Source organism: Alloprevotella tannerae ATCC 51259, assembly GCF_000159995.1.
GTDB classification, from domain to species: Bacteria; Bacteroidota; Bacteroidia; order Bacteroidales; family Bacteroidaceae; genus Alloprevotella; species Alloprevotella tannerae.
The window spans coordinates 1059255-1116925 of the sequence record NZ_GG700642.1 but is presented as its reverse complement, the minus strand read 5'-3'; the positions used below and the strand labels follow the sequence as shown (position 1 = coordinate 1116925).

Annotated in this window: 52 protein-coding genes and 1 tRNA gene (2 of these 53 cut by a window edge); 19 read left to right on the top strand and 34 right to left on the bottom strand. The window is 42.7% G+C overall.

Annotated features, from left to right (window positions below):
• The 3 genes from GCWU000325_RS04685 to GCWU000325_RS04675 form a co-directional block, all read right to left on the bottom strand.
• A protein-coding gene (locus GCWU000325_RS04685; RefSeq protein WP_006255027.1) for an ROK family protein crosses the window boundary here: on the bottom strand, nucleotides 1–943 show its 5' portion. It extends 29 nt beyond the left edge of the window; 943 of the gene's 972 nt are visible here — the first part of the coding sequence; it begins with the start codon at nucleotides 941–943; its stop codon lies off the left edge, out of view.
• Between the two features lie 255 nt (nucleotides 944–1198).
• On the bottom strand, nucleotides 1199–1897 hold the full coding sequence (gene rprY, locus GCWU000325_RS04680; RefSeq protein WP_006255025.1) for a response regulator transcription factor RprY: 699 nt from the start codon (nucleotides 1895–1897) through the stop codon (nucleotides 1199–1201).
• Between the two features lie 5 nt (nucleotides 1898–1902).
• Nucleotides 1903–3375 carry a sensor histidine kinase gene (locus GCWU000325_RS04675; protein WP_006255024.1) on the bottom strand — a complete coding sequence of 491 codons (1473 nt, stop codon included), beginning with the start codon at nucleotides 3373–3375 and terminating at the stop codon, nucleotides 1903–1905.
• Between the two features lie 249 nt (nucleotides 3376–3624).
• Here GCWU000325_RS04675 and GCWU000325_RS11395 point away from each other — a divergent pair, with 249 nt between their 5' ends.
• From GCWU000325_RS11395 to GCWU000325_RS11385, 3 genes are all read left to right on the top strand, one after another.
• On the top strand, nucleotides 3625–3993 hold the full coding sequence (locus tag GCWU000325_RS11395) for a transposase (protein WP_083787946.1): 369 nt from the start codon (nucleotides 3625–3627) through the stop codon (nucleotides 3991–3993).
• Nucleotides 3994–4097: 104 nt separating this feature from the next.
• Nucleotides 4098–4610, top strand: coding sequence for a DDE-type integrase/transposase/recombinase (locus tag GCWU000325_RS11390; RefSeq protein WP_083787972.1), 513 nt, complete (start codon nucleotides 4098–4100; stop codon nucleotides 4608–4610).
• A gap of 42 nt (nucleotides 4611–4652) precedes the next feature.
• Nucleotides 4653–4877 carry an integrase core domain-containing protein gene (locus GCWU000325_RS11385; RefSeq protein ID WP_316906972.1) on the top strand — a complete coding sequence of 75 codons (225 nt, stop codon included), beginning with the start codon at nucleotides 4653–4655 and terminating at the stop codon, nucleotides 4875–4877.
• 244 nt (nucleotides 4878–5121) lie between these two features.
• On the opposite strand, the gene dnaJ is transcribed toward GCWU000325_RS11385, so the two are convergent.
• From dnaJ to GCWU000325_RS04650, 3 genes are all read right to left on the bottom strand, one after another.
• The gene (dnaJ, locus tag GCWU000325_RS04660) at nucleotides 5122–6279 is read right to left on the bottom strand and encodes a molecular chaperone DnaJ (protein WP_040599340.1); all 1158 of its coding nucleotides are present in this window, start codon (nucleotides 6277–6279) and stop codon (nucleotides 5122–5124) included.
• Nucleotides 6280–6345: 66 nt separating this feature from the next.
• On the bottom strand, nucleotides 6346–6930 hold the full coding sequence (locus GCWU000325_RS04655) for a nucleotide exchange factor GrpE (protein WP_006255020.1): 585 nt from the start codon (nucleotides 6928–6930) through the stop codon (nucleotides 6346–6348).
• Nucleotides 6931–7000: 70 nt separating this feature from the next.
• Nucleotides 7001–8617 carry an ABC-F family ATP-binding cassette domain-containing protein gene (locus tag GCWU000325_RS04650; RefSeq protein ID WP_006255019.1) on the bottom strand — a complete coding sequence of 539 codons (1617 nt, stop codon included), beginning with the start codon at nucleotides 8615–8617 and terminating at the stop codon, nucleotides 7001–7003.
• A gap of 976 nt (nucleotides 8618–9593) precedes the next feature.
• Here GCWU000325_RS04650 and GCWU000325_RS04645 point away from each other — a divergent pair.
• The 3 genes from GCWU000325_RS04645 to GCWU000325_RS04635 all read left to right on the top strand — a co-directional run bounded on the left by GCWU000325_RS04645 (nucleotide 9594) and on the right by GCWU000325_RS04635 (nucleotide 12891).
• On the top strand, nucleotides 9594–10406 hold the full coding sequence (locus GCWU000325_RS04645; protein WP_006255017.1) for a glycogen/starch synthase: 813 nt from the start codon (nucleotides 9594–9596) through the stop codon (nucleotides 10404–10406).
• A gap of 223 nt (nucleotides 10407–10629) precedes the next feature.
• Nucleotides 10630–12102: a DUF4270 domain-containing protein gene (locus GCWU000325_RS04640; RefSeq protein ID WP_154646575.1), complete on the top strand. Its 1473-nt coding sequence runs from the start codon at nucleotides 10630–10632 to the stop codon at nucleotides 12100–12102.
• Nucleotides 12103–12162: 60 nt separating this feature from the next.
• Nucleotides 12163–12891, top strand: coding sequence for a nucleotidyltransferase family protein (locus GCWU000325_RS04635; protein WP_006255015.1), 729 nt, complete (start codon nucleotides 12163–12165; stop codon nucleotides 12889–12891).
• 10 nt (nucleotides 12892–12901) lie between these two features.
• On the opposite strand, the gene GCWU000325_RS04630 is transcribed toward GCWU000325_RS04635, so the two are convergent.
• Nucleotides 12902–14068: an MFS transporter gene (locus GCWU000325_RS04630; RefSeq protein WP_006255014.1), complete on the bottom strand. Its 1167-nt coding sequence runs from the start codon at nucleotides 14066–14068 to the stop codon at nucleotides 12902–12904.
• Nucleotides 14069–14158: 90 nt separating this feature from the next.
• Nucleotides 14159–15178 carry a phenylalanine--tRNA ligase subunit alpha gene (gene pheS / locus GCWU000325_RS04625; RefSeq protein WP_006255013.1) on the bottom strand — a complete coding sequence of 340 codons (1020 nt, stop codon included), beginning with the start codon at nucleotides 15176–15178 and terminating at the stop codon, nucleotides 14159–14161.
• Nucleotides 15179–15419: 241 nt separating this feature from the next.
• Between pheS and rpe the strand changes: the two genes are divergently transcribed.
• The 3 genes from rpe (at nucleotide 15420) to GCWU000325_RS04610 (ending at nucleotide 17884) form a co-directional block, all read left to right on the top strand.
• The gene (gene rpe, locus GCWU000325_RS04620) at nucleotides 15420–16064 is read left to right on the top strand and encodes a ribulose-phosphate 3-epimerase (RefSeq protein ID WP_006255012.1); all 645 of its coding nucleotides are present in this window, start codon (nucleotides 15420–15422) and stop codon (nucleotides 16062–16064) included.
• A gap of 15 nt (nucleotides 16065–16079) precedes the next feature.
• A complete protein-coding gene (locus tag GCWU000325_RS04615; protein WP_006255011.1) occupies nucleotides 16080–17141 on the top strand; it encodes a DHH family phosphoesterase in 1062 nt (353 codons plus the stop codon).
• A gap of 296 nt (nucleotides 17142–17437) precedes the next feature.
• Complete coding sequence (locus GCWU000325_RS04610; RefSeq protein WP_006255009.1) at nucleotides 17438–17884, top strand: Fur family transcriptional regulator; 447 nt, start codon at nucleotides 17438–17440, stop codon at nucleotides 17882–17884.
• 93 nt (nucleotides 17885–17977) lie between these two features.
• On the opposite strand, the gene GCWU000325_RS04605 is transcribed toward GCWU000325_RS04610, so the two are convergent.
• The 11 genes from GCWU000325_RS04605 to GCWU000325_RS04560 form a co-directional block, all read right to left on the bottom strand.
• On the bottom strand, nucleotides 17978–19042 hold the full coding sequence (locus tag GCWU000325_RS04605) for a DUF4831 family protein (protein WP_006255008.1): 1065 nt from the start codon (nucleotides 19040–19042) through the stop codon (nucleotides 17978–17980).
• The gene (locus tag GCWU000325_RS04600) at nucleotides 19039–20562 is read right to left on the bottom strand and encodes an NAD(P)H-hydrate dehydratase (RefSeq protein ID WP_006255007.1); all 1524 of its coding nucleotides are present in this window, start codon (nucleotides 20560–20562) and stop codon (nucleotides 19039–19041) included. The genes GCWU000325_RS04605 and GCWU000325_RS04600 overlap by 4 nt, the downstream gene beginning before the upstream one ends.
• A gap of 43 nt (nucleotides 20563–20605) precedes the next feature.
• Entirely contained in the window at nucleotides 20606–21049 is a 444-nt protein-coding gene (locus tag GCWU000325_RS04595) for a BT0820 family HAD-type phosphatase (RefSeq protein WP_006255006.1), read from the bottom strand.
• Between the two features lie 31 nt (nucleotides 21050–21080).
• Nucleotides 21081–22916: a hypothetical protein gene (locus GCWU000325_RS04590; protein ID WP_006255005.1), complete on the bottom strand. Its 1836-nt coding sequence runs from the start codon at nucleotides 22914–22916 to the stop codon at nucleotides 21081–21083.
• On the bottom strand, nucleotides 22913–23797 hold the full coding sequence (rfbA, locus tag GCWU000325_RS04585) for a glucose-1-phosphate thymidylyltransferase RfbA (RefSeq protein WP_006255004.1): 885 nt from the start codon (nucleotides 23795–23797) through the stop codon (nucleotides 22913–22915). The genes GCWU000325_RS04590 and rfbA overlap by 4 nt, the downstream gene beginning before the upstream one ends.
• 669 nt (nucleotides 23798–24466) lie before the next feature.
• Entirely contained in the window at nucleotides 24467–24865 is a 399-nt protein-coding gene (locus GCWU000325_RS04580; RefSeq protein WP_040598917.1) for a hypothetical protein, read from the bottom strand.
• A 14-nt stretch (nucleotides 24866–24879) separates the two neighbouring features.
• Nucleotides 24880–26193, bottom strand: a complete 1314-nt coding sequence (der, locus tag GCWU000325_RS04575) for a ribosome biogenesis GTPase Der (protein ID WP_006255002.1) — start codon at nucleotides 26191–26193, stop codon at nucleotides 24880–24882.
• 26 nt (nucleotides 26194–26219) lie between these two features.
• A complete protein-coding gene (gene era / locus GCWU000325_RS04570) occupies nucleotides 26220–27104 on the bottom strand; it encodes a GTPase Era (protein WP_040598916.1) in 885 nt (294 codons plus the stop codon).
• Nucleotides 27105–27160: 56 nt separating this feature from the next.
• The gene (locus GCWU000325_RS04565) at nucleotides 27161–28153 is read right to left on the bottom strand and encodes a beta-ketoacyl-ACP synthase III (RefSeq protein WP_006255000.1); all 993 of its coding nucleotides are present in this window, start codon (nucleotides 28151–28153) and stop codon (nucleotides 27161–27163) included.
• Between the two features lie 101 nt (nucleotides 28154–28254).
• Nucleotides 28255–28443: a 50S ribosomal protein L32 gene (gene rpmF / locus GCWU000325_RS11380; RefSeq protein ID WP_083787971.1), complete on the bottom strand. Its 189-nt coding sequence runs from the start codon at nucleotides 28441–28443 to the stop codon at nucleotides 28255–28257.
• 20 nt (nucleotides 28444–28463) lie between these two features.
• Nucleotides 28464–28916 (bottom strand): YceD family protein, encoded by a 453-nt coding sequence (locus GCWU000325_RS04560; RefSeq protein WP_169303819.1) that lies wholly within the window; start codon nucleotides 28914–28916, stop codon nucleotides 28464–28466.
• 347 nt (nucleotides 28917–29263) lie between these two features.
• On the opposite strand from GCWU000325_RS04560, the gene GCWU000325_RS04555 reads away from it, so the two are divergent.
• From GCWU000325_RS04555 to GCWU000325_RS04545, 3 genes are all read left to right on the top strand, one after another.
• Nucleotides 29264–30463 carry a pyridoxal phosphate-dependent aminotransferase gene (locus GCWU000325_RS04555; protein ID WP_006254998.1) on the top strand — a complete coding sequence of 400 codons (1200 nt, stop codon included), beginning with the start codon at nucleotides 29264–29266 and terminating at the stop codon, nucleotides 30461–30463.
• Between the two features lie 24 nt (nucleotides 30464–30487).
• A complete protein-coding gene (locus GCWU000325_RS04550; protein ID WP_006254997.1) occupies nucleotides 30488–31744 on the top strand; it encodes an ABC transporter permease in 1257 nt (418 codons plus the stop codon).
• Nucleotides 31745–31787: 43 nt separating this feature from the next.
• Nucleotides 31788–31862 (top strand) — tRNA-Pro (locus GCWU000325_RS04545).
• A 472-nt stretch (nucleotides 31863–32334) separates the two neighbouring features.
• On the opposite strand, the gene GCWU000325_RS04540 is transcribed toward GCWU000325_RS04545, so the two are convergent.
• Genes GCWU000325_RS04540 through recR form a run of 4 tightly spaced genes read right to left on the bottom strand, consistent with a single transcriptional unit; the run spans nucleotide 32335 to nucleotide 35048 of the window.
• Nucleotides 32335–32838 carry a GNAT family N-acetyltransferase gene (locus tag GCWU000325_RS04540; RefSeq protein WP_006254995.1) on the bottom strand — a complete coding sequence of 168 codons (504 nt, stop codon included), beginning with the start codon at nucleotides 32836–32838 and terminating at the stop codon, nucleotides 32335–32337.
• A 15-nt stretch (nucleotides 32839–32853) separates the two neighbouring features.
• Nucleotides 32854–33981, bottom strand: a complete 1128-nt coding sequence (locus GCWU000325_RS04535) for a glycosyltransferase family 2 protein (protein WP_006254994.1) — start codon at nucleotides 33979–33981, stop codon at nucleotides 32854–32856.
• Nucleotides 33978–34430, bottom strand: coding sequence for a hypothetical protein (locus GCWU000325_RS04530; RefSeq protein WP_006254993.1), 453 nt, complete (start codon nucleotides 34428–34430; stop codon nucleotides 33978–33980). Before GCWU000325_RS04530 ends, GCWU000325_RS04535 begins: the two co-directional genes overlap by 4 nt.
• A 6-nt stretch (nucleotides 34431–34436) precedes the next feature.
• Entirely contained in the window at nucleotides 34437–35048 is a 612-nt protein-coding gene (recR, locus tag GCWU000325_RS04525) for a recombination mediator RecR (RefSeq protein ID WP_006254992.1), read from the bottom strand.
• 65 nt (nucleotides 35049–35113) lie between these two features.
• Between recR and yihA the strand changes: the two genes are divergently transcribed.
• Both yihA and GCWU000325_RS04515 read left to right on the top strand, forming a co-directional pair.
• Nucleotides 35114–35728, top strand: coding sequence for a ribosome biogenesis GTP-binding protein YihA/YsxC (gene yihA / locus GCWU000325_RS04520; protein WP_006254991.1), 615 nt, complete (start codon nucleotides 35114–35116; stop codon nucleotides 35726–35728).
• On the top strand, nucleotides 35715–36926 hold the full coding sequence (locus tag GCWU000325_RS04515; RefSeq protein ID WP_006254990.1) for a sensor histidine kinase: 1212 nt from the start codon (nucleotides 35715–35717) through the stop codon (nucleotides 36924–36926). The genes yihA and GCWU000325_RS04515 overlap by 14 nt, the downstream gene beginning before the upstream one ends.
• 16 nt (nucleotides 36927–36942) lie before the next feature.
• Here GCWU000325_RS04515 and GCWU000325_RS04510 read toward each other — a convergent pair whose 3' ends face one another.
• From GCWU000325_RS04510 to rplM, 8 genes are all read right to left on the bottom strand, one after another.
• The gene (locus GCWU000325_RS04510) at nucleotides 36943–39324 is read right to left on the bottom strand and encodes a TonB-dependent receptor (protein WP_006254989.1); all 2382 of its coding nucleotides are present in this window, start codon (nucleotides 39322–39324) and stop codon (nucleotides 36943–36945) included.
• A gap of 526 nt (nucleotides 39325–39850) precedes the next feature.
• On the bottom strand, nucleotides 39851–41344 hold the full coding sequence (locus GCWU000325_RS04505) for a RapZ C-terminal domain-containing protein (protein WP_006254987.1): 1494 nt from the start codon (nucleotides 41342–41344) through the stop codon (nucleotides 39851–39853).
• A gap of 30 nt (nucleotides 41345–41374) precedes the next feature.
• Nucleotides 41375–42142, bottom strand: coding sequence for a 16S rRNA (uracil(1498)-N(3))-methyltransferase (locus tag GCWU000325_RS04500; protein WP_006254986.1), 768 nt, complete (start codon nucleotides 42140–42142; stop codon nucleotides 41375–41377).
• On the bottom strand, nucleotides 42139–42690 hold the full coding sequence (locus tag GCWU000325_RS04495) for a DUF151 domain-containing protein (RefSeq protein WP_169303818.1): 552 nt from the start codon (nucleotides 42688–42690) through the stop codon (nucleotides 42139–42141). Before GCWU000325_RS04495 ends, GCWU000325_RS04500 begins: the two co-directional genes overlap by 4 nt.
• 149 nt (nucleotides 42691–42839) lie before the next feature.
• Complete coding sequence (gene tsf, locus GCWU000325_RS04490; protein ID WP_006254984.1) at nucleotides 42840–43664, bottom strand: translation elongation factor Ts; 825 nt, start codon at nucleotides 43662–43664, stop codon at nucleotides 42840–42842.
• Between the two features lie 34 nt (nucleotides 43665–43698).
• On the bottom strand, nucleotides 43699–44535 hold the full coding sequence (rpsB, locus tag GCWU000325_RS04485; RefSeq protein WP_006254983.1) for a 30S ribosomal protein S2: 837 nt from the start codon (nucleotides 44533–44535) through the stop codon (nucleotides 43699–43701).
• Nucleotides 44536–44707: 172 nt separating this feature from the next.
• Nucleotides 44708–45094 (bottom strand): 30S ribosomal protein S9, encoded by a 387-nt coding sequence (rpsI, locus tag GCWU000325_RS04480; protein WP_006254982.1) that lies wholly within the window; start codon nucleotides 45092–45094, stop codon nucleotides 44708–44710.
• Between the two features lie 8 nt (nucleotides 45095–45102).
• Nucleotides 45103–45564 (bottom strand): 50S ribosomal protein L13, encoded by a 462-nt coding sequence (gene rplM / locus GCWU000325_RS04475; RefSeq protein ID WP_006254981.1) that lies wholly within the window; start codon nucleotides 45562–45564, stop codon nucleotides 45103–45105.
• 763 nt (nucleotides 45565–46327) lie between these two features.
• On the opposite strand from rplM, the gene mazG reads away from it, so the two are divergent.
• Genes mazG through GCWU000325_RS04460 form a run of 3 tightly spaced genes read left to right on the top strand, consistent with a single transcriptional unit; the run spans nucleotide 46328 to nucleotide 51137 of the window.
• Nucleotides 46328–47137 (top strand): nucleoside triphosphate pyrophosphohydrolase, encoded by an 810-nt coding sequence (gene mazG, locus GCWU000325_RS04470; protein WP_006254980.1) that lies wholly within the window; start codon nucleotides 46328–46330, stop codon nucleotides 47135–47137.
• 46 nt (nucleotides 47138–47183) lie between these two features.
• The gene (locus GCWU000325_RS04465) at nucleotides 47184–48482 is read left to right on the top strand and encodes a bifunctional folylpolyglutamate synthase/dihydrofolate synthase (RefSeq protein WP_006254979.1); all 1299 of its coding nucleotides are present in this window, start codon (nucleotides 47184–47186) and stop codon (nucleotides 48480–48482) included.
• A 30-nt stretch (nucleotides 48483–48512) separates the two neighbouring features.
• Nucleotides 48513–51137 carry a pepsin/retropepsin-like aspartic protease family protein gene (locus GCWU000325_RS04460; protein ID WP_154646572.1) on the top strand — a complete coding sequence of 875 codons (2625 nt, stop codon included), beginning with the start codon at nucleotides 48513–48515 and terminating at the stop codon, nucleotides 51135–51137.
• Nucleotides 51138–51214: 77 nt separating this feature from the next.
• Here the strand turns inward: GCWU000325_RS04460 and GCWU000325_RS04455 are convergent, their stop codons facing one another.
• The 3 genes from GCWU000325_RS04455 to GCWU000325_RS04445 all read right to left on the bottom strand — a co-directional run bounded on the left by GCWU000325_RS04455 (nucleotide 51215) and on the right by GCWU000325_RS04445 (nucleotide 55959).
• Nucleotides 51215–53281 (bottom strand): ComEC/Rec2 family competence protein, encoded by a 2067-nt coding sequence (locus GCWU000325_RS04455; protein ID WP_006254977.1) that lies wholly within the window; start codon nucleotides 53279–53281, stop codon nucleotides 51215–51217.
• Nucleotides 53278–54021: a ComF family protein gene (locus tag GCWU000325_RS04450; RefSeq protein WP_154646571.1), complete on the bottom strand. Its 744-nt coding sequence runs from the start codon at nucleotides 54019–54021 to the stop codon at nucleotides 53278–53280. The genes GCWU000325_RS04455 and GCWU000325_RS04450 overlap by 4 nt, the downstream gene beginning before the upstream one ends.
• 504 nt (nucleotides 54022–54525) lie before the next feature.
• On the bottom strand, nucleotides 54526–55959 hold the full coding sequence (locus GCWU000325_RS04445; protein WP_050756604.1) for a sodium:solute symporter family protein: 1434 nt from the start codon (nucleotides 55957–55959) through the stop codon (nucleotides 54526–54528).
• A gap of 592 nt (nucleotides 55960–56551) precedes the next feature.
• Between GCWU000325_RS04445 and GCWU000325_RS04440 the strand changes: the two genes are divergently transcribed.
• Complete coding sequence (locus GCWU000325_RS04440; RefSeq protein WP_006254973.1) at nucleotides 56552–57661, top strand: glycosyltransferase; 1110 nt, start codon at nucleotides 56552–56554, stop codon at nucleotides 57659–57661.
• On the top strand, nucleotides 57639–57671 hold the start of the coding sequence (locus GCWU000325_RS04435; protein ID WP_006254972.1) for a glycosyltransferase family 4 protein. The gene runs 1104 nt beyond the window's last position; the window shows 33 of its 1137 coding nt (coding positions 1–33); it begins with the start codon at nucleotides 57639–57641; its stop codon lies beyond the right edge, outside the window. The genes GCWU000325_RS04440 and GCWU000325_RS04435 overlap by 23 nt, the downstream gene beginning before the upstream one ends.

Here is a 57671-nt window from a genome sequence, read left to right as displayed (position 1 = left end):
AGACGGCTGCCTCGCTACCATTAAGCGAGCTGACAAGTAGTTTTGCCTTGCCTTTATATGAGGCCAAAGAGTTGGCGTCATAAGCTGCTTGAATCGGATCGAGAATCCAGTGGCCGGCTTTGATCAATCCTCCGAAGAAGACAAATGCTTCAGGAGCGCTGAACAAAGCGAAGTTGGCGCAAGCTTCACCAAGGATTGTGCCGGTAAAGTCGAAGATATCCTTAGCTATCTGCTCGCCGGCTTCTGCTGCTTGGAAGACATCGAAAGAAGTGATCTTGTCGGGGTCTATATCACGCAACATACTCGGTTCGTTGCTCTTTTCGAGCATTAGGCGAGCTGTACGCGCAACGCCGGTAGCTGAACAATAAGTCTCAAGGCAACCTTTGCGGCCACAACCACATTGGCGTGCTTCCTGACCGCGAACGATGGTGCTGTGGCCTAATTCTCCGGCAAAGCCATCACTGCCATAAACCAACTTTCCGTCTACTACGATGCCGCTGCCGACACCTGTTCCCAGCGTGATCATTATGAAGTTTTTCATTCCTCGAGCTACGCCGTAAGTCATCTCACCCATTGCAGCCGCATTGGCATCATTGGTTACGCGTACAGGAATATCAAGTGCGTCTTCAAACAGTGCGGTAATCGGAACGATATCTTTCCAAAGTAAATTAGCCGCATTCTCGATGCAACCTGAGTAGAAGTTTCCATTAGGCGCACCAATACCCATCCCTTTTATATTTTCCTTGCCTCCAATGAGATCAAAAGCAGGCTGTAAGGCCTCAACGGCAGCATTTACATAGTCGTGGACATCGGGGTAAGCCTTAGTCTTAATAACGGTTTGTGCTTTGATGGTTCCTCTTTGGTCCACAACGCCAAATACGGAGTTGGTTCCGCCCATATCTAAACCAATCACATACGGTTGTATTTCGTTTTCTTCTGCCATAGTTGTTGAAGTTTAAGTTTGTAAGTCTATGATGAAGGCAAAAATAATCATTTTCTGCAAATACTTCCATCAAAAGACAACTTTTTATTCTTTTTCTGTTCCCTTCTTTCGATATTCGCTATTGGTTTTTATAGAATGCTTGATATGTTTTGCAAGTGCCTTCTTTCGTCGAGGACTTAAGACTATATAAATATCGCAGTCCTAACCTGAAGTTGGACTGCGATATTTTTGTGTAAGATGGCTCGAGGCCTTAGCTTATTCTTCTTCAGGCATAATGAGTTTGTAGCCTTTGCCGTGGATGTTGATGATTTCTACATTTTCATCGTCTTTGAGATGTTTGCGGAGCTTCGTGATGTAAACATCCATTGAACGCGCATTGAAGTAGTTGTCGTCAATCCAAATGGTCTTCAAAGCATAGTCGCGCTGAAGGATTTCGTTGGCGTGCGTGCAAAGTAAGGTGAGTAGCTCGCTCTCTTTCGTGGTCAGTTTACGCTGCTCATCGCCGCGAGAAAGTAGCTGCTTTTGCGTGTCGTAAGTGAAAGTACCAATCTTGTAGAAAGTCTTCTCGCGATTGCGCTTGCCCTTTACGCGGCGCAAGATAGCTTCGATGCGGAGCGTAAGTTCTTCCATGGAGAAGGGCTTTGTCAGATAATCGTCTGCACCTATTTTGAAGCCTTCTTGTACATCTTCCTTCATGGTCTTAGCCGTTAAGAAGATGATAGGAATTTCTTCGTTGCTTTGACGTATTTCTTTTCCTAACGTGAAGCCATCTTTTCTTGGCATCATAACATCAAGGACACAAATATCAAATTTTCCGCTGATGAATGCTTTGTAGCCGGCATCTCCATCCGGACATAATTCGGTTTCGTATCCCTTTGCTTGTAGGTATTCGCGAAGGAGCATTCCTAAATTTTCGTCGTCTTCACAAAGTAAGATTCTTAACTTTTCATCCATAACTCTTATTGTTTTATGATGGGTAATGTAATTATAAATTTCGTGCCTACACCAAGCTCACTATCGGCTTGGATTGTTCCTTTATGGTGCCCGACAACATTCTTTACATAGGCTAACCCTAAACCGAAGCCTTTTACGTCGTGGCGGTTGCCTGTGTGGGCTCTATAAAATCGCACAAAGATCTTTTTTAAATCATCGTGCTTAATACCAATGCCGTTGTCTTGTATGGTGATAATGATTTTTTCTCCTTGATTTTTCGATGTGATGTTTAGATGAAGCGCTCGTTCTTGTGATTTATACTTTACAGCGTTATCCAACAGATTGAATACAACATTGGTCAGGTGCATTATGTCGCCATAGACCGTCGTTTGCTTTGCTGCTAGATTGGTCGTGAGTGTTCCGCCAGAGCTTTCTACTTTAAGACGGAATGTATTTACGACATCGCAGATCATTTTATGAGTATCTATCTCTTTCAGCTTAAAAGAACCTCCTTTTTTGTCAAACAATGACATTTGCAATACTTTTTCCACTTGAAAGCGTAAGCGCCTTGTCTCATCGTTGATCACGCGAGTCAGTTGATTAAGCATTGCCTCACTCTTGTTTACACTAGGATCCTGCAGCATTTGCGCAGCTAATGATATAGATGAGATGGGTGTCTTAAATTCATGCGTCATATTATTGACGAAATCATTTTTCATCTCCGATAAGCGCTTCTGCCTGAATATGGTGTAGATCGTAAAGATAAACATAAACAAGAGGAGGAAAGTGAATATCGTAGCTGGCCAGATGAACTTCACCTCGGAGAAAAGATAGCGCTGTAGTTCAGGGAAATGAATGTATAGGATACCTACCTTAGCTCTTGGGTCATTGGGGAACAATACTTGCTTATAGGTATTGCCATTTGTGTCTGCGACATAGTCGGGGCATTTATATATTGTATCTCCGTCTGAGTTGGTAACGTAGAAATGGTAGGTTAGATTAATGCCATTGTTATTAAGCTCTCTTTTTAGATATGTATCCAATGAGGAGATTCTCTCAGATAGAGGGTGAGCACTTGGCATATAAAGGATCTCGTTAATCACTTCCTCTAAGACTCCCTCGCGATGCAAAAGGACATTGGTAACGTTCTTTCTTAATTTTTCTGCATCAAGATCTTCTTTCGTTCGCTTTAAGCGAGCCTCTCTGAGGTGTAAGGAGGGGAATTCTTTTTCTAAATTGCTGTAACGGAAAGCTGCGTCTGCTTCTTTAGCCGTGTTAGTTATCTTATCTGTTTTTGTGATTGAGTCTTTCAATAGTTGATAAGTCTCCTTCAACTCTAAATCTCGCGCAGCCTGATAAAGACTACGAGAAATATTCTCGTCGAACTGCTGTTTACGCATTTGGAAAACTTGCTGGAAATAGCGCGATTGTAAATATAGCAATGCTAAAAAAGCACTCCCCATTATCACAGCAACAGCCCAAATCGTAGATTTTTTCATATCAGCAAAGATACTGGCAATGTATCTTTAGATCATCCTTTAAGTAGTCTAAATGTGAAAGAATTTGTTATAATTAACTATGCGCGTTGTTTTACAAGTTTATTAGATAAGTAGAATGAGCTATTTCGTATATACTGTGAAAAATGATGTAATCTCAGGGTATTTAGTTAAGGAGAGGTGTAAAGGTGATATGAGTGTAGTGTACTGAATAAGTTGACACTTTCTCAATCAAAAAAGGAGTAAAAATTTATGTCTCATTACAATGAATCAGAGAAAATACTGTTATTACATCAGTATGTAACAAGTGGCTTAACCTTGCATGAGTTCTCTTCTCGTCACGGTATCCCTTTAAGTACATTCCATCGTATTTATACCGAATATGGCTCACCCGACGTCTCGTCAGTAGCATATCTTATGAAAAAAGAAGATATCCCCGATACACTCGAAGCACTCCAAGCGCAGCTATTACGCGAGCGCAAGGCTCATGAAAAAGAGATCAAACGTCTTGAAAAAGAATTGGCCGTTGAAAAACTTTATGGTTTGGCCAACAAGACGATGATCGATCTTGCCGAGAAGAAATACAACATCCGTATACGAAAAAACTCCGCTGCCAAGTAATCAAGGCCTTGTCGCAGGGAAAAGAAAGACAGGAACTAGTAAGTCATCCTGTCAGTTTACTCTGCGGTTATCTTGGCATAAGCAGACAAGGATATTATCGCCATGTGGATCGTTCTTTGGAGTTGGACGTCCTGCGCAGCAGCATCGTGTTCTATGCGCAGGAGCTTCGCAGCTCTTTACCCAAGGCCGGCATACGCATCCTTTACGAGCTATGCCGTCGCAAATATGCAGATAAGTTTACCATCGGGCGCGACCAATGCTATGAGCTCTTCCGCTCCAATGGTCTGTGCCTTCGCCGTCGCAGACGCCCAAGGACGACCAACTCCAATCACCACTACCACATCTATGAAGACCTTCTCAACACAACGCCCAAGCTACATCCCGCCCGCTTCGGTGAGCTGTGCGTTACGGATATCACCTACGTGGCAACCTCTTCAGGTTGGGCCTATCTCTCCTTGGTAACCGATGCCGCTTCACGTCTGATCGTGGGCTGGTGCCTGCATCCGACCCTTGAGAGGCAAGGCCCGATGAAAGCCCTCTCTATGGCCATCGATTTCTACAGAAAGTATAATGTCGAACTCTCGCAACTCATACACCACTCCGACCGCGGCGTGTAATACTGTTGCAATGAGTACGTCGACAAACTCAAATCTCTTGGAATACAAATAAGTATGACACAAAGCGGAGACCCATTGCACAACGCTCTGGCCGAGAGGATGAACAATACGCTCAAGAACGGATGGCTCTTCAGTACAGAAGACAAAAGTCTGCAGCAGGTCAGGCGCCTCACAAAGAAAGCCATCGACCTGTACAACACGTTCAGACCGCATCAGAGCCTGCAGATGAGAACGCCAATGGAAGAAGTCGGAAGGTTGACGGCATAACTTCCTCGGCACACATTATTAAGTCGAACAATAAAAGAAGGAGGCAGAAACAACCGCAACAAGAAAATAAAAGAGTAATTTTGCAATTAGAAGACAACTGTCAACTAACTATGTAGTTAAGAAAAGAACACGACAAGCCTTGCTGAACTTAGCAAATAAACTTGTCAAAGAAGAATTAAATTAAGAACCAAAGTTGTCAACTAATTCTAGGACATTACAGAGTCACTTTTGCACCTCTTTTAGTCTAAGCATTAAAATAGTTTCTGAAAGCCTTGAAAATCTTTTCTTTGATTGATGGATTGCTTTTAAGATTATCGCTATCTTTCATCGCTTCAAATGATTCCTTTTCCGCTTTTGAAAGTGTCTCCGGAATGTAGATACTTATGTTAACTACAATGTCTCCGACGCCATAACCATAGCCTCTGACTGCTGGCAGGCCTTTGCCGCGTAGTCGTAGCGTTGTGCCTGGCTGGGTACCTGGAGCTACTTTGATTCGAGCCTTACCATCGATGGTTGGTATTTCAACAGCATCCCCTAAAGTTGCTTGTGGAATAGTAAGAAGCAAGTTATAGATGAGATCTTGCCCATCGCGAATTAGGTCCTCATCGCTTTCTTCGGAGATGATAACCTGTATGTTTCCAGGAATACCATTATGGCGGCCGGCATTTCCTTTTCCTTCTACATTGACAATCATTCCATCGGCAACGCCTGCAGGAATATTTACCTCAATAATCTCTTCGCCGCTAACCACACCTTCTCCATGACAATGAGAACAAGCATCCTTTATAATATACCCCTCTCCATGGCAACGAGGACAGACTTCCTGAGACTGCATCATCCCAAACATCGTACGATGGGTCCGCAATACAGCACCTGCGCCGTTACATTCTGTACACGTCTCTGGATGGGAGCCTTGTGCAGCTCCACTTCCATTACACTCCTTACACGTAATATCTTTCTTGACCTTAAATTTTTTGGTCGTTCCTTTAGCGATTTCTTGTAAGGTTAATTTTACTTTTAACCGCAGGTCGCTCCCTTGAAATTTACGCGTTTGTGATTGCTGATGAAAACCGCCACGGAACCCGCCAAATCCCATATCACCGAAAATATCTCCGAAGTGGGAAAAGATGTCATTAAGATCCATTCCTGCTCCACCAAATCCACCAAATCCGCCTTCAACGCCGGCTTTTCCAAATTGGTCATATCGTGATCGTTTTTCCGGATCTCTGAGGACGTCATAAGCCTCTGCTGCTTGGCGAAACTTCTCTTCGGCCTCTTTATCTCCGGGGTTACGATCGGGGTGGTATTTTATTGCAATCTTCTTATATGCTGATTTTATTTCTTCCGCTGAAGCTGTCTTTTCAACTTCAAGTATTTTATAGAAGTCTGTCTCTGTAGCCATATTTATATAAAGAAGCGTGAAGCCGAACATATAATATGAATACATGTTCGGCTTACGTTAAATGCGTTATTGTCCTACTACAACTTTTGCGTGGCGAATTACTTTATCATTCAGTTTGTATCCTGTTTGCACACAATCAATGATCTTTCCTTTTTGTGCATCATCCTCAACGGGGACAAGGGCTACAGCCTCAAAATAATCTGTGTCAAAGGGCTGGCCTTCTGCTTCTATTACAGACAAGCCTTGCTCGCCCAAAACTTTATAAAGCTTTTTGACGATTAAATCTACGCCTTCTTTCAACGTGTTGTAGTCTTGATTCTTTTCAATATTTTCTTGTGCGCGTGCTAAATCATCTAAGATGGGCAAGAACGCAGTCATTACTTTTTCGCCTCCATTTAGTATCAATTCAGCCTTTTCTTTGAGTGTCCTTTTTCTATAGTTATCAAACTCCGCCAATTGTCGCAGATGATTGTCCTTTAGATGTTGGATCTCCTCTTGAGCTTTTTGCAATTGCTCCTCCACGCTTAACTCTTCTTGAGAGTTCTCTTCTACTGTATCCTTTTGCATTTCTGCTTGAGGATCTTTCATCGTGTTTTCGTCTATTGCTTGAGTTGCGTCCTCAGGAGTGTTATGTTGTTTCTTTTTATCCATAAATGCTAATGCTTTTATTGGGTATTAAGCAAAGTATATGCCAACTCAACTTCTTTTAGAGAGTTATGGCTTATTCTCCGTACATCTTTTGACGAAGCTCCTTTATATGTTCATCGTGGATGTAGTCTTCGTAGCTCGTCAACTTATCGATTGCTCCGTTCGGAGTTAATTCTATGACGCGATTGGCTACGGTTTCGATAAACTCGTGGTCGTGGCTTGAGAACAAGACATTGCCTTTGAACCCTTTCAGGTTGTTGTTAAATGCTTGAATGCTCTCCATATCCAAATGGTTAGTCGGAGTGTCCAAGATCAAGCAGTTAGCATTTTTCAATTGCATTCGCGCAATCATGCATCGCATCTTTTCTCCTCCGGACAAGACGTTGACTTTCTTCATTATGTCCTCGTCTTTGAAAAGCATTCGACCTAAAAAGGCTTTGAAGTATACCTCATTTCCTGTGCCAAATTGGCTCAGCCAATCGATCATGTTCAAGTCGCAGTCGAAGAATGACGTGTTGTCCAAAGGCAAGTAAGCCGTTGTGATCGTAACGCCCCATTTAAATCCGCCCGCAGCTGCCTCCTGATTGCCATTGATGATCTCAAACAAGGCCGTCATAGCTCTTGGATCGTGGCTAATGAAAACGATTTTATCGTTTTTTTCTACCGTAAAGTTGATGTTGTCAAACAATACTTCGCCATCTTTCGTTACAGCCTTCAGTCCTTCTACCTCTAAAATTTGGTTGCCCGGCTCGCGCTCCATTTGGAATATGATACCAGGATATTTGCGCGTAGATGGTTTGATTTCGTCCACATTCAATTTTTCCAACATCTTCTTACGGCTAGTCGTCTGGCGGCTTTTCGCAACATTAGCAGAGAAACGGCGAATAAATTCTTCCAATTCCTTCTTCTTTTCTTCTGCTTTCTGCTTTTGATTCTGCGCTTGGCGCAAAGCCAACTGGCTGGATTCATACCAGAAGGAGTAGTTGCCGGCAAACATCGTCACCTTTCCGAAGTCAATATCTATAGTATGCGTACAAACTTGATCGAGGAAGTGGCGGTCGTGGCTTACCACCAATACCGTATGCTCAAAGTTGCCCAAATATTCCTCCAACCATTCTACCGTTTCAAGGTCTAAGTCGTTCGTAGGCTCATCGAGTAGCAAGTTATCCGGCTCTCCAAACAGCGCTTGAGCAAGCATTACGCGCACCTTCTCCTTATTGGAAAGTTCGCCCATTAGCTTTTGATGCAGAACAGTTTTGATACCGAGGCCCTCTAACAGTTCTGCCGCATCGTTTTCTGCCGTATAGCCGCCCATCTCGGAAAATTTATCCTCCAGTTCGGCTACTTTAATGCCGTCTTCATCGCTAAAGTCAGCCTTAGCATAGAGAGCATCGCGCTGCTGCATAATATCCCACATCACCGTGTGGCCCATCAAGACCGTATTTAGCACCGTGTGCTCATCAAATTGGAAGTGGTCCTGAGATAATACGGAAAGTCGTTCGCCGACGCCCAGTTCGATGTTGCCTTTTGTCGGTTCTAGCTCTCCGGATATCGCTTTTAAGAGCGTAGATTTTCCTGCGCCGTTTGCGCCGATAACGCCATAAATATTTCCGTTGGTAAACTTCATATTCACGTCTTTGTATAAGACGCGCTTGCCAAACTGAACGGCAAGATTTGTCAATGTGATCATATCGCTTTTTAATTTTAGGCGCGAAGTTAGTGATAAGAGTCGAGACGACAAAGTAACAAAGCTGCTTATCTATATGAATGTCAGTTTAGAAGAGATTTGCAATGCGTAGTTGGCACGAAAAGAATAGATTGTGTGGCCTTAAATACTGTTTTTCTGTTCTTTTGAAATAGGAAGACCAATCTTAGTATTGACTCCGCACGCTCTGGAGCGTCGTTGAGGGCACCGTTCCGGTCCTTGTTTAGCGCTGGTGTGCGGCCGTCCTTGTCTTAGCTTCACGCAACGAGGGGAGGGGAGCCAATGCGAAAAGTAGACAATGACATAATACGGATGCATAAAGTTTGAGTAAAATGCTTGGTGTAGTGCTACAGGGGAAGCTTGCGCGATTTTTCTTCGTGAGGGTACACCTGTACGCTCACGAAAGTACAAACGTACGCTCGTGATGAAAAATGCGTACCATCGTGAGCGTACAAGTTCTGCGTGGGCCTTTGTTGACTCGAAATGGTATGTTATAAGTTCCCTTTAAGATGTAGATGGATACTTTTCGATTAGTCTGATTCTGATGCTCCGATTTGCGGCAGTCTGTATAGGTAGTCGTGGGTCTGAAAAGAGTAGATATTTTTATGAGTAATATTGTTGATTAGCAATGATTTATTTCGCTTCGTTAGATCTTGGCTGTAATGTGGTTAACCCAAAGTGTTTTAGCTTTTAAATGGAGAATTGTCAGAATATAAATAGACTGATGAGGGCCTGACCTCGTACTATAATTGGCTTTTTCTTTGACCATAGCTCAGTTATTTTAGGTTTGATGCAATTATAAAGGCTTCTTTTGAGGAGTTTATAAGCGTTAATTGATTTATTTTGTGTACCTTTGCACCATTAAAGCTGTAAGATGAGGAAAAGTATGCATCTTAAATGTTTCTGAGTCTTATGAAGCAATAGTAGAACAAAACCATAGAAGATTTACTTCTACCGCAATATGAGATCTGAAAAGATATTATTTATCACACAAGAGATTACACCCTACGTTCAGCAATCTAACATGTCCAAATTGGGGCAAGAGTTGCCCCGACTTATGCAGGAGTCAGGTCATGAAGTACGCACATTTATGCCGCGTTGGGGTACGATTAACGAACGTAGAAATCAGTTGCACGAAGTCATACGTCTATCGGGAATGAACATCATTATTGATGATACCGATCATACACTTATCATTAAAGTAGCCTCCATTCTTTCAACGAGAATGCAAGTTTACTTTATAGATAATGACGATTATTTCCATAAACGGAAGATGAGAACTGATGAAGATGGGAATGAATATAGCGATAATGCCGAACGAGCTATTTTTTATGCTAGAGGCGTTTTGGAAACAGTCAAAAAGCTGAGGTGGAAACCAGATGTGATCCACTGCCATGGATGGATTTCTTCTATCGCACCTTTCTTCATTAAGACCGCATATAAAGAAGAACCGGCCTTTGCCGATGCTAAAGTTGTCTTTTCGGCTTGCAGCGATGAGCTTCAGACACCTCCGGCTGAGAATTTTAAAGAGTGCCTACAATTTAGAGAGTTGCCTAAAGCTACAATCGATCATCTTGATTTAGATTTATCTTCTCCTAATGCGTTGAGTATGCTTGCGCTTAACTATTCGGACGGGTTTATACAAGCCGAAGAAGGCGTTTCTCCGGAATTGATGGCTTATGCTCAAAAATTAGGTCTACCTACGCTCAACAATGCTGAGGCTGAGGATACAGGCAAGGCTTATGCTGATTTCTTTGAGCGACTTTACGAATAAGCGCCCTGTTTGATGGGCACACAGAATAAAAGGAAGGAAGCGTTTGCATCTCCTTCCTTTATTTATTTGGCTGCAAGAGCTGGCTATCAGCAATCAGAATAGAGTAATCTGCGATGTCAACGCGTATTACAAGCTGTCATTAAAGTAGAAAAAGGGTATATTCCTTTGTCTTTCTTTGTAGTTATCGTATTTTTGCCAAGAATAAATGAATTTGAATAAGAAGATGAAGCATATTTTCTCGCTAACAGCTCTTTTTTCTTTATTGCTACTGACCGCGTGCAGCGATGATACCGTTACGATCGGACCCGGTGTAATGCCTGGTGGCGATAATATTGAAACTTCGCAAGCCTCTTATGCGGTTACTTCAAAGACAATTAAGGTCGATTCAGTCTTAGCCAACACAAATACTTGCTTACTGGGTTGCATAATTGATCCAGAAACGCAGGCGAAAACTACTTCTGATTTTTTGGCTCAATATCATATCCGGGAACAATTGACGTTTCCGAAGCTGGAGCAGATCACTAAAGATGCCAGTGGTCCGAAAGCTGACTCTTGTAAGTTGGTGCTCGCCTTTGATAGCTTCTACGGCGATTCTCTTACGGTGATGAAACTGAAAGTGCAGGAGTTGAGCAAAACGAATACATTGGATGAAAGCAAAAACTACTATACCAATTTAAATCCTCAGGCTTTTCTGAGTTCATCCGAAGGATTACAGAAGACGATTACTTATACTGTTAAAGACCTATTGGTGAAACCAGGCACAAAAAAGAAGTCGCATGCGATAAACATAGGCTTGCCGCAAGATTATGGCTCTACTATTTTAAAACAGTATTATGCCCATCCGGAATACTTCAAGGATTCCTATTCTTTTATACATAATGTTTGTCCCGGATTCTATTTCCAATCGGTCGGGGGTGTAGGATCAATGATCAATGTGCGTATTTCAGCACTTGAAGTATACTTCTCATATAAAGCAAAAACGACAGCCGGAAAAGATACGATAATGTCCGGAATGCAACGTATGGCTGCTACGGAAGAAGTAATACAGAGCACGCATGTAGATAATAGTATTCCGGCAGCAATGCTGAATGCTAGCAATCCTTATTCTTATGTAAAATCGCCCGCGGGTCTCTTTACCGAGGTGACGCTACCTGTGAGTGAGGTTGTTGCCGGTGTTCATTATAAGGATATCATCAACACAGCTTCCATTTCTTTCTCTCGTTATAACAATACATCGACGCCTGGGTATAAATTAAACCCTGCACCCACATTATTGATGGTAAGGAAATCTGAGATGTTCTCTTTCTTTGAGGAAGGTAAATTGACAAATGCTGAAAACTCTTATTTGGCTGATTATAACTCATCCTACAATACGTATTCTTTTACTAACATCAGCCAATTGATTACTGCTTTGAAGCTTGAACGCGATAAAGGGGCAGGCGTTACCGAGTCGGATACAGAAGTGCAGCGACAGGCGAAATATCAAACTTGGGAGACTGCGCATCCTGATTGGAATAAGGTAATGCTTATACCGGTAGCCACAGAATTTAGTTTGACCAAAAATCAAAGTACAGGAGAAACAATTAAAACGCTATTGCGCGTTAGAAATGAATTAGGCCTGACTAGCGTAAAACTAAACGGAGGTAATAATAACTCGGTGAAGATGTCGGTCGTTTACAGTCACTTCTCCAATTAATACAAACATACACAGGAGCGCCTCAAAAAGTCGCTCCTATTTTTTAGTCCAGTCTTTCGTATGAGAGCAATGTTGTTTGCGGCCGGAAAAGGCACAAGACTTCGTCCAATCACAGATCAAATACCAAAAGCTTTGGTTCCGGTTGCCGGAAAACCTCTCTTGGCGATTATCATAGAGCGGCTAAGAAATGCAGGAGTCAGGGAAATCGTAATTAATATCCACCACTTTGGAGAGCAGATCCTGGATTACTTGTCGAATAATGACTTTGGTGTAAATATATCTGTGTCAGATGAACGTGAGAGTATATTAGATACTGGTGGTGGATTAAAGAAAGCTATCCCTTTATTCTCTTCTTCTGATGAGCCTATATTACTTCATAATGTAGATATCTTGAGTAATGCTGACATTGCTTCATTATATGAGAAATCAAGCAAACAGGCTGCGACTTTACTTGTGAGTTCGAGAAAGACAAGCCGCTATTTGCTCTTTGATGAAAACAACTGTTTACGTGCTTGGCAGAATGTGACGACCGGAGAGATGCGTTCTCCTTATGCGAATATAGATCTTGGCCGTTTGAGGCCTTATGCCTTTTCAGGTATTCATTGTTTCTCTCCTTGTTTATTCCCTTTTATGGAGAGTTTTGCTGAGCGCTTTTCCCTTATAGATTTCTATTTGCAGGTGTGCGATAAGGTAGATATAAAATGTGAAGTCAAGCCGGATTTAAGAATGCTAGATGTTGGCAAAATAGATACATTGCAAAGAGCGGAGGAGTTCTTACTCGATCTATAGTACCTTTATTTCAATCCTCTATTTTGTTCTTCCGATAATGTGGAGTCACGATAAGATTGAAAAATAACATACCTCCAATACTAAATAGACCACCTATAAAATAGACAGTTGAGAAATCAAAATGCTCAGCAATAATTCCGGCGCCTAATATGCCGAGACCTATACCGATATCCCAAGATGTTAGGTAAGTACTCGTGGCTGTTGCTCGCTGATTGTGTGTTCCTAAATTTATAAAAAGAGAGTTGTAAGCCGGAAAGATGATTCCGAAGCCTACTCCTTGTAATAGGGGAACAATCAGGAAACACAAACAAGCGATTGAAACATTCCATTGTATAAGATAAGCGCAAGATCCTAATAAGATAAAGGCGAAAATAACAAGATAAAGGCCGTAATGTATGCATTCCGTTACAAATCCTTTATCTACAAATCTTCCGGAAAATAAACGCGCAATTCCCAACCCGATAGACAATAAAACAAAGAAATAACCAGAGGAGACTGGCAAACCAATCTCTTGAACGTAAATGGCTTCAAAATTGGTAGTTGTTCCATAAGGGATTGACAATAATATTAACGCAATACTGGCCGGAATACCCTTAAGCAACACAAATCGATCTAACGAAATATGGACGTTTTTCTTGCTTGCACTCTTCTTTCGTGGAGCGCGTACACAGAGCGCAGATAAAAAACCGAGCAAACAAGAGCCTAAGGCAATGGAAAAGATCGTATCAAACGAAGCACCACCATCATAAAGAAAAAGACCAATCATTGGCCCGAGGCACATGGCAAAATTATTAGCTAGCCCATAGTAGCCTAACCCTTCTCCGCGCCTGGCTGAAGGCATAATGTCAACGACCAACGTATTTCCTCCAACCGTGACGGCACCAAAAGAAAAACCATGAAATACGCGTAGCAATATAAATATACTTAGCGTGGCACTCAGAATATAGCCGGCGAATAATGCAGTAAAGACGGCATAGGATAAAAGATAAAGGGGGCGCCGAGCAAATGTATCCAATAAATAGCCGGAAAAAGGGCGAATACAAAGTGCTGCTACAGTATAGCAACTCAGAATAATACCAATTAATCCTTTGGGCTCGTGAAAAACATCGCGCAGGTAAAAGGGAAGAATAGGTAGAATCAGCCAAAATCCAAAGTATAGTAGGAAATTGGCCGCCATAATGCAGCAATATGATTTTGTGAAGAGTCTATAATGTGTTGACATACGAAAAAAGGCCACTCGTTATGTACTTGAGTGGCCTTTATCTTTTTAGTTGGCAGCGGTGAATTCTTCTAAGAACTTGACATTGTTCTCAGAGAAAAGCCGCAAATCGCTTACGCGATAAAGCAAATTGGCGATACGCTCAAGGCCTAAGCCAAAAGCATAACCTTTATAACGTGTACTGTCTATGCCACAATTTTCTAAAACGTTAGGGTCAACCTCTCCGCAACCAAGGATTTCTACCCAACCAGTCTTTTTGCAAAGACTACAGCCATCACCTCCGCAGATAAAACAGCTGATGTCCATTTCTGCACTAGGCTCTGTAAAGGGGAAATAGGAAGGGCGAAGCCGAATTTGTGTGTCAGGTCCGAAAAGCTCACGTGCAAAGGACAGCATTACCTGCTTTAAGTCTGCAAAACTAACGTTCTCATCTATGTAAAGGCCTTCCAATTGGTGGAAGAAGCAGTGTGCACGCGAAGAAATGGCCTCATTGCGATAAACACGCCCTGGACAAATCACGCGGATTGGGGGCTTTTGTGTCTGCATAATGCGACTTTGCACCGAGCTTGTATGTGTTCGTAGCAGTATATCAGGTTGTCGCTCTATGAAAAACGTATCTTGCATATCGCGAGCCGGGTGATCGTCTGCAAAGTTCATAGAAGAAAATACGTGCCAGTCGTCTTCTACTTCAGGACCATCGGCCATTGTGAAACCCATTCTTGAGAAAATATCAACTAAACGTTGTTTGACAATGCTAATTGGATGTCTTGAGCCTAAAGCTATAGGGTAGGGCGTACGTGTTAAGTCCAAATCGTCTTGTTCGTCTTCTTGTACAGCTAAGTCTTGGCGCAGCGTGTTTAGTTTGTCTTGTAACTTACGCTTGAGATCGTTTAGCTTCATTCCGATCTCCCGCTTTTGATCGCTAGAAACGTTACGAAACTCGCTCATCAAATCATTTAAGCAACCTTTCTTACTCAAAAATTTTATGCGTAGGGCTTCAAGCTCTTCTAAATTTTTTGCGTGCAAGTCTTCAATCTGTGCAAAAAGTGCTTGTATCTTCTCTAACATATTCTTTACAGCTTATTTTGATGGTGCAAAGTTAGTTCAAATCAGACTTAAATCAAAAGGAAGAATCAATATTCCATAATGTTCTGTCTTTAGTTGTTGATAGTTTATCCGGTTGAGCGGTGTTACGTGTTGATTTGCGTGCTTATTTCACGCTATTGTCAGCTGTTTTCATAATAAAAGCTGTACCTTTGTCGCGTTAAATTTTTGTTCTTAAATTGAACAACCTTAATTACGGACAACTATGATTGTTTCTCCTTCTTTGCTTTCCGCAGACTTTGGCCATTTGGCCGATGATATCGCTATGCTCAATCGAAGCGAGGCTGATTGGTATCATTTAGACGTAATGGATGGCGTCTTTGTGCCCAACATTTCTTTTGGCTTCCCCGTGATGGAGGCGATGGCCAAGTTGGCTACGAAACCCTTAGATGTGCATTTGATGATCGTACAGCCTGAAAAGTTCGTTACGCAAGTAGCTGATCTCGGTGCTAAGATTATGAATGTACACTATGAAGCTTGCACCCACTTGCATCGTACCGTACAGCAGATAAAAGCCGCAGGTATGATGGCCGGCGTAACACTTAATCCGCATACACCCGTTTCACTTTTGGAAGACATTATCGGCGATCTCGACTTGGTGATGCTGATGAGCGTCAACCCAGGCTTTGGCGGACAGAAGTTTATTGAGCATGCCGTTGAGAAAACACGACGTTTGAAGCAACTTATTCAAGCCAATGGTGCCTCAACCTTGATTGAGATAGACGGCGGTGTGAATCGCACGACGGGCAAACTACTTGCCGATGCCGGTGCTGATGTCTTAGTTGCCGGCAGTGCCGTCTTTAAAGCACAAGATCCAGAAGAAGAAATTCGCGTCTTGAAGCATCTCTAACCAATACTTTATTGTATGCGTGAATTGCTTTCACTTTTAGATGATGCTCGCTTATTAAAGCTCGTTACCCTCTTGCGCCAAGCCAACAACGTTGTTCTCTGTGCGCATAGAAGTCCGGATGGCGACGCTACGGGTGCTTGTCTCGCTTGGGCCGACTATTTAAGAGGATTGCACAAGAAGGTTTCTATTATCCTGCCCAATCCTTTCCCTGACTTCCTTCGATGGTTACCCAACAACGAGAAGATTCTCTTTTATGACCACAAGCGTGAACAGGCTAATCAGTTGGTAAGGGAGGCTGATTTGATTTGTTGCTTAGACTTTAATGACCTTCGTCGGATTCTTGACTTAGGCCAGGCCGTAGAGAAGTCGAAAGCCGCGTTGCTGGTAATTGATCATCATCTTTTCGCAGATGACGCGGAGCAGCAAACGCTTAAAGATTTACCCGCGGAGCAACTTCTCTCTTTTCCGGAATTGTCCTCCACGTGCGAGATTGTCTTTCGTTTAGTGTGTCAGCTCGGAGGTTACGATGATATGACTAAGTCTACTGCGGCCTGCCTCTATACCGGGATGATGACAGACACGGGGGCTTTCACCTACAATTCATCGCGGCCGGAGGTCTACCAAGTTATCAGTCTTTTACTGGAGCGCGGTATCGATAAAGACAAGATTTATCGTAATGTGTACAACAATTACTCTGTAGATCGATTGCGTTTGGAGGGCTATATCTTGCATGATAAACTGCAATTCTACGCAAACAATCGCGTGTCTATCTTTACTTTGACACGCGAGGAGATGCAACGCTTCCATTTTAAGCGAGGTGATGCGGAGGGCATCGTGAATATGCCTCTACAAGTCAAAGGTATGCGCCTGAGTATCTCTTTGCGTGAAGATACGGAACGCGATGTTATTCGCGTCAGTTTGCGGTCTGTAGATGATTTTCCTTGCAATAAAATGGCGCAGACCTTTTTTAATGGCGGGGGCCATCTGAATGCAAGTGGAGGAGAATTGGCCTGCTCTTTAGCAGATGCGATAAAAAAAGCGGAAGAAGCCATAGAGGCCTTTTCAGATCTGCTTTGAACGACTAATCGTGCAAGCTGCTTGCCCGGAAAGTAAATGGGATCAATCATTTATCGCTCGTTTTTTGTTTGAAAATACCGATACTGGTATCGTTTTATCTTGGCCCGACATTGTTTGCTCGGGCCAAACTATTGTTTGCTGGCAGCAAACAAGCGAAGAGGTTGTTTTAAGCAAATAGGTTCTAGGGTAGTGTAGTAAGAAAGTGGGCTTTTCTTCTAATTGGTTGGATAGAAGTAGAAAAGGAAAGGGATAATCTAAGTTGTTCTTATTAACTTTGTCAGCAAATATCCCAATAGATGACTACAAACGAACGACTTGAGCGATTGCTTATCAACAAAGGCATACGACCGACAGCGTTAAGAATTTTAATTTTTAGGACGCTTCAAGAAAAAGAGAATGCTTTGTCGTTAGCCGACTTGGAAGCTGAGCTGAAAACTGTGGATAAGTCGACGATTTATCGTACTTTATCGGTTTTGTTACAGCATACGTTGATACATAGTATAGATGATGGTGAGGGTATAACGAAATATGGTGCTTGTCCTGATGGATGCACTTGCAATGCAGCTGAACATTCAGGCTTCTCTGACCTACATTTACATTTTACTTGCGAACATTGCCACCGGACATACTGCTTTCGAGGAATGCCCGTGCCGAAGGTGAACGTTCCGGAGGGATTTCAGATACATTCAGCCAATTATATGCTGATGGGACTCTGTCCGGAATGTGAGAAATATAAGCATTAGTATAGCAATAACCTTATAAAAAGTCCCATTGCTGAACGCTTAGGTTGAGGCGTTCAGCAATGGGATGATAGAAACATAACTTCAGAAGCTTACTTATTGCTCGTCTGAAGTAATTTTTATGATTCCACCGGTTGTTTCATCGAAGATAACGTGTGTGTTAAAGTGCTTGTTGAATAATTCATTACCCAAATTTTCTATTTTCCCGAATTGGGCAACAGGCAGTATGGTCTTCAAGTATTCTTTGTCGTCGCTCTTTAAGCGAATCAGGGCTTTTCCCGGGACACAATAGCGTACGCCGGGGATAACTTTTTGAGGCTTATCGTTGTTTTCCTTGGGCTCGGGTGCGTCTTTCTGCTCTTCGATTGAGAGATAGATGGGGGCACCCGCTAGATTGTTAGCATCTACTAAGCCTAAGAACTTAGAAAACCGACCGATGATCTTATTTTCAAAAGCGTGATCAAAAGTGATTTTTAAAACAAACGTTACGGTGTCTGTGCGATCCGTTCTTGTAAAGAGTTTCAACAAGCCTTCTTCCTGCCGATCTAGATTGGCGAGCATCAATTTTAGTTGCTCTCCATCTTTTGGCATATAATCAGCTTGTCCCTTTGAGAGTTGAGAGCGGCTTTCTCTAATGTCGAAGATTTCATTTGCCGTTAATTCTGCCATTTTTTCCTTGCTTCCGGCCGCTAAAATCTCTTGCGTTTTATATTTAGTCGGATCTTCCAAAGGGCGTTTATCGTCTACTTGCTTTGGTTGTGGTATTATCGTCGAAGTCTGCGCGTCAGCATTGATCGCTAATAGTCTGCCGTCGCGTGCCAGAGCGACCAGCGGTGCAGATGTCTTGTTCTTCAGTTTGATGGAAAAGGCTCGCTCGCGATCCGCTACTCCTGATGCAACGAGATTTACGTGGTGCATTTTCCAAAGTTCCTCCTTATGAAGTGCAACCGGATCTAACTTAAGATAGCGCGCTGCAAAGGGAGCGAGTTCTCCGGGGTGTTTTGTCGTGCGCGTAGTCGTAATGACTAAATAAAACTCTGTCTTTGGCAAGAAATACGTAATGCCTTCTTCAGTAATGCCCGGTTCGTAATCTTTTACTTCAGTTTGTGCCGTCAAAAGGCAGGGTATGAGGAGTAAGAGGAGGAAAGTGATCTTTTTCATTTGTGAAAGTACTTGAGCTGCTTGAAAGCAAGTGGGAGATATTTAATGATGTCAGAAGCAATAAGGCATTCTTCTTCTAAATCAGCCTGTGCTAAATCGCCTGCTAAGCCATGAAAATAAACGCCTAATAGACTCGCTTCGAGAGGGCTGTATTGCTGTGCGAGAAGACTCGTAATGATTCCGGAGAGAACATCGCCGCTGCCGGCTGTAGCCATACCGCTGTTGCCGGTAGGATTGAAAAAGGTTTTTCCATTAGGGGCACATATTGCTGTATAATGCCCTTTTAGGATGACGATTATGTTTAGACGTTGCGCCAATGTTTGTGCGTCAACTAAATGTGTGAATGCATCTGTACTTCCGCTTTGTATCCGTCGAAATTCTGCGGGATGAGGGGTTAAGATTGTCGCAGGTGGTAGTTCTTGTAACCAACTCTTGTGCTCACCAAGAATGTTGAGCGCATCAGCATCTACCACCAAAGGAGCTTTTTTGCTCATTTGTAGCTGTTCTAAAACAGCTAATGCCGTGTCGGGTTCTTTGCCTAATCCGGGGCCTAAACAGATGGCGTTGTAAGCTTCGCTGGATACTGCAGTTGTGAAAATGGTCTCGCTGAAGTCATGACTGAGGATGGCTTCCGGAATTGCTGTTTGTAAGATGTCGTTATTCTTAATTGGGGTATGGAGCGTTAGCTTGCCAAGTCCGGAGCGCAGACTAGCTTTTGCAGCAAGTACAGCTGCTCCGGCCATACCATAGTGGCCTGCAATCAGCAATGCGTGCCCAAAGCTTCCTTTATGGCCGAAAGCATTGCGTGATTTGATCATTGCTGCAACTTGTTCTGCTTCTACGATTTCAAAATCGGAGTATAGTTCTTTGCTTTTCTCCTCAGACAAGCCAATATCGACAACTTCGAGTTTACCAATGTATTCTTGATTGTCGACTAAAAGTTGGGATAGCTTTGGGGAATGGAATGTAATGGTGCGTGTTGCGCGGATAATATTCCGTTTATCATTATCGGAGTTGTCATTACAGAACAAGCCAGAAGGCATATCGATCGCAATAACTTCTACTGCAGCCGTGTTTATAAATTGTACCAAAGCTGCAAAACCGCCACTCAGAGGTTTGTTGAGACCAATACCAAACAAACCATCAATAATAATATCGTCGTTATTTAATTGAGGAGGCTGAAATTTTGATGTTACTTCGTTGAAGCTGATATTGGCTAATGTGTCTAAGCGTTGCTTGTTCGCCTCACAATCTGCACTTAAGTGATCGTTCGGATTAAAAAGATAAACTTCTACTTTATAGTTTTCGAGCGCTAAGAGGCGAGCCGTAGCCAATGCATCTCCACCATTGTTGCCCGGCCCTGCAAAAACGATAATTCCGCGAGAGTTGTCGTAGTGTTTTATAATAGTTGCAGCAACTTTCTTTGCAGCGCGCTCCATCAAATCTATCGCCGCAATAGGTTCGTTCTCAATTGTGTAGTTTTCTAACTCCTTTATTTGTCGCTGAGAAAAGACTTTCATGCTTCCTTTATTTAATATAATGTGTCACGTAAAGACTCTTTGTTTATTTAAAACGACTCCAAAAAGAGGGCTTTGCGGGTTTCTCTTCTTTTACTTGCTCTCTTAGATATTGCTCATAAGAAATCCGCTTAGAAATAATATCATAAATTGCCGTCCATTCGGGAAGTCCACCAATATTTCTGTCGTCAATGAAAAGATCTGCTTTAATCTTTCTACTATATTTATGATGGCCTGAAATAGAACTTGAGTATTCTTCCTCATCGTTCTCATCCCAGTAGCGATTTACTTTATAAAAATGCACGCCTTTGGCACTACACCAATCTACGGCTTCTTGCAAAAGTTCTCCTTCTCTAACTGTCCAAAGGATGAGCTTATGTCCGTCTTTGATTAAGCGTTTCAAAGTTTCTATAGCAAAAGGAATCTCTCTTCCAATCTCAGGATAGCGATGCTCAACTATAGTTCCATCAAAATCTATTGCAATTGTCATTTCCCAGAATCTTTTTGTGTGCTTTAAAACTTTATTTTATGATGATCTTTTGACCATCAACGATGTAAATGCCCTGCCGTTTTGTAGACAATTGTCTAATGCCGTCGATGGAATATAAAATTTTATCTCGACTAATGACTTGTTGTGGGCGAATCTGCGTTATTATATTGTATTTTACGTCAATCGTTTTGTAATCCTTATCTAATAGGATGTAGGCGCGGAATGGACTTAAATGGCTTCCTGATGCTGCATTTACAAAAGTATTTCCGTCGTTGCTGAGCAAATAGGCTTGGTTAATGTCTTTACTGTCGTAATTGCCTCTAAAGATTCCTTCTGCCTCTTGCGTGACAACGAGACCTTCGCGAGCCTGTAACTTAAGTTTGCCTTTTCCCCTTAAGATTACAGGCTGGTTGGCTTGGATCTTTTGGGCTTTGTCAAAACCTAAATCTAACTTAGTTCCATTTTGCGTGATTTTAACCAGTTCTTGCACATCAAAAGACTTGGACCAATCATCGACAGTGAAGGGTAAACACAAAGTCTCCCAATTGCCATCAATCATCTCGCGCTCATAAGTAATTGTTTGGCCATCTAAGTTGAAAGAATAAGGAACATAAATCGGCTCTTTATCTTGCAAATAAACATCCTTAAGTAGCAAGTTTTCTGCAATTACAAAAGGCCAAGTTTCAGGCACGACTTCTTTTTCTGTTTTGCTAATGTAAATCGGCTTGTTTGCCTTTGAAGGTAGATACTTAAAGGTCAAAGGCCGTGCTGGTAGCGTAGCATTTCTTAGGTCCAAAGCTCGCACATCCTGCCAATCTAATTCAGCTAAGCGTTGAGCACTCCAGCCACCAGATAAAGTTTTGATACCATGTTGAAAATCTTCTCTCATAGTATCCGCAACTGCAGCAAAATAAATAGGAATAAATGACGAGACTTCTGCTTCATAAGGGTCGACAACAGTCAACTGCCCCTGTTTTTTATCCCATACAAGGCAGCGTGGCGTATCTTCACTTGTCGAAATCAGCCCATTCCAATAGTACCAAAGTTGCTTTTCTCCTTGACTTAAATCGTGGCGTAGGTATGCAGACGAGAGAGATTGCAGGTAAAAGGCCTTTTGAGATGCAGTCAGATATGTCCAAGTATCAAAACCATCTGCAGCCACTCGACCATCTGATAGCAAGTACTCACTTTGTGGTAGTCGACCATCAATTAATGTGTCGGCTAAGAAGGCAATGCAATCACTATCTGCGGGCAATTGTAGTTCTCCTTTTTTTTCACTTAGCGTCAAGTCGTGCATAAAGATAAGCAAAGTGTCGCTTTGGCAAGTTTTGTAATTGCCAAAATAGCCGTTGTTCTCACCTTGTATAGGGTTAAAGCCTAGGTGGCGCGTACTATGTCCTACTGTATTTGATAACTTTATTTGTCCTTCCCCCAAGAGTGTCAGATCCCAATATACTCGCTTAGAATCTAAGTAGACGCCGGTTTGATCCTTGTTGTTGTAGTTAAGGTATTTTTCTTCCTTAATTGACGTGATACACCATTGTGCTTTTTTCTCTTTTTCTTCAATCTGCCAGCAAATTTCAGGGGTCGGAGAAAACACCGTATCGTTCTCTATATGTTCAGTTAAGGTTGCTGTGAGTTTTCCTCCTTTGCCTATCTTGTAGGCTATGGATGAAAGGAAGTAGATCTTGTTGTCCTCATTTTTTACACCGATCAAATATCGAGCACCAGTTGGAAGCTTCCCGAAGTCACTCACTCTGACGTATTTCTCTCGATGAGGCAATTGCTGCTTACCTTGGGCCTTCATTTGACCCAAGATAAGCAGGCTGCTTATAGAAAGTATGATCAGTCTGAACCTTAGATTCATTTTTTCGATTCGTCAATTAGTTTTAATAGGTACTGACCATATTGATTTTTACGCATAGGTTCAGCTATTGCTGCCAGGCGGTCAGTTGTGATCCAATTTTGTTCAAAAGCGATACCTTCCAAGCAGGCAATTTTTAACCCCGTTCTTTTCTCCATTACTTCAATGAAGGTGGATGCTTCACTTAAGCTTTCGTGAGTTCCTGTATCAAGCCAAGCAAAGCCTCTCCCAAGCGTCATTACGTTGAGTTCATTGTCTTTCAAGAAGCATTCGTTCACTGTTGTGATTTCCAATTCCCCTCTTGCTGAAGGCTTAATTCTCTTGGCAACGTCGACAACTTTGTTGGGGTAGAAATAAAGCCCCACAACGGCATAGTTGGATTTCGGTTGTGCTGGTTTTTCTTCAATACTGATGCAGCGTCCCTGCGGGTCAAATTCTACTACGCCGTATCTTTCGGGGTCGTTTACGCGATAACCGAAGACCGTAGCGCGCTTTTCCTCTTCCGCAATTTTGACGCTTTGTCGAAGCATCTCGCTAAAGCCGTTGCCTTGGAAGATATTATCGCCAAGAATAAGGCAGACGCTATCATCGCCAATAAACTCCTCGCCGATAATAAAGGCCTGTGCCAATCCGTCGGGCGAGGGTTGTTCGGCGTACTCAAAGTTTACGCCATAGTCGGATCCATCTCCCAATAACCTCTTAAAGCCTGGGAGGTCTTGAGGGGTTGAAATAATTAGAATATCTCTGATTCCGGCTAACATAAGAACCGAGATGGGGTAGTAAACCATAGGTTTGTCGTAGATAGGAAGCATTTGTTTGCTTGTTCCCTTTGTAATTGGGTAGAGACGCGTCCCGCTTCCACCGGCTAGTACGATACCTTTCATAGTCTTAGTGCTTAAATTTATTTCTTTTGCGAAGTTAACGATTAAAGTTGGGATAAGAAACGAACAACGATCTGTTTTTATCCGAATGGTAGGTTTTACTAACTATTGGGTATGTTTGAAGTAAAGAGAGTATAGCTGTTACTATTTATAATGAAGAGGCTGGATGTTTTGCTCATATCGCATAGTGAACTCTTTTTCTCTTATTTTTTTGAAGGATAAACGATACCAACGTATCCTTTATCTATAGGTGAGTTTCGTTTGGCCCCACCAAACAATGGTTTGCTGGGATCAAACTATCGTTTGCCGCCGCCAAACGATAGTTTGGTGGCAGCAAACGAAATGTCATAAAGTTAGACGTTGATCATCTGTCAAACGATTGTTGTGAGAAAAAGAAGGTTGATCAGAAGTTTTTTTGTTCAAATCGTGAAATAATAATTGTCGAAATATTTTTATTAAGTAATTGTTCTATAAGAATTTATTTGTATTTACTCTTGTGAGATATATGGATAAAAAATAGAAGATGAGATGGCCCTAATTCTTGATCAAACAACTTGATTCTTATAGATAGGGGAGATTATTATATACAATACTGCTCGAAAAACGCAAGTTTGTCGTTTCTCGAGCAGTAATTATTTTTATATAGATCTACGAAAGGCTTTGAAAGAATAGTTATCGTAGACACCATTTGTCGTGTACGTAGACCATTTGCCAAATAATTTCTTCCGTCGTATTGTCCTTATAAGTGATATTTAAGAATATGTTCGCCATATTCCCATTATCGTGAAGCGTTATACGACTCAATGTCGCTTGGGTTATGCCGCCAGTTTCCTTTTTCTTGTTGTCTGCGTGCTGCTTTAGCATCCACTCCATCTCTTTACGGTAAGTGGCTGGTTTTCCTTCGCAAGAAGCCATAGCTTCTACGCAAGCTTGATAATTGCCTTGGCGATATAGGTCGTAAAGAGCCATCACCTCTTCCGTTGTTGGCGGAGGAGGAGTCGGACGGTTTTCGGGAGAAGCTTTTTTGCTGCAAGCAACACTGATAAGTAAAACAGATGTAGCCAGTAGCAATCCGAGCCTTCGTCTTATTTTTGACGAATGAAAATGTTGATTGGCGTACCGGAAAAGTTCCATTTCTCTCTGATCTTATTTTCAAGAAAACGCTTGTACGGGTCTTTTACGTATTGCGGCAAATTAGCATAGAAAACAAAAGACGGAATTTGCGTATCCGGAAGTTGGCTGCAGTATTTTATTTTGATGAATTTTCCCTTGATAGAGGGTGGAGGATAGGCTTCGATCAGTGGGAGTAGTTCCTCATTGAGCTTAGATGTGTTGATATGCATCTTTCGCTGAACGTAAACTTCTTTAGCCGTTTCCAATACTTTATAGATGCGCTGTTTTGTCAATGCAGAACAGAACACAATAGGGAAATCATCGAATGGAGCCATACGGCTTTTGATCACTTCTATAAAATGTTTGATAGCTTCTTGAGATTTATTCTCTGCTATATCCCATTTATTGATGGCTACGACAAGACTTTTGTTGTTCTTCTGAATGACTTTGAAGATATTCATATCCTGACTTTCAATGCCTCGTGTAGCATCGATGAGTAGGATGCAAACATCGGAGTGTTCAATGGCGCGAATAGAGCGCATTACAGAATAAAATTCCAAATCTTCATTGACTTTTCCTTTCTTGCGAATGCCGGCTGTGTCGACTAAATAAAAGTCAAAGCCAAATTTGTCATAACGTGTAAGGATCGAATCGCGCGTTGTGCCTGCTATGTCGGTCACAATATTGCGTTCTTCGCCGATAAAGGCGTTAATTAAGCTGCTCTTTCCTGCATTGGGGCGTCCTACGATAGCAAAGTGGGGAATGTTATTCTCTTCTTCTTCCGTTTGATCCGCCCCAAGGCGTTCTATAATTGTGTCGAGTAAGTCTCCGGTTCCGCTTCCAGTGATTGCTGAAAGGCAGTTTGGCTCTCCTAAACCCAATTTATAGAATTCAGACGCATTATATCGATCAATGTTATTCTCGATTTTGTTTGCGCACAAAATAACCGGGATGTTGGCTTGACGGAGAATCATAGCAACGTCTTCATCCAAGTCCGTAATGCCTGTTTGATTATCTACGAGAAAAAGAATCAGGTCGGCCTCTTCTGTAGCAACCAATACTTGTTTTCGTATTTCGCCTTCAAAAATATCGTCGGAGTTGACCACCCATCCACCAGTATCTACAATAGAGAAGATTTGTCCGCCCCATTCGCATTTGCCGTATTGTCTATCTCTGGTTGTGCCGGCCTCTTCGCTGACAATAGCTTGCCGCGTGCCGGTCAAGCGATTAAAAAGCGTCGACTTTCCGACATTCGGACGGCCTACTATTGCTACAAGTTTGTTCATTTCTGTTCTTTTAAGAGTGTGGATGTTTAGTCCTTCAGTTTATATCCAAATCCTTCCAACGCGCGTTCGTTGTTGCGCCAGTCTTTGTTGACTTTTACAAAGACTTCCAAATAAATGCTCTTGTTGAAGAAGCGCTCTAAGGCCTTTCGAGCTTCCGTTGACACTTTCTTCAAAGCTATACCTTTGTGCCCGATGATGATGCCCTTTTGGCTCTCACGCTCTACATAGATCACAGCATTGATATGAATCTTTTTTGCGTCTTCTTTAAAGAGTTCGACGACAACTTCAACGGAATAAGGGATCTCTTTAGCGTAATAAAGCAGAATCTTTTCGCGAATAATTTCTGTAACGAAGAAGCGTGCAGACTTATCTGTCCACTGGTCTTTTTCAAAATAAGCCGGCCCTTCTGGCAAGAGTGCTTCAATGCGTTGCAAGACCGTATCTGTATTAAACTTTGCCTTGGCTGAAAGTGGAATAATTTCTGCCTTCGGTAAGCGTTCTTGCCATTGCTTTATCAGCTGTTCTACTTCTTTTTGGGATGAAAGGTCAATTTTGTTAATCAAAACCAAGACCGGGACGTTTGCTACTGCGACCTTCTCAAGAAATTCTTTATTCTTTTCTTGATCTTCAATAACGTCTGTTACATATAATAAGATGTCGGCATCAGTCAATGCAGATTCAGAGAATGTAAGCATTGCCTTTTGCATCTTATAATTGGGCTTTAAAACGCCTGGCGTATCAGAAAATATGATTTGCGCATCGGGTTTATTGACGATACCTAAGATCCGGTGGCGCGTTGTTTGCGCCTTAAAGGTCGCAATAGAAATGCGTTCACCCACAAATAAGTTCATCAGTGTAGACTTCCCGACGTTCGGATTACCTACAATATTTACAAAACCTGATTTCACAATAGTTGCTATTTTCTATAAAGTTGTATAACAGAGAGCAAAAGATCGAAGCTGCTGCATTATGCCGGATCGTACGCCCATTTTAGATAGGCTGATCCGTATGTGAATCCTGCTCCGAAAGCCGTTAGAAGTAATTTGTCGCCCTTGCGTAGTTGCTTTTCAAAATCCCATAATACCAAGGGGATTGTTGCGCTTGAAGTGTTGCCATAACGCTGGATGTTTATCAAAACTTTTTCCATCGGCACTTCTAAGCGATTTGCTACAGCCTCAATAATGCGGATATTTGCTTGGTGAGGTATGACATAATCAAGATTTTCATTAGTCAGATTATTACGCTCTGCTAATTTTGCACTAACCTCACTCATATCAGTTACAGCATATTTGAACACGGTTCGTCCTTCTTGATGCAAATAATGCATACGATGCTCCAAAGAGTGGTAAGAAGGAGGACATACTGATCCACCACCTTTCAGACAGAGGAAAGGAAGACCTTTTCCGTCAGTTCTTAATAGAGAATCTTTCCACCCTAAGTCTTCTTCAGTTGGCTCAACCAACACTGCAGCAGCACCATCGCCGAAGAGTGCACACGTAGCGCGATCCGTATAATCAACAATGCCGGATAGCTTTTCAGCAGCACAAACAATTATCTTCTTATAGCGTCCGCTTTGTATCATACAGGCAGCTTGATCCATCGTAAAGAGGAATCCGCAGCAAGCCGCTTGCGTGTCGATCGCGTGTGCATTGGTCATTCCCAATTTTCCCACCAAAATAGAAGATGTTGAGGGGAAATGGAAGTCTGGCGTAATAGATGCTACAAGCAGCGCGTCAACTTCTTTAGGATCTGTACCCGTCTTTTCGAGAAGTTGCTTCACAGCCTTGCGAGCCATATAGCTCGTTCCAAGTCCTTCTTCATTTAAGATACGTCTTTCTTTGATTCCGACACGCGCCATAATCCATTCGTCGCTTGTGTCTACCAGCTTAGAAAGTTCGTCATTATTTAATATGTATTCGGGTACATACCCTCCTACGCCTGTTATTGCTGCATTAATCATAAAAAGGAGTTTAATGAATAACAAAAGCGAGATACAATTTACAAGCTACGAGTCATATTTGAATCGCATCTTGTAAATTGCACCTCGCGGGATAAGAGAGATTATTCCGTTACGGTCTCCTTTTCGATGGCAAGCTTGCCACGATAATGGCCACAAGTAGGGCATACCGTGTGATAAATGTGCCAACCTCCGCAGTTCGGGCAGATCGCCATTGTCGGGGCAACTGCCTTGTCGTGTGTTCTGCGCTTCAGAGTTCTCGTCTTGGATTGTCTTCTTTTAGGATGTGCCATTGTTAATTGTATTTTAGTTGTTATTCTTCATTTTCTATTTGGAATCTACTAAGCATATCTTCATTACACAGCCCTTGTGGATGTTTACGTTCGATGGGGAGTGAAGTTTCGATCAGCTCATAAATGTCCCAAGACAAGTCATAAATCCTTTCTGATGGTGAGATACATTTTATGTCAAGGTTTTCATTTTCCTCTCCGTAGCTTACAAAGCAATGATCTCTGATCGCCACTGGGAGACGCACAGCATCTAAACAGCGATCACAAAGCACTTCGACTTCTCCTGCTATGTCGAAATTTAATTGGAAAGTATCTTCAGTAAATTGCTTTATAGAACACTTTACGCGAATCGAGCCTCCTGATATTTCTTCTTGTTCAAGTTGTTGAAAAAAATGATCGTCTAAGCTTAAATCAAAAGACTCGTTGGCTGTTGTTGCTCTTTTTAAGTCAATCTGGAGATTTTCTAAATTAGCCATAGCGGGTGCAAATTTAGTGCAATTCATATGAAAGGCAAAAGAAAGCATCGTATATTTATACAAAATAGGATTTCTCCCGCGCATATTTAATTGAAAAAAAGAGACTCTTTGCTTGAAGTGAGTGCATAAGGGCGTATTTGTTTAGATTTGCGATGGCGTAAAGAGACTGGTAAATCTTAGATTCATCCTCTCAAAGTTGTTTGGTTTCTATAGTCTTTCCGCTTATTCCTGAAAAATAGCTGTTAAATCGTGAAGAACTATTGAGAAAGGTCGAAAAATACACTGGAATTTGTTGGCTTATCACTCGCCAAGTATTACTTTTGCAGTATTATTCTTAACCTCTGATTATGCTAGAAATTTCACATCGTGCGGAAGAGATGCCGCAATCGCCGATTCGCAAATTGGCTCCTTTGGCTGATGCAGCCAAGGCTAAAGGCGTACACGTCTTTCATCTTAACATCGGACAACCCGATTTACCTACACCTGAAGTAGGCCTTGAAGCTTTAAAGCACGTAACTCGTCAAACGCTCGAATACAGTCCAAGTCAAGGCTTTTTGAGCTATCGTAAGCGTCTAGTAGACTATTACAAGACTTACAACATCAACCTGACGACTGACGACATTATCATTACTACGGGTGGATCAGAAGCTGTGCAGCTCGCATTTATGGTTTGTCTCAATCCGGGTGACGAAGTCATTACGACAGAGCCAACTTACGCCAACTATAAATCGTTTGCTATTGCAGCTGGCGCAAAGGTACGTACGGTTAGCACTTCTATTGATGATGGATTCGCCTTGCCGAAAGTTGAGGAGTTTGAAAAGCTGATCAATGAGCACACAAAAGCTATTTTGATCTGCAATCCTAACAATCCGACGGGTGGACTTTATACGCCTGAAGAAATGAATCAGATTCGTGAGATGGTCAAGAAGCACAATCTTTATTTGATCTCCGACGAAGTATATCGTGAATTCATTTATGCAGGTTCTCCCTATATTTCCGCTTGTCATTTAGAGGGACTTGAGCAAAACGTAATTCTGATCGACTCTGTTTCAAAGCGCTACAGCGAGTGCGGTATCCGTATCGGTGCATTTGTGACGCGTAATGAAGCTGTCCGCAAGGCAGCGATGAAGTTCTGTCAAGCACGTTTGTCTCCTCCTCTTTTGGGGCAGATTGTAGCAGAAGCATCTATCGAAGCCGGGCAAGAGTACATCACATCTTGCTATGATGAGTACTTGAAGCGCCGCGATTGTTTGATTGAGGGCTTAAATGCAATTCCCGGTGTTTATTCACCAATGCCTATGGGCGCATTTTATACCATCGCACGCCTGCCGGTTGAAGACGCATCAGACTTCTGCGCATGGTGTCTCACGGATTTCAGCTATGAAGGCCAGACTGTGATGATGGCGCCTGCAGAAGGCTTCTACATTACGCCGGGCTTAGGCCGCGATGAGGTGCGCATCGCTTACGTTCTCAAGATCGAAGATATGCAGCGCGCATTGCTCGTATTGCGCAAGGCGCTCGAGGCATATCCCGGTAAGAAGAAGTAAGAACGACTTGCAGAAAACTTCCAAATGAACCTATCATTATTTCTGGCTAAACGCTTTTTCTCCGCCGGAGATCGGCAGCAGAAAAATCGTGCATCCACGCCGGCCATTATCGTGGCAACTTCCGGCATCGCAGTGGGGCTGGCTGTAATGATTGTCTCCGTTTGCGTTGTGCTTGGTTTCAAGTCTGAAATCAGCTATAGGCTTACCGGATTTGGGTCTCATTTGGAAGTTTTCGATACTAACGCTTTAGCGTCTCCCGAAAGTTATCCGGTTGTCACAGAAGGTGAAATTGTTCAGAAACTGCAACAATTGCCTGAGATTGCTCATTTGCAACGCTTTTCTGAAAAGCAAGGCATCTTGAAGACAACCAACGACTTTCAGGCTGTCGTGTTGAAAGGTTTGGGTGAAGACTATGACGTTTCGTTTCTAAAGCGCTGCTTAGTAGCCGGTCATCTCCCAAAATTCAGTGCGACAAAGTCTACAAACGAAATTGCCATCTCTCGAACGCAGTCCGATTTGTTGAATCTGCACGTTGGAGATCTGGTTTATGCCTATTTTTTTGAGAACACCATTAAAATGAGGCGCTTTAAGATTGTAGGCATATACAACACCAATATGAAGCAGTTCGACCGCTCATTTGCACTGACAGGAAAAGCTGTTGTCAATCGTTTAAATGATTGGCAGCCGGATCAGAGTAGCGGTTTAGAGTTGCGGGTAAAAGATTTTTCCGCTTTAGATCAAGCCACTCGGCGCGTAGGGCGTTTGGTTAATGGTCGCAAAGATAAAAATGGCGCATCCTATGCCGTGATGTCCATAAAAGAAAATCCGCGGACCGCTTCTGTTTTTAATTGGCTGACGCTTTTAGACGTAAACATTTGGGTCATATTAGTGCTCGTTACGCTCGTAGCCGGCTTCTCGATGGTCAGTGGTTTGCTCATCTTAATTTTGGAGCGTACCTCTACAATTGGCCTTTTGAAGGCATTAGGATCTTCCAATACGCGAATGCGCAATACATTTTTGTATTACGCCGCCTTTATTATTCTTCGCGGATTAGTAATTGGCAATGTTATCGGTTTGGCTTTAGTTTTGCTTCAGCAACATTTTGGGTGGGTACAACTCAATCCTGAGACCTATTACGTCAGTACGGTGCCTATAAGTCTGAATTGGTGGTACATACTCTTGCTGAATATATCCACTTTCATCATAACTTTGGCAGCCTTAGTCGTACCAAGTTTTATTATTTCTCGCATTCAGCCTGCAAAAGCTATCAAGTTTGATTGATGTTTAAAAATAAAATATTATCTTTGCAGCCGAAACGAACAAACGGGGTGTAGCGCAGTCCGGTTAGCGCACCTGCTTTGGGAGCAGGGGGTCGAAGGTTCGAATCCTTTCACCCCGACGTTTGGAAATAGAAGCTCGTAAGTTTGAAGATGTAGTCTTGAAATTTGCAAGCTTTTTCTTTTACCTTAATTTTTAGATTGTGCCATGGGCGTTTTGCTCATCATATTGGATGTGCTACGGTCGAGTTTTTGTATCACATCACCTTTCTTTTTATCACCTTTTCTGTTATTCTGACGCTTTCGTCTTGACCTTTCGAGTCTCACTTTTTTAATATTACGCGCCCAACTCTGTCTTCTTCTTTGTCCTTTCACGATGGTACGAGCTTTTTATCGTGAGTGTACACCTATACCATCGTGAGCGTACAAATGTCCTTTCACGATGATAGCGTAGAAAATGTTGTAATTCTCACAGATGCGTAGACTTGCGTTTGCTCACAACCAAATTTGCGATGAGCTACTCGGTATTGCTTAGAAAAGTAATGAAAGGGTAGAGTTAAGATTTAGGTGGCAATGATGTAACTAAAAGTCTGGCTACCGTAAAAATTTTCTGACTAACACAACGTCCTCAAACAAACCATTGCAAAAGTGCCAATCGGTTAAAATGACAAGGTCTTCGAAGCCGCATTGTCGGAAGGCCTGCAGAGAGCGCTTGTTGCTACAGAGCGAAATGTGCGCCACGAGCTGATGAATGTTGAGAAAACGCCGTGCATACTCCGTTGCTTGTTGTAGCATTTCCTGACCAAAACCTTTCCCGCGCTCGTCTTTCAAAATGGCGAGTCCGATTTCAGCTCTCCTGTCAGTAGGCGAAAAGTCAAATAGGTCTACTGTGCCTATCGCGCGCCCATCTTCTTTTGTTGCAATCAGCCTTAGTTGATTGTTTTCGTAAATAGATGAGGGCTGTGCTGCAAGATATTGCTTGAGTGCATAGCGAGAATAAGGGCCGCAAGCAGACGTAACCTCCCATAGACTCGGATCGTTTTCTATCGTATATAGAAACTCTAAATCTTCAGGCTCTAATGCTCTTAACTGCAACATAGGCTTTTAGCTTGTTTAATGGAAGACGTCGCCGGCTGTAATGAGAATTTTCTCTTTCGGGAAGAACGTTCCTAAATAATGCTTGTGATCAGAGTTGCTTAAACGGGACAGTATTTCATCATATGAGAGATCTGCCGTATCGTAAACAAAGTATAGGGCTTTGGAGGCGTCTTCTGTTAGCGGCATATTGAGTCGAAGGAAATCATCCAAGTGAGTCCCATTATAGTAGCAGCGTTCTTCAGCATTTGAAGGCTTGGGAAAGAGAAAACGCTTAAAGCGTCGCAACTGGCGAGATACGAGTGAGAGGCAGGCGCTCAAGATAATGGCTGCCATAATGGGGATGCTCAATAACAAACTATAGTGGCGGTAGTGCTTGCGGAAGAAGATAAGCATCGCCTCGTAGAAAACGTGAACGTAGCGGAAAGAATTTTTGTGCGTACTTTCGCCTTTATAGTGTAAAATGGGCGTGGGCAGATAGTAGTTTTTATAGCCGGCTTTGAGTATTCGGTAAGAGAGGTCGATGTCTTCTCCGTACATAAAAAATTGTTCGTCGAATCCGCCCGTTTTTTTCAACACTTCGTGTTTTGCAAACAAGAAGGCTCCCGATATAATATCAATCTGCGAACTTTCGTCTTCCGACTGAAAACGCAGATTATATTTGCCAAATAGCTTGGATTTTGGAAACAAGGTAGCTAAGCCCGTGATCTTGCAAAACGAGGTCCAAGGCGTAGGAAGACTTCGCCGAGATTCCAAAGCAAACTCTCCATTGTCGCGCAGCATTTTTACGCCTAAGCCTCCTAAATTGGGACGCGTGCGAGCAAAAACAATGCAGTCGTGTAGCGTGTGTTCAGTTAGTATCGTGTCAGGGTTGAGGAAAAGTATAAATTCGCCGGTTGCTTTTTTTAGCGCAAGGTTGTTTGCTTTCCCAAAACCAAGATTATGACGATTGGCAATGATATGGAGGTGTGGGTATTGCTGTTGTGGAAATTTGGTTTTCAAGTACGCCACTGAGTCATCTTTGGACGCATTGTCTACGACAAAGACTTCATTGTCGATGCCTTCTACTGCTTTCCACACAGAATGCAGACATTGTTCCAAATAATACTTTACATTGTAGTTGACAATGATGATGGATAAAGTCATTGCTCAGAGTCTTTTGATTTGAATGGAAAGCAAAGAATGCTAGCCACTACAGCAATAAAAAAGCTATAAAGCGATGTGCCTGTAAAAGAGATACTGTAGTAGCAAAAAATGCTGGGTAGCGTTGCGAGGCATAAAAGGAATAATCGCAGACTTATCCATTTTGCTTGCTTTTTCTTGCTCTGTGCTGTCGTAGGCTGCCCTAAAATGGCTGCAACTCTTTTCCAAGAGGGCAGGGAATAAGCCAAAAAGGAGCCGCCAATAGCAGTTACGATGGAAATGATGTCTGAAAAATATTTTGTCTCAGCACTTTTCCCAAGAAAACTCGTCGGAAATATTTCTGCTTCAGATAAAGCAACGTAGATGATAATGACTATCCAAAGGCAAAAGATGCCTCGCTTTTGAAAAACGAAGTATGGGGATGTAGCATCAGGCTGCATTCGATTATTCATTTCTTGTTATTGCTTGATTTCTATACGCTCAGTGATAGAACGTCCTAATGTGATTTCGTCAGTATATTCCAACTCCTCTCCAACGCTAACACCGCGCGCCAAGGTCGTAAGCTTGACGTTATATTGTGCGAGTTTACGCTGAATAAAAAAGATTGTGGTGTCACCCTCCATTGTCGGGTTTAGTGCAAAAATAATCTCTTTTACCTCTCCACTTGCTACTCGGTCAATCAAACTATCTATTTCAAGATCAGAAGGCCCAACGCCATCCATAGGAGATATAACGCCGCCCAAAACATGATAGAGTCCGCGAAAGGCGCCTGTATTCTCAATGCTTAATACGCCTGATATGTTTTCTACTACACATACGACAGATTGATCGCGTAGCGGGCTGGCACAAATCTCGCAAATATCGGTGTCGGAGATGTTGTGGCATATGTTGCAATAATGGATCTTTTCTTTGACTGCAATAAGGCTTTCGGCAAAGGAATTTACGTAGGCCTTATCTTGTTTTAGCAGATGAAGGACTAATCGCAATGCCGTTCGCCTCCCGATACCCGGTAGTTTGGTAAATTCATTTAGTGCCCGTTCTAAATGTTTTGAAGGATATTGTTCGTTCATTCAGTCAGAGTTGGAATGGCAAAGTTAGGAAAATTCATTATTTTTGCATTACAAACAGTCAAGAAATGAAGATTAACACAGCTGAATTTAAGATAAGCAGCGCGCGCTTGGATCAATGTCCTGCTACAATGATTCCTGAATATGCTTTTATTGGTAGAAGTAATGTGGGAAAGAGTAGCCTGATTAATATGTTGACAGGACGGTCCGCATTAGCTAAGACTTCGTCAACTCCGGGAAAGACGTTGCTCATCAATCACTTTATTATAAATGATGAATGGTTTTTGGTAGACTTGCCTGGTTATGGTTTTGCGAAACGCAGCAAGAAGGAGCGCGAAGAATTGCGCAAGATGATTGAGCGTTATGTGACTCGCCGCGAGCAACTCACAAACTTGTTTGTGCTAATAGACTCTCGGCTCAGGCCGCAGACAATAGATCTTGAATTCATTCGCTTTTTAGGCGAAGCTGGCGTACCTTTTTCTATTATCTTTACCAAGGCGGATAAGAATAAGAGGGGAGTCTTAAAGTCTAATGTCCAAGGCTTCTTGGCAACGTTAAAGGAGGAGTGGGAAGAACTCCCACCTTACTTTATCTCCAGTTCAACCAGTAAATTAGGAAGAGAAGATATTCTTAATTACATTGAGCAGATTAATGGCTCGCTCCAACAAGATGAAGCGATTTAATTTGAATATGCGTGCCGTTAAGGCTGCACTTATCGTTGCCGCTTTAATTATTGCTGCTCTTTCACTTGTTGTAAGCAATATCTTAATAAAGGATTTGACTCGGGAAGAAACAGCTAAGATGGAAGTGTGGGCAGAGGCAATGCGATCGTTAACGCGTGCTGATGAAAACACCGATTTAAATTTAGTTTTGCGTGTTCTCAATGGGAATAATACGATTCCTGTTATTGTTTTGGATGGACAAGGGCGCGTCTTAGCAGCACGAAACATTGGGATTCCCCAAGATAGTTTGGAAAATGTCTTATCTGATGTGCAGAGCAAGAGTTACAAAACAATTACTAAAGATCTGCTGTTGCGTGCTCACAAAATGAAGTCGTCGGGATTATGTATGGAGATGAAGCTTTCTGAAGATGAGGCGGCGGATAATAAAATTGAAATCTGTTATGAACCTTCTTTGATGTTGAAGCGTCTAGCCACGTATCCCTATGTTCAGTTAGGCGTTGTGGCTTTATTTATAGTTGTTGCTATTTTAGCCTTATTAAGTTCGAAGAGAGCAGAACAAAATAAGGTTTGGGTTGGCCTTTCGAGAGAAACTGCGCACCAATTGGGTACGCCTATCTCGTCTTTAATGGCTGGCAGCATTATTTTGCGTGAGAGTTATCCCGACGACCCCTTGATTCCTGAGATGGATAAGGACATTCAGCGGCTTCAATTGATTGCTGAACGCTTTTCTAAGATTGGTTCTGCGCCAGAGATGACGCGGGAGAATCTAAACGAAGTTGTTTTACGTGTACTCAGTTACATCGGTAAGCGAACGTCGCAAAAAGTTAAGCTCCAGACGTCTTTTTCTGCATCTGTGATGTGTGCGAAAATCAACGCTCCGCTTTTTGAATGGGTCATTGAGAACCTTTGTAAGAACGCTATTGATGCGATGTCTGGTGTTGGGGAGATTAATATTGGTGTAACAGAACGTGATAAGCGAATTACAATATTGGTTTCCGATACCGGAAAGGGCATTGCTAAGAAAAACTTTAAGAATGTTTTTAAGCCTGGTTTCACAACTAAACGCCGCGGATGGGGGCTTGGCCTCTCGCTGGCCAAGCGTATTATTGAGGAGTACCATCGCGGGAAAATCTTCGTAAAGAGTAGTGAGCTTGGTCAAGGCACTACATTCTGCATACAACTTATAGATAGAAGTTGAGTACAGATAATCACCATTAAAAGTCTATCGAAAAACGGAAATTGATCTGTCTTCCGGTTAAGAAGTTGGGGACGGCATATTGTGTGTTTGTAATATCCGTAACCCAAAAGTAAGAATTGATATTTTGAATTCCTAATAGATTAAAGGCATCAACGCCTAACCACGCATTCTTTATCATTCTTCCCAAGCCTCGCGTGAGATGGTGGTCTTCGTTGTTAATTAAACGATAGCTCACGCCCAAGTCTACGCGTTTATAAGCAGGTGCTCGGAACGTTTGTTGTGAGCGATCCGTATGCGGAGGGCCGAAAGGCAGTCCATCCGCAAAGGCTAATTTTAGCGTACTTCTCCAGCGCGTACTCCCAGGGAAGAAATCTGTGAAATAAAGTGAGACATTGTAGCGCTGACTCGTTGGACGAGGTAACCATACGCCTGCAATTTTTTCTTTGGTTTGCATTAAAGAAACCGACAACCAACTATCTGTGCCGGGTACAAACTCGCCATATAATTTCAGATCTAAGCCTGCTGCATAACCGGATGCCATGTTACGACCATAATAGACTACTCTTATGTTGTCAACGCTGTATGGGTTTAAGTTGGAGAGCGCTTTATAATAAAGTTCGGCTGTAAACTTAAACGGGCGATCAAGCAGGCGGAAAGTATAATCTCCTCCAAGGACGAAATGGATAGACCTTTGCGATCTAATAGATCTATTTAGATGAACCTTGGCAATGCCGTTGACCAACGTCGTATCTCTTAATTCTTTGTAGAATGGCGGTTGATAATAGAAGCCCGTGGCAAATCGCAATGTCCAATGATCGTTGGCCGCCGGAAGCAGCCCAATGGAGATGCGAGGCGAGATTGTTGTTTCCTTGTTCCAATCCCAATGACTTAATCTTACGCCGTAGGTGAGATTAAACAAGCCTAATTTACTCTTGAATCGCCAACTATCTTGCAGGAAGCCTGAAAGTCTGTTACCCTGCACTTCATTAGCTGAGTGCAAACTATAAATAAGGCGCAGCATATCGGGCGTATGGGGGAGCGAGTAGCCCATAGAGTCGCGCATTTCCCATTCGCGTGCATTCTCCTTTATTTTTTCAAACTGCCAGTTTAGGCCTGCTTGTAGTGTATGTCCGGTAAACTTTGTGCGAAAGCGAAGTCCGGCATTAAAAACGCTGGCTCTTAGTCTGTTTCGGGCGTGTTCCATATAAGTTCCGACCCCTAATTGCTCCGCGCCTGTCGCTTCATTGAGCCAATATTGCCCTTGAATGTCATACGTTTCGTGCTCTTGTGTGGAAAAAGAAGAGAGTTGTAAGGCCAAATAGCTTTCCGGCGTAAAATGACGTGTGAGCGAGAAAGCACCAAAGAACGTGCGGAAATAATCTTTCTCTTCTCCATCAAAATAGACCTTAAACTTTTTAGCATTGTTCATCGTACCAAAGTTTGTTTCGCGGTCTTTTGGCTTAAAGTTGTAATGATTGTCAGAGATATTGCCCAATACATCTATCGTCCATCTTCTGTTGGGCGACCAAGAAAGATAGGCCTGATAATCCAAAAAGTTGGGGTTATACTCACCGGTAGTCTCTAAAGAGCCCAGCAAGTAGCGCGTCGTCTTATAGCGGAGCGAGGTCATAAGGCTGAACTTTGAATTGCCGCCGCCTAAGTAGATGCCACCACCCAGCATACTCCCGTTTACTCGTCCTTCAAAACCTGTCGGGCGCTTATAAGTAATGTCTAAAACGGAAGACATCTTGTCTCCATATCTCGCTTCAAAGCCTCCTGATGAGAAGCCTATCCTTTCGACCATATCTGAATTGATCACGCTGAGGCCTTCTTGCTGACCGGAGCGCACAAGCATTGGGCGGAAAATTTCTAAGCCGTTCAAATAGACGACATTCTCGTCAAAACTACCGCCGCGGACGTTATATTGAGAAGACAACTCATTATGCGTAGAGACGCCGGCTTGCGTGGCGATGATTTCCTCTACGCCGTTTCCTGTCGTAGACGGCATCGTGGTCTGGTCTGTCAATTTAATACGTTGCTCTGTTGTAGTTTGCTTTGCTTGACCTATGACTACAGCCGTGTTGAGCGTATTTCCGTATGCCGGCAATACGATATCCAGCCGAATGGAATCGCCCGGATTGCGAAGCAGACGCTTTCGCGTTTCATAACCTATCTGTGAATACACGACTACTACGGAGTCGCGCGAAGTACAATAGAGCGTATATTCACCCTTTAAGTTGGTTGAAGTCAGAATGCTTGTTCCTAGAATGCGAACGTTGGCCAACTCTAGAGGTTGTCCGTCATCATCTTTGACAAGGCCGAAAATCTTCGTCCGTTGAGCTGATGAAGAGATGGCAAGGAGCAAGAAAAATATGCTGAGAATGTAACGTTGCTTCATACTATTTCTAAAACGGCAGAGTGGGGGCTATATTGTGTAAACCCCTGTTGAAGTTATCTTTGAGCACAGCCCGATTATTACGTGTCTGTTCAGATATGCCATAGCCCTTGTTCTTATTCTTTTAATACTTATTTTCGTGAACCGATGCTCCCATCATACTTTCACCTCTTTATGTGGCTCTTTTCAATTCACAATGATGGGCTCCGCATAGACAATGAATGAGGAACAACCTCTAAAATCCGTTTTTTATTGTCCATTATTTAATGATCAGCAGCTGAAGTCTTGCCTTGCTTTATTTTCATCGTGAACGTAAACTTGTACTGTCGTGAAGGGACGTTTGTACTGTCGTGAAGGGACGTTTGTACTGTCGTGAAGGGACGTTTGTACTATCGTGAAAGGACAACTGTCCCATCGTGATGGTAGCCGTAAAATTCCGAGCAGCGTAGCCGAGACTTGGGACTTATCGTCGTGGAATGCTAAAAACTCACATTGAAATCAGAGGAGACAAACTTCCGAATACTTGCCATTATTTGGCTTTTGCCGAAAAATGTTGCGTGATAGCTTGCTCTCTATGTTGTAAAATGATCTCTATACCAAATTTTTCTGAAAGATGTTCTGCCAAATGCTGGGCGCTATATACGCTGCGATGCTGCCCACCGGTGCAACCAAAGGAGAACATAAGCGCGGTGAAGCCGCGGTCTAAATAACGCTGTACGTGGAAGTCGGCCAACGCATATACGTGTTGCAGAAAGGGCAATATTTCGCCGTTTGTTTCCAGAAATCGTATGACGGGAGCGTCAAGTCCTGTCAGCTTTTTGTAGGGTTCATAGCGTCCCGGATTGTGCGTGCTGCGGCAATCGAAGACATAGCCACCTCCGTTTCCGCTGGTATCTTCCGGTATGCCTTTCTTGTAGCTAAAACTAAAGATGCGCACGACCAGTGTGGGGGCTTGCACCTTAACTGTCAACTGTTTTGCTGGTTCCGGCGAGGGCGTGGGGAGTTGGAATTGGGGCAGTTGTACCAACTTTTCCAATGTTTGTGATAAATAAGGGTAAGCAGCAGCTACGCCTTTCTGCAAGGCTTCGCGGAGATTTGCGATGGCCAATGGAATACTTGCAAGAAAGTGGGGCTTATGTTCTACATAGCCTCGTAAACCATAAGCACCCAATACTTGAAGCGTGCGAAAGAAGACAAAAAGATCCAGACGTTGCAGGAATTTTTGCCTATCAATGTCGGTGATTTCCTCAAGTACACTTAAATATTCTTCCAACAAAATCGTTCGCAAATCAGCTCCATAGTGGGCCGATGCTTGCCATAAGAATGAGGCAACGTCGTATTCTAAAGGTCCTTCGCGCCCGCCTTGATAATCGATGAAGTAAGGGTTGCCATCTACCAACATAACGTTGCGTGCTTGAAAGTCGCGGTAAAGAAAACCTGTCTGCTCGTTGTCATTTAAATCGGAGCCCAATTGGAGTAAATCGGCTTCTAATTGTATTTCATCAAAGGGTAGTCCGGCTACTTTTAGAAAGCAATATTTGAAATAATAGAGATCAAACATAGCTGCTTTGACATCAAAACGAGTAGGGGGGAGCAGGCGCTCCGTATTTAGATCGACTATGCCCTTTACCTGAAATGCGGGCAATAGGCAGATGGTCTTTTTCAGCAGTTCTATGTGATTGGTCGTATAACCTATTTGACTTTCTCGACCCGTACGCAGTGCTTCGAAAAGTGACTTACTTCCGAGGTCTGTTTGTAAATAACTCATTCGATCTTCAGATACGGCCAAGATTTCCGGAACGGGCAAGGACTTTTTCGTAAAATGCTGCGTCAGGTAGATGAAACTCTCATTTTCTTTTCGCGATTCGCCGATTACGCCGATGCAGCTTTGGGTATCTTGACCTACTAATCGGAAATATTGGCGGTTACTGCCTGATCCGGTTAATGGCATGATAGTCTTAAGCGGCGCGGCGAAGCATTGGCTGTATAATTGTTGAAGTATGGTTGTATTTTCAGAAAACATAAGGGGAGGGGATAAAGCGTTATGACTCTTTTATTGGGTGCTGTTGGCCAAATTCATTAAATGGACAGCCACCAAGGCTGCCGTCTCTGTACGTAGGCGGCTGTTGCCTAACGATACGGGGATAAATCCTGCTGCCATAGCGGCTTCTACTTCTCGCATACTGAAATCGCCTTCCGGGCCAATAAGTACTTGGGTAGACTCTTCGCCTTTGAGTAGTTGGCCAAGAAAGGCGGAAGAATGTATAGAAGTGCTTGCGTTTGTTGGACTTGAATCGGCGTCGCAGATATTTTCCATATTATAGCAATGGGCTATGTATCTCTTACCTTCGAATGGACGATTGATGAAAGCATTGAACGTTATCATCTCGGGAATTTGAGGCAAAATAGCTTTATGACTTTGCTTCATTGCACTGATAGCTATACGATTCATTCGCTCAATCTTGATTTGCTTGCGTTCAGAAAACTCGCAGGCGACGAAATTTATTTGATCGACACCAATTTCTGTGGCTTTTTCTACAAACCATTCCATTCTATCCAAGTGCTTTGTGGGCGCAACGGCAATCTCTAATTTGTTTTTCCACAATGGGCGTGCGCTCTCTTGGGATAATAACTGGACGCTACAATGCTTATTGGTAACCAAGGAGAGTGCGGCTTTGTAAAAAGAGCCTTTCCCGTCAGTGATGATAATCTCTTCGCCCTCTTTCATGCGTAACACTTTGGTGATGTGTTGCGCTTCATCGTGTGGAAGCTCTTTGTTTGTCGCAATGTCGGGCGCGTAAAAAACATGAAACTCTTTCATTCTTCTGCTATAGTTCGGCGTTGGATCTCTTTTTTGATTTGATCGGCAAGTTCGTATTCTTCATTATGGACGGCTTGCTCTAATGCTTCTTGTAAGAGTTGGAGATTCATTGAAGAGAGAGGAAATTTTATTACGCCCTCTTTGGGGTTGATATTGACGAGAAACATTAAATCTTTCTTGTAAATGTATATAGGTTTGTGTTGCCCGATGGCAACAGCCAAGCCTTCTGTGATAGAAACGTTGATGGAGTGAAGAAGTCCTTCTTGGAGAAAAAATAAATGTGCTGTAAGCAAACTCTCTGGGCTTACTTTAAATAAAAGATATTGGAGTTGGAAGTTGAGAGCTCCGCACAAGGAGGATATTAAACCGCTTGTAAATGAGAAATTAGTGCGTAGTCCACTTACAATAATGTCTTTTTCTTCTTTATTGATTAAGGTCGGGACGAGATTGTTTCCACCCTTTTCTTTGAACAATAAAATATAGGCGCTCTTTAATGTGGCTCCTTGGGTTATACCTTGTGCTTGAAGTTCGATAAAATCTGGATCCATCTTCATCAATTCTTTTTGCAAAGATAGGCAGAGAAGATTAAAAAGTAGAAATCCATATTATATAATATAGAGGAAGATACTAAAAAAGCAGTTCGTACATACTCTGTACAAACTGCTTTGTCTATAAGGAGTGAAATTACTCTTCTGAATTATTCAGCACGCAATGTGAAGCGGCAGAATGCTACGGCTGTCAAATCTTTATCTGCTTGCTGCAGATATTGGCGAACCGTAATCTTGCTATCTTGAATAAAATCTTGATTGAGAAGCGTTGCTTCTTTGTAGAAAGCATTCATACGGCCTTCTGCAATGCGCTCTACAAGATTTTCAGGTTTACCTTCTTCACGCGTTTTCTCAATGGCAATCTTGAATTCTTCAGCACGGATTTCTTCAGGAACATCGTCCTTATCCACACTTACAGGATTCATTGCTGCAATTTGCATTGTCAATGCGTGTCCTTGCTCCTCTGCAGCCTTATTAAGTTGTACCATTGTGCAAAGAATGTTCTTTGCTTGGTGATTGTAGGTATAAATGTGCTCTCCTTCTAAAACAAAGTAGCCATCAAGCTCCATTTTTTCACCCGTAATACCAGACTGATTGGTTACAGCATCTTTTACTGTTCCTTTATCATTCAAATGTAGTGCTTCAACTTCTTCAAGGCTCTTGCACTTGTTTGCGACTGCAAGATCTAAAATGCTTTGCGTAAGTGCTACGAAATCTTTGTTGGCAGCCACAAAGTCTGTCTCGCATTTCAAAGCAATCATTGCTCCGAAGCCTTCTACAGCTTTAACTAATACGCAGCCATTAGATGCTTCGCGATCAGAGCGTTTTGCCGCAATCGCTTGGCCGCGTTTGCGGATGATTTCAACAGCCGTGTCCATATCGCCATTAGCTTCAGCTAAGGCTTTCTTGCAATCACCAAGGCCTGCTCCGGTCAAGGTGCGTAGTTTCTTGATGTCTTCAATTGTTACTTCCATGAGTAAATCAATAATTGAGGATTATAATTGTGGATTATTCCGCTTTAGGCGCTTCCTCCGTTTCTGGTGTTGTTGCAGATTCTGCTTCTACGCCTTCTTCGCTTTTCTCTTTGCGAGCACGAGTTGTACGTTTGCGAGGAGCTTTCTCTTCAACTTCTTTCGCTTCCTGATCTACCTTTTCTGCTTTGCGCTCTTCTAAGCCTTCTGCGATAGCTGCGCAGCAAGCGTCAAGGATTACTTCAATGCTTTGTTTAGCATCATCGTTTGCAGGAATAACGTGATCAACAGAGTTGGGGTCTGAGTTCGTATCAACAATGCCGAAGACAGGAATATCCAAACGATGAGCTTCTTTTACTGCAATGTGCTCTTTCATTACGTCTACAATGAAGAGGGCTGCAGGAAGACGTGTTAAGTCTGCGATAGAACCAAAGTTCTTTTCGAGTTTAGCACGTTGGCGAGAGATTTGGAGGATTTCACGCTTAGAGAGGTTAGAGAAAGTTCCATCGGCTGTAAGCTTATCGATGTTGGCCATTTTCTTAACCGCCTTGCGGATTGTCGGGAAGTTGGTAAGCATACCGCCCGGCCAACGTTCCGTAACATAAGGCATATTTACTGCAGCTGCTTTCTCAGCAACGATATCTTTTGCCTGTTTTTTAGTAGAAACGAAGAGGATGCGCTTGCCTGACTTTGCAATTTGCTTGAGGGCTTCTGCTGCCTCATCAATCTTTGCTACAGTTTTGTGCAAGTCGATAATATGAATACCGTTGCGCTCCATAAAGATGTAAGGAGCCATTGCGGGATTCCATTTGCGCTTGAGGTGGCCAAAATGACAGCCAGCCTCTAAAAGTTGGTCAAAAGTTGTTCTTGACATAATTTTGTTTTGTTCGTTTACTTTCTGTTTGTAATTGCTTTAAGCAACCAGCTCCTGAGTAGGCGATACGCATCCCAAGAGTTTAGATGCTAAACGTGCACCAATAGCAAACCATATATTTTGCTTTGCGAAGCTACTCTTAAGAAGAATGTTCGGCAGAGCAAAGCGTATATTAACGTTTGCTGAATTGGAAGCGACGGCGTGCTTTGGGGCGTCCCGGTTTTTTACGTTCAACAACGCGAGAATCGCGAGTGATGAAGCCTTCTGCGCGGAGCGCTTTCTTGTCTTCGGCATTGATCTTCACCAATGCGCGTGCAATCGCTAAGCGCAACGCTTGACTTTGGCCTGTGAAGCCACCGCCATCAATATTTACTTTGATGTCATACTTCTCTGTTGCGCCCAACAGTTGAAGTGGTTGTTTTACCACGTACTGAAGAATAGGCGAGGGGAAGTATTCCGTCAGGTCTCTTTTATTAATTGTAATCTTACCCGTACCTTCGGTCAAGAATACACGTGCTACGGCGCTTTTGCGGCGGCCTGTTGCATTGATCATATCCATATTCTTTCTTATTTATACTGGTTAATATCAATCACCTTCGGAGATTGTGCTTCGTGCTTGTGTTCTGCGCCTTCATAGACGTGGAGATTCTTAAGCAATTGTGCACCAAGGCGATTCTTAGGGAGCATACCTTTTACCGTACGCAGCAAAAGTCTTTCAGCACCATTGGGTTTAGCCAAGATTGAAGCCGGCGTTTGTTCGCGTTGGCCGCCGGGATAACCCGTATAAGAATAATAAATACGATCTGTCATCTTATTGCCGGTCAACTTAACCTTGTCGGCATTTATGATGATCACGTTGTCACCACAATCTACGTGCGGCGTAAAGTTTGGTTTGTACTTGCCGCGAAGCAGTTTGGCAACCTTTGAGCTGAGACGGCCAAGAATCTGGTCTGTAGCATCTACTACGACCCATTCCTTATTCGCAGTCTCTTTGTTTGCAGAAATGGTCTTGTAACTTAAAGTGTCCACTCTTCGTTTGTTTTAATTGTATTACTACTAAATTTTCGGCTGTTTGTCTCGAAAGATCCATTACCCGGCCAAAGGTAGCCCTTTCTTAACCAACAGTTTTGCAGCGTTTTTTACGCCGCAGATAATAATCGGCCTGCAAAAGTAGGCATTTTGGACTAACCTACAAAGTTTTTTGCGTTTCTTTTTAGGACAGAGCGATTTATATCGCTGTTTTTAGGAAAGAACAGCTCGAAATATGATACGCAAGGCGGCCAATATGAAGTTGTGTAGCGTATAAATAAGACGCTAAAAGTCGGAATTATCTTTCTGGCTGATGAGTGATTACTTTTAAAGTCTATTACTAAGTATATGGCATGTTGAGTCGTATATCTGAAAGCTTAAAGTAAAATATCGAAAGTATGGAGCCTGTTGTGCTTTAAGCTGATTTTTGTGTTGTACGCTCGTGAGCGTACGATTGTTCTTTCACGAGCGTAAACTTGTACTATCGTGAGGGTACAAGTTTACACTCACGAGGCGACAAGGCTCGATCGCGTTTTTCGCTTAAAAAATAGGGCGTTTGTATGCTTTTTATGTGTCGAACGCGTTCGATTTTATTTAAATAAAAGAAATCATACAATAAATAGGTGAAGATTTATTGCTACCTTTGCCCATGAAACTCATATTAGAGTGCTGATTAACCGAGATGTGTATTGCTTTTTATCTCTCATTAGATATAAAAATGGCGTAAAAGTTAGTCAAACGCATACAGTAATAAATTTTAGTTATGCATACAACTACAGAAAAATTGAGGGCTTTTGAGCGCCTATTGGACGTAATGGATACGTTGCGCGAGAAATGTCCTTGGGATCATAAGCAGACGATTCAAAGTTTGCGTCCTAATACGATCGAAGAAACCTATGAGCTTTCAGAAGCGATATTGGGTGGTAATATGGCTGATATTCGTGAAGAGTTAGGGGATATTATTATGCACATAGTCTTCTATTCTAAAATCGGAGAGGAGTCGAAGCAGTTTGATATTGCAGACGTATGTAATGCTGTATGCGACAAACTGATTTATCGTCATCCCCATGTTTATCCGCCAAAAGATGGTGTGCTTACACAAGTCACATCTTCGGAGCAGGTAAAAGCGCAATGGGAGCAACTAAAGACGCAGGAGAAAGAAGGAAATAAGACTGTTCTGGGCGGCGTTCCCGAGTCGCTGCCGACGCTCATCAAAGCTTATCGCATTCAAGACAAGGCGCGCGGCGTAGGTTTTGATTGGGATGAAAAAGAACAGGTTTGGACTAAGGTGAAAGAAGAGATTCAAGAGTTTGAGGCTGAAATGAGAGCCGAAAAACTCTCGAAAGAAAAAGCCACTGCCGAGTTTGGCGACGTGATGTTCAGCCTTATCAATGCTGCCCGCCTTTACCATATCAATCCGGATAATGCGCTGGAGCAGACGAATCGGAAATTTATACGCCGCTTTAATTATCTTGAACAACGCGTAAAAGAACAAGGGCGTAACTTGAAAGAGATGACTCTTCAAGAAATGGACCAGTTCTGGGATGAAGCGAAGGCTTCAGAACAAAAGTAAGCAACATCCGCCTCTATAAATAGGTTATCTTGAAGCAACAATCAATATGGATTATCAAGCAACGATTGACTACCTCTTTAATAGTACACCCCTTTTTCAGCATTTGGGGGCTTCGGCTTACAAGCCCGGCCTTCAAACGACTTATGCTTTAGATGCCCATTTTGGATATCCGCACAAAAAGTATAAAACGATTCACGTTGCGGGGACAAATGGCAAAGGCTCTTGCTGTCATACTTTAGCTGCGATTTTGCAATCGGCTGGTCTGAAAGTGGGACTCTATACTTCTCCGCACCTATTAGACTTTCGTGAGCGCATAAGAATAAACGGAGAAATGATTTCCGAGCAGTTTGTCGTTGATTTTGTGGAAAAAGAGCGCCCATTCTTTGAGCCTTTTCATCCGTCTTTTTTTGAAATCACTACAGCACTTGCACTTCACTATTTTGCAATAGAACAGGTAGATATAGCTGTCGTAGAGGTGGGCTTGGGAGGAAGGTTAGATTGCACCAATGTTATTACTCCGTTGCTTTCGATCATTACAAATATCAGCAAAGATCATACAGAGTTTTTGGGAGATACTTTGTCAGCTATTGCAGGCGAGAAGGCAGGTATTATTAAGTCACACATACCCGTTGTAATAGGAGAGACGCAACCTGAAACTTATAAGGTGTTTGCAGAAAAGGCCGCTGAGATGGACGCTCCGATTACTTTTGCCGATGAGCAACCTGAAGTGCTTTCCTCTTTTCTTTCTCCTGATGGACTAAGAGTGTATCAAACGCGAAATTATGCAGAACTAAAAGGAGGGCTTGCGGGCGAATGTCAGGTAAAAAATGCCAACACGATCCTGAATGCTTTGAATATCTTAAAGCAAACTGAGATAGGGCGGTGGCTTACTGAACGTGCCATAGCAAATGGCTTTAGACACGTTTGCAAACTTACCGGTTTGATGGGACGATGGCAAGTGTTGCGCGAACAGCCGAAAGTCGTTTGCGATACGGGACACAATGCAGGCGGGTGGAAATATTTAAATCATCAGTTGCGCGGCGTCTCCGGTCGACTGCACATCATCTTTGGTATGGCCAACGATAAAGCTGCTGATGCCGTCATTGCAGAATTGCCCGAAAATGCCTGTTTTTATTGGACCCGTGCCAATACGGCTCGCTCTTTTTCTGAAGATGAGATTCAGACATTTGCGCGCCGACATAATAGAGATGGAAAGGTGTTTCATTGCGTTTCTGATGCCTATGAAGCAGCTTTAGAGGCAGCAAGTCTGGAAGATACGATTTTTGTGGGAGGAAGCAACTTTGTTATCGCAGACTTACTATCTTTCCTTCAAAAAGAGGATTAGCATTATCTATCATTTAAAGATACTCGACTTATGAGACGGATTTTATTTTTGATTGTCGTAATATGTTGTGTGCAATATAGTTTCGCGCAAATGCCGAAAGATACTATCACACAGCAAGTTTTGCTGTATGCGTCAAAAGGTGATGTGCGCTTACTGCGTCCTCTTTATGACAAAGCAAAAAATCAACTCTCTGCTCCGTCTCGTCTTTATTGTGATTTGGTGCTTTCGCATGCTGAAGGCGACATTGAGCGAATGGTTGTCTGTATTGACAGCTTGATGACGCAATATCCGGCCTCGCTTAATAGTCTGGCAAGAATGTCGTTAATCAATCTCAAGGGCGAAACGCTACTAAAAGAGGGGGCTTATACTGAGTTAATTGAGTTTGCAGATCTCCAACTGAAATATATGAAGCGCCATCGCTATCGAAAGCAGGCGATGAAACGGCTACAAACTTTAAAACAGCAAGCATTAAGCTATACGGATGGGACCGTTGCTGGTCGTATTCAAGGGCTAATTCAACAACGTAACATTGCAGAGCTTATTACTTATGAAGAAGAAGTTGATAAGCTTCCTCAAATGCAAAAGTTGTTGGGCAAAATGCTGTTGGCTGATGCATTTAATAACAACAAAGCTGCATTGAGTTACGCTGAAACACTATTAAAGCAGTATGCAGACTCACTTTCGTCGGATGATCTCAAAACGATTTTTGATATTAGTGCGAATGAGTTGATGCGTAACGGAAATTGGCAGGCGCTATCTCAACTTTGTCAATCGGAACCCTTTCAAAGTAAATTCCCAAATCTGATTAAATCGCCTCAAATTATAAGTGAAGCCTATTCAAATGTAGGAAAGACTAGCCTCACATTTACTCGTACAGATGCTGCTTTGCAGGTTTCTCGCTATTGGCCACTTATGACGAGCGCACAGATCAATCGCCAGCAGAGAATAGCCTTAACCATCTCGACTGCGCAACAGTATACCTTGTTGTCTACCCAAGATATCCGTAACAGTGGGTTGGTCCCGCTGAACGATACGATAGTAGTATACGACTGGGAAGGCCCTATCATTGTTTCTCCGGTGCTTGTTCCTGAGTTGACTTGCGGTGATATTGTTTTTCGTAACCTTTTGTGTTACGCTGTATTGCCTGTAGATGGTTTTTCTCGCATACAAACGAGTATTTTAGGTACAAACGAGTTGAGAAGATTAGGACAAATAGAGATATACAAAGAGAAATGGTTTGTTAAACCTCAAACAGGAAGGGACAATAAATTAGCGCATAGTACTTCGCACAACATATATTGGGATCAAGATGGAAGACTTCTTGTTAAAGGCGTCCATAAAATGAAGGATTATTCTTTTATCTTAGATGTGGATTTTCCTTCCAATACTTTTTCTACAGCAAACTTTTCGCCATTAATTACCGATACAACAGATTTCCAACTGCAAATACAGTTTGTTGATGATGAGAACAAGCGTAAAATGGCTTCTGTTAAGCTTCCTAGTTTATCTCTCTCGCCTGTTGGAAATAAGGATCTAGCTGGAATAATAGGCTATCCTTTTATCCATAGCCTCAATTATGCTAAGATAGATTTTGAAACCATGAATTTTTCTCCTCTTTCGCAACAAGAGGATCCGAATGATTCAGAGGAGGAAATTTCAGACAATACAGATGCTTTCTTGCTAGAGCGTAATCTTGCTTCGCGCTTACTTTCTACGCCAAGTAAAACGATGCGGATTTTTTTGCGACTTTTAGCTGCACGAGGAAAAAATGATCCGGAGCCCATTATAGCCTTTGCTGATACTCTATTGCACGGATCGAATAAAGATTTATCAGAAAATCAGCTCTATTTAGTTGCAATGGAGGCCACGAATGCTTTAGCCTTGAAAGGCGAGTATAAGGCTGCGGTCGATATTTGCAAAAAAATGATCGATAGTGATCGTTTTAGCGGTAATATGTTCAATGTTTTTATGGAACTTGGTCAGATATATAAAGCAGCTCAGGCTTACGAAAGACCTTTATTGAGGCCAATATCAGGCGCGTCCACTTTGGATTACCTCAAGGATGAGGTGGTAAAAATACGCATAAATGGAAAGTCTACGTCGGCTTATTTAGATCCGACGGAAGCCTACGTGATTATTTCCGAGAAAGTACAGCATAAATTCGATATACAGCTTATTTATAGCAGACCAAATTACGCTGTCGGTATTATTAAGCAGATAAAATTAGGAGGCTTTACCTTAGAGAATTTGCTATGTCGCATTACAAAGGAAAATGTTCCGACCACCATCGGCTACAATGTGCTACGCCTAATTCCTGAGGTTGAATTTTCAAATGCTGGTGTAATTTTGCGCTCACGAACAACAGGTCAAGGGAAGACTTTCTCCATTCGATTTGATGATGAACTCTGTGTTCAAGCAGAGAATCAAGCAGATTATATTCCTTTCAGGTTGGTTCGGAGTGGTAAGAATAGCATTCTTGATTACACACTTCCCCCGATCACGCTTGGTAAGGCAACTTTCAGCAAGATAGACTTTGTTCCGGCCGACTTTTCTTCTCAATCTCCCGTTTATTACAAAGGGACAATTTCAATAGAAGAACTCATTCGAAAGCAAGGAAAATTAGTCTTCGATTTTCAGCATATGACTATCCGGTAAGATGAGGGCTTATAGGAAAGAGGACGTTGGCTTATTAGAAGAAAAACTCTGAGTCAACGTCCTTTTTGCTTTGCTTTTTATTTTCCACATTGAAGAATTAAAGCGCCTCGTTCTTTCATATCATAACACGGTATTGCATTTTCCGCGGCTTCCGTGGAGTATTTGGTGCGGTAAAAGTCGGTTAATGATGTGTCTAAGATAATAGAATCAGGTGCAAAATAGTTCAATGCGGTTGATAAGTCTTGCTTATAACCCGGCATAATATAGAGATAATTCACTTGTAGCAGGGAGGCACTCGCTCCTTGCCGTATTTTTTCAGATAACAAACCGACTCTTTTTCCCCTGAAAGCAAGAACGTGTGGCAGCAGTATCAAATCTTCCTTCTTTTGAGGTACTTCTACGAGTTGTGGTTGCGCCATTCGGTTTGTTCTTATGAAAGTGCGTCGTATAGATCTTAAAATTTGCTCTGCATGTCCTTTCCTCATCGACCAAAGATAAGAATGCTGCTTGTCTACAATGCAATGAATTGCAGGGGAACTAGATTTGTAGACAACGATCGTGTTATCATAAGCCGGCGGAGTATACATTATATAATATATTGCCCCACAAAGCAGCAAGCAAGCTATGCCATATAAGTTCCTCGCGCGACGATTCTGAAGATAAGTAAGGAGAAAAAAGATCACACCATAAATCAATAGCGTGAAGACCTTTCCGGGTACAACCGTTATCGACGCATAATCCCAAGAGGAGAGAAAGTTCAGGCATTGGAGCATCGTATCCATTGTTCCGTTGAGCAAGCTGACAAGTACGGTTTGCACAAACGGCAGGCAGAAGAATAAAAGCGCCAGTAGCAATATCGCATAGGCGAAAGGAATAACCAACCATCCCGTAAATAAGCCTACCAAAGAGAAGGAATTAAAATAATAAGCGATGAGCGGCAGTGTCAGTATTTGCGCACAGAAAGAAGTTCTCAAGAGATCATATACAAAGTTTAAGCCCCAAAATCTACTCACCCACGTTGGAGGTGCGAGTTTGGGAGCAATCAGCAATATACCTAAGAGCGCTAAGAATGAGAGTTGTAGTCCCATATCAAATAAGGCTGTCGGCGAAACCAACAATATGCCTATCAAAGCCAAGGATAGGGAGTTGAGCGCATTATAATCTCTGCGTAGCGCTTGTGTAAGGTGTAGGAGCGATAACATAAAGGCGGCTCTGACAAGTGAAAATGGCGCGCCGACCAAAAAAGTGAACAGCCATACCTGTACTACGCCCATTAGTAAAAGCGGCAGATAGATTCTGCGCCTATTGCGCAGTGGTCGTACTGCCCAAAGGAAAAAGCCGAAAAGGATACTTAAATGCAGGCCTGATAAGGCCAAGATGTGACTTGTTCCGGTGGCTGCAAACAGTTCGCGAAATTCGTCGTTCAAGCCTCTTCTGTCCCCTAAAGTCAAAGCTGCCAAAACGGTTAGCTTATCGCCATGGAAAAAAGTTTTGTATTTTTCCAACAGTTCCTCTCGATAACGAAGTAGTACCGTGCGTATATTCGTCGAAATTTTGCCTGTTTTCTTCCAATTATTTTGATAAACAAATGTCGTCCCATAGATTCCTTGATTTTTCAACCAAGCCGCATAGTCAAATTCTTCGGGATTGCCATTGTTGCGTGGTGTTTCCACTTGACTATGAAAGAAAATCACATCACCCGGATGCAGCGTTTGCGCGGTTTGTTTCATCAGTGAGGTGGCTATGACAAATCCTGCGAAGCGTCCACTTTTAATTTCCACATTGACACGCAGGGTTTTTGCCGTAAAACGCGGACTACTGATTACCGTGGCCTCATAAGTTTGAGGCGTCGTAGGCCAAATGATCCTGCTACGATCACGTTGTCCGGTGAGTAGCCCTGCTCCCAGCAAGCAAAAAGCAGTAATAAGTGTTCCCAAAGCCGCCATTTCCAGCACGTTCTTACGCAGCATGAGCACGGCAGAAGCCCCAAAACCAAAAGCAAGTAAGAGTAAAATTATCGATTGTCCCACTAATGGTGCATAAAAGGCTTCTCCTAAGCATATTCCAACGACTAGGGCCAAAGCCGGTAGTAGCAATGGATGCTCCAAGAGCAAGCGGGGAAAATGGAAAGCTGCATTTCTCATTTTTTCTTTTGCAAATTTACGCCCGAAGCGTGGTGACCGGCAAGACTTAGTGTGAGCACACTGAAGCGCACATCCGGACAAACTTTTATAATCGCTTGGCCGCAGGAGATGATAGTTGCTCCTGTAGTCAGTACATCATCTACTAGTAAAATGTGTTTGCCACGTAAATTTTCCGCCACTTTAATCGCAAATATGTCCTTCACGTTTATTCTTCGTGCCGCCGCATCCAAATGTGTCTGTGTTGGGTTAGCCACTGTTCGTATTACGGCTTTATTGTCTATTGGTAAGGATGTGATGCGGTGAATCCCTTTTGCCAATTCCTCACTCTGATTATAACCTCGCTTCCTTTGCCTTTTTGAGGCTAAAGGTATTGGTATAATCATATCTATGTCGGTAAAAAAATCTGTGTCGAGTAAATCTGTAGCCATACAAGCGCCCAAATAATTGCCAACATCGGGGCGATTAAAATATTTTAGCCTCAAAACTGCCCGCCTGCTATCTGAGCCGGAGACGTACTTCATATAAGCATTGGCTTTCACGATGGGCAATCTGCCCCAAAATACGCGCTCTACAGGATTTCCGGCTTTACCGCGGTAGTCCGTATAAGGCAATCGAAACGTGCATTGGACGCATAAAATGTGTTCTCCGCCCAATAATCGTGCTCCGCAAACTACACAGCGACGAGGGAACAGTAGAGAAACAAGTCCTCTAAACAATTGTTTGTGAAAAATGGTTTTCATCGCGCCTACAAAGTTAAAAGGATTTGTCGACAAAAACCTTGTGTGTCTTTAGAGAATTAGGGCAAATCGCATGTTTTTCTGTATTGACGCGCCTGAAGTTTAATCTGTGGCCCGTTTAGCCCAATGAGGGATGTAAGAAATCGCAACTAAACAAGGCTTAATATGCAGGTCACGACTACGAGAACAAGACTTTGCAATTTATGATCGTGAGGGGACGTTCGTACCTTCACGGGCGTACGAATTTCCTTCCACGAGCGTACGAACGTTTTATCACGATGGTATTTCGCGGAGGTGCGTTGCGAAAGTATAAAGGTCAGTAGGAGGTGGATAAAAAAGCGCCATTGAGTAGCAAGAATGGCATCTTATTAGGCTTTTCTAAAGCATTGAGAGGCCTAAAGGCCGTGCGTATAAACTGTAAAACATCACTTGATGGATGCTTTTAGGCCACAAGACGACAAATGGTGATGGGATGTATGGAAAGTTGCTACTTTGTTTGCTCTACATTTATTTGTTTTGTAGCGATTTCCACGTTAGATTTTCGCGGTTGGGGCGCTCCTTGAGTAGAATAGCGAAGAGGAGGGCTACGCTTACACTTACCGCAATAGAAATAAAACCGAAGATTAAGAAACTTACCTGTGTGTAAAAATGAAGATAGAAGACGGTGAACATACCTGCGATAAAGCCGATCGTAGCACTCTTGCTGCCTATCGTAGGAAAGAATATACCCATTACAAAAAGGGCACCAATGCCGCCGGAAAGCAGTCCTAAAATGGTATTAAAATAGTCGAGTAAGGACTGGATATTGAGCCGGGCCATTAACAATGCGAGTAATAGGCCAGCGATACCGGCTGTTAAACTCGCCCAACGTGCTACACGAAGTAGATGTTTGGGTGAAAGGTGTGTAGGTCTGAGGCGTTGGTAAATATCTACGGTAAATGAGGTGGAAATAGAGTTGATGTTAGAAGAAATAGTACTCATCGTAGCGGCGAAAAGTGCGGCTATCAGGAGACCGGCTGCGCCTGCAGGCAATTGTGTTACGACATAAAAAGGAAAAATCGCGTCAGGTCGCTCTAAAGAAGTGAACCCGGCTTCCGGATGCGTCTTGAAGAAAGTATATAAGCCGGTTCCTATCAGGTAAAAAACAATGGAAACAACGACGCAAATCACACCATTGACAACAATACTTCGTGCCGCGCTCCGCTCGTCCTTTGTCGTCATATAGCGCTGGATGATCGTTTGGTCGGAAGTATAAGAGATCAGATTATTGGCCAAGCCTCCAAGGATGACAACCCAAAACGTGGCAGAACGATAATCCAAACTCCAATCGAAAAGTACAAACTTATGATCGTTCATTCCTATATCTACAAATCCCTGAAAGCCACCGGACGTCTGCCAAATCAAGTAGATAGCAGCTAATATCGCTCCACCAACTAAAATAATCCCTTGAATGACGTCGGCCCATATGACGGCCTCGATTCCTCCCAAGGTGCAATAGATAATAGTAATGACGGCCATCAATAATATACAAAGTGAGATGTCAATATCTGCCACTGCGGATAAGGCCAAAGCAGGCAGGAAAAGGATCAAAGCCATTCGGGCTATCATAAAAGCCATAAATAGTAAGGAGGCCATACAGCGCAAGGCATAATTGAATCGGCACTGCAAATACGCATAAGCGGTTGTCACGTTCAAACGTCGAAAGAAGGGGAGATAATACTTTACGACCGGATAAAGAATAAACAACATCATAAACTGTATCGGGTAGTAAGTCCAATCCGTTGCATATACTTTAGCCGGAATACTCATATATGTAATGGCGCTAAACATCGTAGCAAAAATACTAATGGAGGCTGCCCACCACGGAATGCGCCCCCCGCCTTTGAAAAAGTTGTCGGGATGATCTCCCTTTTTGAAGAAGAGGCCCCCTAAGTATAACATACCTAAAAAATAAACGATCAAGACGGTCCAATTTAGCCAACCGAAATGCACCTCTTTGGTGTTCGTCCGGGTTTCCTGGGCCTGTGTGGAATGTTTGCTTTGCGCTAAGGCTGTACAGCGTAGCAATGGGAGAAACGTAGCGTTGAGGTCGTGGGATGAAACTCTGATGTGCTGACAAGAATTTCGCTGCTCACTTGGCAAAAATGTATGCGCCTTAGCCGATATTATAACTGCCGTTTTTCTTTGGGGCGCCTTATTCTTATGTAAAAAGGACTGCGCCGAACATAGTCCGCTAATAGATAGGATAAACAGCAGGAAGGAAAAGATATAAACGCGCTTGCACCGTTGACTGGATAGGGTAGACATACGGAAAGTGAAGTCAGGTAAATGAAAATAGGTGTATCGGCAAGTGAATTTCATAAAAACGCTTCGCACAATACGAGTTGAAGTTGTGCAAAATTACAACTAATGAAAGAAACATCGAGCCCTGTTACTAAAAACTCTGCAACAAAAAGGGTACGTTTCAATTATTATCCCTACTTTTGTCTTAGCAAAATATGCGTTTTGTTAACTGTACGGAAGCAAAGTTTGAATGAAAACGAGAATAAAAGTATTGCAGGTCATCAATACATTGAACACTGCTGGAGCTGAACGCTTAGTGTGTACGATTGCTGAAGGCATGAATCGGCCGGAAATACAAACAGATGTGCTGGTCCTAAATGGTGTGGAAACAGGATTTATGCGCACATTAGAAGCAGCCGGTGTTCGAGTAATTCGCCTTGGGAGCAACGAGTATAATCCTTGGTTGATCTATAAGTTGCGCCCTTATTTGGAGACCTATGATATAGTTCACGTTCATTTATTCCCTGCCCAATATTGGGTAGCTCTAACTAAATACCTGTTCAAATCAAAAGCACATTTGGTGACAACAGAGCATAGTACGTTTAATTTTCGATGTAAATATAAACTTACTACGTGGTCGGATCGTAAAATATATCGTCTATATGAGGCCATTACTTGTATCTCTTCAGCTACGCTCAACTTTATTCGTCATCGTGCCCCTTCTTCCGTGCGCACAGTCTTGATAGAAAATGGAATAGATGTAGCTTTATTCTCTCAAGCCAAAAGCGACCGTGCGGTAGTTTTGCCTAATGTTCCCGCTAATGCCTTTGTCTTGATGCAAGTAGCGCGGTTTAAGGAAGAGAAAAATCAGATCGACTTGGTCAAAGTTTTAGCCCAGTTGCCCACTGATATACATGCGGTGTTTGTAGGTGATGGCCCGATGAGGAAGCATTGTGAATCCTTGGCAAAGGACTTGAAAGTGGAAGAGCGGACTCATTTCTTGGGAAAGCGAGAAGACATTCCGTCGCTGCTGGCTGCAGCTGATATTGTTGTGATGCCTTCTTTATGGGAAGGCTTTGGCTTGTCGGCTGTCGAAGGTATGGCAGCGCATAAGCCTGTTTTAGCTTCAAATGTAGCCGGATTGGCACAAGTTGTTGAAGATGAAAGTTTGCTGTTTCCCGTCAATGATATAGAAACGATGGCGAATAGAATCATCAAACTTTATAAGGATGAAGACTTGCGCAAGCGCGTAGGAGAAGAATGCTATCAGCGTGCACAGAAGTATGATGTAAGGTTTATGTTGGATAATCTTTGGAAATTGTATAGCCAGTTAGAAGATGGAGACACAACAAGCAACTAAGAAGAAGTTA

Coding starts and splice junctions, on each gene's coding strand:
- rprY (WP_006255025.1), bottom strand. CDS start 1,897: ATGGATGAAAAGTTAAGAATCTTACTTTGTGAAGACGACGAAAATTTA.
- GCWU000325_RS04675 (WP_006255024.1), bottom strand. CDS start 3,375: ATGAAAAAATCTACGATTTGGGCTGTTGCTGTGATAATGGGGAGTGCT.
- GCWU000325_RS11395 (WP_083787946.1), top strand. CDS start 3,625: ATGTCTCATTACAATGAATCAGAGAAAATACTGTTATTACATCAGTAT.
- dnaJ (WP_040599340.1), bottom strand. CDS start 6,279: ATGGCTACAGAGACAGACTTCTATAAAATACTTGAAGTTGAAAAGACA.
- GCWU000325_RS04655 (WP_006255020.1), bottom strand. CDS start 6,930: ATGGATAAAAAGAAACAACATAACACTCCTGAGGACGCAACTCAAGCA.
- GCWU000325_RS04650 (WP_006255019.1), bottom strand. CDS start 8,617: ATGATCACATTGACAAATCTTGCCGTTCAGTTTGGCAAGCGCGTCTTA.
- GCWU000325_RS04645 (WP_006255017.1), top strand. CDS start 9,594: ATGAGATCTGAAAAGATATTATTTATCACACAAGAGATTACACCCTAC.
- GCWU000325_RS04640 (WP_154646575.1), top strand. CDS start 10,630: ATGAAGCATATTTTCTCGCTAACAGCTCTTTTTTCTTTATTGCTACTG.
- GCWU000325_RS04635 (WP_006255015.1), top strand. CDS start 12,163: ATGAGAGCAATGTTGTTTGCGGCCGGAAAAGGCACAAGACTTCGTCCA.
- GCWU000325_RS04630 (WP_006255014.1), bottom strand. CDS start 14,068: ATGGCGGCCAATTTCCTACTATACTTTGGATTTTGGCTGATTCTACCT.
- pheS (WP_006255013.1), bottom strand. CDS start 15,178: ATGTTAGAGAAGATACAAGCACTTTTTGCACAGATTGAAGACTTGCAC.
- rpe (WP_006255012.1), top strand. CDS start 15,420: ATGATTGTTTCTCCTTCTTTGCTTTCCGCAGACTTTGGCCATTTGGCC.
- GCWU000325_RS04615 (WP_006255011.1), top strand. CDS start 16,080: ATGCGTGAATTGCTTTCACTTTTAGATGATGCTCGCTTATTAAAGCTC.
- GCWU000325_RS04610 (WP_006255009.1), top strand. CDS start 17,438: ATGACTACAAACGAACGACTTGAGCGATTGCTTATCAACAAAGGCATA.
- GCWU000325_RS04605 (WP_006255008.1), bottom strand. CDS start 19,042: ATGAAAAAGATCACTTTCCTCCTCTTACTCCTCATACCCTGCCTTTTG.
- GCWU000325_RS04600 (WP_006255007.1), bottom strand. CDS start 20,562: ATGAAAGTCTTTTCTCAGCGACAAATAAAGGAGTTAGAAAACTACACA.
- GCWU000325_RS04595 (WP_006255006.1), bottom strand. CDS start 21,049: ATGACAATTGCAATAGATTTTGATGGAACTATAGTTGAGCATCGCTAT.
- GCWU000325_RS04590 (WP_006255005.1), bottom strand. CDS start 22,916: ATGAATCTAAGGTTCAGACTGATCATACTTTCTATAAGCAGCCTGCTT.
- rfbA (WP_006255004.1), bottom strand. CDS start 23,797: ATGAAAGGTATCGTACTAGCCGGTGGAAGCGGGACGCGTCTCTACCCA.
- der (WP_006255002.1), bottom strand. CDS start 26,193: ATGAACAAACTTGTAGCAATAGTAGGCCGTCCGAATGTCGGAAAGTCG.
- GCWU000325_RS04565 (WP_006255000.1), bottom strand. CDS start 28,153: ATGATTAATGCAGCAATAACAGGCGTAGGAGGGTATGTACCCGAATAC.
- rpmF (WP_083787971.1), bottom strand. CDS start 28,443: ATGGCACATCCTAAAAGAAGACAATCCAAGACGAGAACTCTGAAGCGC.
- GCWU000325_RS04560 (WP_169303819.1), bottom strand. CDS start 28,916: ATGGCTAATTTAGAAAATCTCCAGATTGACTTAAAAAGAGCAACAACA.
- GCWU000325_RS04555 (WP_006254998.1), top strand. CDS start 29,264: ATGCTAGAAATTTCACATCGTGCGGAAGAGATGCCGCAATCGCCGATT.
- GCWU000325_RS04550 (WP_006254997.1), top strand. CDS start 30,488: ATGAACCTATCATTATTTCTGGCTAAACGCTTTTTCTCCGCCGGAGAT.
- GCWU000325_RS04540 (WP_006254995.1), bottom strand. CDS start 32,838: ATGTTGCAGTTAAGAGCATTAGAGCCTGAAGATTTAGAGTTTCTATAT.
- GCWU000325_RS04535 (WP_006254994.1), bottom strand. CDS start 33,981: ATGACTTTATCCATCATCATTGTCAACTACAATGTAAAGTATTATTTG.
- GCWU000325_RS04530 (WP_006254993.1), bottom strand. CDS start 34,430: ATGAATAATCGAATGCAGCCTGATGCTACATCCCCATACTTCGTTTTT.
- recR (WP_006254992.1), bottom strand. CDS start 35,048: ATGAACGAACAATATCCTTCAAAACATTTAGAACGGGCACTAAATGAA.
- yihA (WP_006254991.1), top strand. CDS start 35,114: ATGAAGATTAACACAGCTGAATTTAAGATAAGCAGCGCGCGCTTGGAT.
- GCWU000325_RS04515 (WP_006254990.1), top strand. CDS start 35,715: ATGAAGCGATTTAATTTGAATATGCGTGCCGTTAAGGCTGCACTTATC.
- GCWU000325_RS04510 (WP_006254989.1), bottom strand. CDS start 39,324: ATGAAGCAACGTTACATTCTCAGCATATTTTTCTTGCTCCTTGCCATC.
- GCWU000325_RS04505 (WP_006254987.1), bottom strand. CDS start 41,344: ATGTTTTCTGAAAATACAACCATACTTCAACAATTATACAGCCAATGC.
- GCWU000325_RS04500 (WP_006254986.1), bottom strand. CDS start 42,142: ATGAAAGAGTTTCATGTTTTTTACGCGCCCGACATTGCGACAAACAAA.
- GCWU000325_RS04495 (WP_169303818.1), bottom strand. CDS start 42,690: ATGGATCCAGATTTTATCGAACTTCAAGCACAAGGTATAACCCAAGGA.
- tsf (WP_006254984.1), bottom strand. CDS start 43,664: ATGGAAGTAACAATTGAAGACATCAAGAAACTACGCACCTTGACCGGA.
- rpsB (WP_006254983.1), bottom strand. CDS start 44,535: ATGTCAAGAACAACTTTTGACCAACTTTTAGAGGCTGGCTGTCATTTT.
- rpsI (WP_006254982.1), bottom strand. CDS start 45,094: ATGGATATGATCAATGCAACAGGCCGCCGCAAAAGCGCCGTAGCACGT.
- mazG (WP_006254980.1), top strand. CDS start 46,328: ATGCATACAACTACAGAAAAATTGAGGGCTTTTGAGCGCCTATTGGAC.
- GCWU000325_RS04465 (WP_006254979.1), top strand. CDS start 47,184: ATGGATTATCAAGCAACGATTGACTACCTCTTTAATAGTACACCCCTT.
- GCWU000325_RS04460 (WP_154646572.1), top strand. CDS start 48,513: ATGAGACGGATTTTATTTTTGATTGTCGTAATATGTTGTGTGCAATAT.
- GCWU000325_RS04455 (WP_006254977.1), bottom strand. CDS start 53,281: ATGAGAAATGCAGCTTTCCATTTTCCCCGCTTGCTCTTGGAGCATCCA.
- GCWU000325_RS04450 (WP_154646571.1), bottom strand. CDS start 54,021: ATGAAAACCATTTTTCACAAACAATTGTTTAGAGGACTTGTTTCTCTA.
- GCWU000325_RS04445 (WP_050756604.1), bottom strand. CDS start 55,959: ATGTTATACTTAGGGGGCCTCTTCTTCAAAAAGGGAGATCATCCCGAC.
- GCWU000325_RS04440 (WP_006254973.1), top strand. CDS start 56,552: ATGAAAACGAGAATAAAAGTATTGCAGGTCATCAATACATTGAACACT.